The sequence below is a fragment of the Streptomyces sp. NPDC093591 genome, from assembly GCF_044764885.1.
In the GTDB taxonomy this organism is placed as follows: domain Bacteria; phylum Actinomycetota; class Actinomycetes; order Streptomycetales; family Streptomycetaceae; genus Streptomyces.
Window position 1 is genome coordinate 114843 of sequence record NZ_JBIWIY010000019.1, and the last position, 57671, is coordinate 172513.

The 57671-nt window shown below is 70.9% G+C and carries 44 protein-coding genes (1 of these 44 only partly in view); 26 read left to right on the plus strand and 18 right to left on the minus strand.

Features of this window, described 5'->3' with window-relative positions; all coding sequences use genetic code 11:
- The 4 genes in view from ACIREI_RS35095 to ACIREI_RS35110 are tightly spaced (at most 35 nt apart) and all read left to right on the plus strand, a layout consistent with a single transcriptional unit that may run on beyond the window.
- Positions 1 to 344: the 3' portion of a thiamine ABC transporter substrate binding subunit gene (locus tag ACIREI_RS35095; RefSeq protein WP_403341713.1), read on the plus strand. 754 nt of this gene lie to the left of the window's left edge; only the last 344 of its 1098 coding nucleotides appear in the window; its start codon lies beyond the left edge, outside the window; it ends in the stop codon at positions 342 to 344.
- Between the two features lie 35 nt (positions 345 to 379).
- The gene (locus ACIREI_RS35100; RefSeq protein WP_403341716.1) at positions 380 to 1996 is read left to right on the plus strand and encodes an ABC transporter permease; all 1617 of its coding nucleotides are present in this window, start codon (positions 380 to 382) and stop codon (positions 1994 to 1996) included.
- The gene (locus ACIREI_RS35105) at positions 1997 to 3043 is read left to right on the plus strand and encodes an ABC transporter ATP-binding protein (RefSeq protein ID WP_403341719.1); all 1047 of its coding nucleotides are present in this window, start codon (positions 1997 to 1999) and stop codon (positions 3041 to 3043) included. It abuts the gene before it with no gap.
- 25 nt (positions 3044 to 3068) lie between these two features.
- Complete coding sequence (locus ACIREI_RS35110) at positions 3069 to 3866, plus strand: maleylpyruvate isomerase family mycothiol-dependent enzyme (RefSeq protein WP_403341721.1); 798 nt, start codon at positions 3069 to 3071, stop codon at positions 3864 to 3866.
- Positions 3867 to 3948: 82 nt separating this feature from the next.
- On the opposite strand, the gene ACIREI_RS35115 is transcribed toward ACIREI_RS35110, so the two are convergent.
- From ACIREI_RS35115 to ACIREI_RS35145, 7 genes are all read right to left on the minus strand, one after another.
- A complete protein-coding gene (locus tag ACIREI_RS35115) occupies positions 3949 to 4617 on the minus strand; it encodes an LAETG motif-containing sortase-dependent surface protein (RefSeq protein WP_403341724.1) in 669 nt (222 codons plus the stop codon).
- A gap of 171 nt (positions 4618 to 4788) precedes the next feature.
- Positions 4789 to 5910 carry an LOG family protein gene (locus tag ACIREI_RS35120; RefSeq protein ID WP_403341726.1) on the minus strand — a complete coding sequence of 374 codons (1122 nt, stop codon included), beginning with the start codon at positions 5908 to 5910 and terminating at the stop codon, positions 4789 to 4791.
- Positions 5911 to 5947: 37 nt separating this feature from the next.
- Positions 5948 to 6367, minus strand: coding sequence for a VOC family protein (locus tag ACIREI_RS35125; RefSeq protein WP_403341728.1), 420 nt, complete (start codon positions 6365 to 6367; stop codon positions 5948 to 5950).
- A 128-nt stretch (positions 6368 to 6495) separates the two neighbouring features.
- Entirely contained in the window at positions 6496 to 7914 is a 1419-nt protein-coding gene (locus ACIREI_RS35130) for a hypothetical protein (protein WP_403341731.1), read from the minus strand.
- Entirely contained in the window at positions 7896 to 8636 is a 741-nt protein-coding gene (locus tag ACIREI_RS35135) for an ABC transporter ATP-binding protein (protein ID WP_403341733.1), read from the minus strand. Before ACIREI_RS35135 ends, ACIREI_RS35130 begins: the two co-directional genes overlap by 19 nt.
- 206 nt (positions 8637 to 8842) lie before the next feature.
- Positions 8843 to 10216 carry an aspartate aminotransferase family protein gene (locus ACIREI_RS35140; RefSeq protein ID WP_403341736.1) on the minus strand — a complete coding sequence of 458 codons (1374 nt, stop codon included), beginning with the start codon at positions 10214 to 10216 and terminating at the stop codon, positions 8843 to 8845.
- A 19-nt stretch (positions 10217 to 10235) separates the two neighbouring features.
- Positions 10236 to 10751 carry an Lrp/AsnC family transcriptional regulator gene (locus ACIREI_RS35145; RefSeq protein ID WP_301996579.1) on the minus strand — a complete coding sequence of 172 codons (516 nt, stop codon included), beginning with the start codon at positions 10749 to 10751 and terminating at the stop codon, positions 10236 to 10238.
- Positions 10752 to 10943: 192 nt separating this feature from the next.
- On the opposite strand from ACIREI_RS35145, the gene ACIREI_RS35150 reads away from it, so the two are divergent.
- Both ACIREI_RS35150 and ACIREI_RS35155 read left to right on the plus strand, forming a co-directional pair.
- Positions 10944 to 12383: a gamma-aminobutyraldehyde dehydrogenase gene (locus ACIREI_RS35150; protein ID WP_403341739.1), complete on the plus strand. Its 1440-nt coding sequence runs from the start codon at positions 10944 to 10946 to the stop codon at positions 12381 to 12383.
- Positions 12384 to 12496: 113 nt separating this feature from the next.
- Positions 12497 to 13687 carry a PotD/PotF family extracellular solute-binding protein gene (locus ACIREI_RS35155; protein WP_403341742.1) on the plus strand — a complete coding sequence of 397 codons (1191 nt, stop codon included), beginning with the start codon at positions 12497 to 12499 and terminating at the stop codon, positions 13685 to 13687.
- Positions 13688 to 13776: 89 nt separating this feature from the next.
- Here ACIREI_RS35155 and ACIREI_RS35160 read toward each other — a convergent pair whose 3' ends face one another.
- Both ACIREI_RS35160 and ACIREI_RS35165 read right to left on the minus strand, forming a co-directional pair.
- Positions 13777 to 14139, minus strand: a complete 363-nt coding sequence (locus tag ACIREI_RS35160) for a peptidase inhibitor family I36 protein (protein WP_403341744.1) — start codon at positions 14137 to 14139, stop codon at positions 13777 to 13779.
- 22 nt (positions 14140 to 14161) lie between these two features.
- Positions 14162 to 15511 carry a diacylglycerol/lipid kinase family protein gene (locus tag ACIREI_RS35165; protein ID WP_403341747.1) on the minus strand — a complete coding sequence of 450 codons (1350 nt, stop codon included), beginning with the start codon at positions 15509 to 15511 and terminating at the stop codon, positions 14162 to 14164.
- 119 nt (positions 15512 to 15630) lie between these two features.
- Between ACIREI_RS35165 and ACIREI_RS35170 the strand changes: the two genes are divergently transcribed.
- Positions 15631 to 16167, plus strand: a complete 537-nt coding sequence (locus tag ACIREI_RS35170; protein ID WP_403341749.1) for a hypothetical protein — start codon at positions 15631 to 15633, stop codon at positions 16165 to 16167.
- Here ACIREI_RS35170 and ACIREI_RS35175 read toward each other — a convergent pair.
- Positions 16157 to 17320 carry a serine hydrolase domain-containing protein gene (locus ACIREI_RS35175; RefSeq protein ID WP_403341752.1) on the minus strand — a complete coding sequence of 388 codons (1164 nt, stop codon included), beginning with the start codon at positions 17318 to 17320 and terminating at the stop codon, positions 16157 to 16159. The genes ACIREI_RS35170 and ACIREI_RS35175 overlap by 11 nt on opposite strands.
- A gap of 325 nt (positions 17321 to 17645) precedes the next feature.
- On the opposite strand from ACIREI_RS35175, the gene ACIREI_RS35180 reads away from it, so the two are divergent.
- Positions 17646 to 19337: an RNA polymerase sigma factor gene (locus ACIREI_RS35180; protein WP_403341755.1), complete on the plus strand. Its 1692-nt coding sequence runs from the start codon at positions 17646 to 17648 to the stop codon at positions 19335 to 19337.
- Between the two features lie 35 nt (positions 19338 to 19372).
- On the opposite strand, the gene ACIREI_RS35185 is transcribed toward ACIREI_RS35180, so the two are convergent.
- Both ACIREI_RS35185 and ACIREI_RS35190 read right to left on the minus strand, forming a co-directional pair.
- A complete protein-coding gene (locus tag ACIREI_RS35185) occupies positions 19373 to 20050 on the minus strand; it encodes a glycerophosphodiester phosphodiesterase (RefSeq protein WP_403341757.1) in 678 nt (225 codons plus the stop codon).
- 17 nt (positions 20051 to 20067) lie between these two features.
- Positions 20068 to 21129, minus strand: a complete 1062-nt coding sequence (locus ACIREI_RS35190; RefSeq protein WP_403341760.1) for an adenosine deaminase — start codon at positions 21127 to 21129, stop codon at positions 20068 to 20070.
- Positions 21130 to 21632: 503 nt separating this feature from the next.
- Here ACIREI_RS35190 and ACIREI_RS35195 point away from each other — a divergent pair.
- A complete protein-coding gene (locus ACIREI_RS35195) occupies positions 21633 to 22247 on the plus strand; it encodes a DUF4190 domain-containing protein (protein ID WP_403341762.1) in 615 nt (204 codons plus the stop codon).
- A 327-nt stretch (positions 22248 to 22574) separates the two neighbouring features.
- On the opposite strand, the gene ACIREI_RS35200 is transcribed toward ACIREI_RS35195, so the two are convergent.
- Positions 22575 to 23129 (minus strand): NADAR family protein, encoded by a 555-nt coding sequence (locus ACIREI_RS35200; protein WP_403341764.1) that lies wholly within the window; start codon positions 23127 to 23129, stop codon positions 22575 to 22577.
- A 199-nt stretch (positions 23130 to 23328) separates the two neighbouring features.
- Here ACIREI_RS35200 and ACIREI_RS35205 point away from each other — a divergent pair, with 199 nt between their 5' ends.
- From ACIREI_RS35205 to ACIREI_RS35235, 7 genes are all read left to right on the plus strand, one after another.
- Positions 23329 to 24864 (plus strand): gamma-aminobutyraldehyde dehydrogenase, encoded by a 1536-nt coding sequence (locus ACIREI_RS35205; RefSeq protein ID WP_403341766.1) that lies wholly within the window; start codon positions 23329 to 23331, stop codon positions 24862 to 24864.
- An 85-nt stretch (positions 24865 to 24949) separates the two neighbouring features.
- Positions 24950 to 26197, plus strand: a complete 1248-nt coding sequence (locus ACIREI_RS35210; protein ID WP_403341769.1) for a spermidine/putrescine ABC transporter substrate-binding protein — start codon at positions 24950 to 24952, stop codon at positions 26195 to 26197.
- Positions 26198 to 26204: 7 nt separating this feature from the next.
- A complete protein-coding gene (locus ACIREI_RS35215) occupies positions 26205 to 27350 on the plus strand; it encodes an ABC transporter ATP-binding protein (protein WP_403341771.1) in 1146 nt (381 codons plus the stop codon).
- Positions 27350 to 28279, plus strand: a complete 930-nt coding sequence (locus ACIREI_RS35220; RefSeq protein WP_403341773.1) for an ABC transporter permease — start codon at positions 27350 to 27352, stop codon at positions 28277 to 28279. Before ACIREI_RS35215 ends, ACIREI_RS35220 begins: the two co-directional genes overlap by 1 nt.
- A complete protein-coding gene (locus tag ACIREI_RS35225) occupies positions 28280 to 29080 on the plus strand; it encodes an ABC transporter permease (RefSeq protein WP_403341776.1) in 801 nt (266 codons plus the stop codon). It begins immediately after the preceding gene.
- 22 nt (positions 29081 to 29102) lie between these two features.
- On the plus strand, positions 29103 to 30521 hold the full coding sequence (locus ACIREI_RS35230; RefSeq protein WP_403341779.1) for an NAD(P)/FAD-dependent oxidoreductase: 1419 nt from the start codon (positions 29103 to 29105) through the stop codon (positions 30519 to 30521).
- A 115-nt stretch (positions 30522 to 30636) separates the two neighbouring features.
- Entirely contained in the window at positions 30637 to 31089 is a 453-nt protein-coding gene (locus ACIREI_RS35235; protein WP_403341782.1) for a hypothetical protein, read from the plus strand.
- On the opposite strand, the gene ACIREI_RS35240 is transcribed toward ACIREI_RS35235, so the two are convergent.
- Both ACIREI_RS35240 and gabT read right to left on the minus strand, forming a co-directional pair.
- Positions 31086 to 31946, minus strand: coding sequence for a phosphatase PAP2 family protein (locus tag ACIREI_RS35240; protein ID WP_403342062.1), 861 nt, complete (start codon positions 31944 to 31946; stop codon positions 31086 to 31088). The two genes, ACIREI_RS35235 and ACIREI_RS35240, sit on opposite strands and share 4 nt — an antisense overlap.
- A 221-nt stretch (positions 31947 to 32167) precedes the next feature.
- Complete coding sequence (gabT, locus tag ACIREI_RS35245; RefSeq protein ID WP_403341785.1) at positions 32168 to 33502, minus strand: 4-aminobutyrate--2-oxoglutarate transaminase; 1335 nt, start codon at positions 33500 to 33502, stop codon at positions 32168 to 32170.
- A 284-nt stretch (positions 33503 to 33786) separates the two neighbouring features.
- Between gabT and ACIREI_RS35250 the strand changes: the two genes are divergently transcribed.
- The 3 genes from ACIREI_RS35250 to ACIREI_RS35260 all read left to right on the plus strand — a co-directional run bounded on the left by ACIREI_RS35250 (position 33787) and on the right by ACIREI_RS35260 (position 39852).
- Positions 33787 to 36180, plus strand: coding sequence for an ATP/GTP-binding protein (locus tag ACIREI_RS35250; RefSeq protein ID WP_403341787.1), 2394 nt, complete (start codon positions 33787 to 33789; stop codon positions 36178 to 36180).
- A 172-nt stretch (positions 36181 to 36352) separates the two neighbouring features.
- Positions 36353 to 38032 (plus strand): PucR family transcriptional regulator, encoded by a 1680-nt coding sequence (locus tag ACIREI_RS35255; RefSeq protein ID WP_403341790.1) that lies wholly within the window; start codon positions 36353 to 36355, stop codon positions 38030 to 38032.
- A gap of 374 nt (positions 38033 to 38406) precedes the next feature.
- Positions 38407 to 39852, plus strand: coding sequence for an aldehyde dehydrogenase family protein (locus tag ACIREI_RS35260; protein WP_403341793.1), 1446 nt, complete (start codon positions 38407 to 38409; stop codon positions 39850 to 39852).
- 160 nt (positions 39853 to 40012) lie between these two features.
- Here ACIREI_RS35260 and ACIREI_RS35265 read toward each other — a convergent pair whose 3' ends face one another.
- Positions 40013 to 42850: a glycoside hydrolase family 3 C-terminal domain-containing protein gene (locus tag ACIREI_RS35265; RefSeq protein ID WP_403341796.1), complete on the minus strand. Its 2838-nt coding sequence runs from the start codon at positions 42848 to 42850 to the stop codon at positions 40013 to 40015.
- Positions 42851 to 43222: 372 nt separating this feature from the next.
- On the opposite strand from ACIREI_RS35265, the gene ACIREI_RS35270 reads away from it, so the two are divergent.
- The 7 genes from ACIREI_RS35270 to ACIREI_RS35300 all read left to right on the plus strand — a co-directional run bounded on the left by ACIREI_RS35270 (position 43223) and on the right by ACIREI_RS35300 (position 54199).
- Entirely contained in the window at positions 43223 to 44914 is a 1692-nt protein-coding gene (locus ACIREI_RS35270) for an extracellular solute-binding protein (protein ID WP_403341799.1), read from the plus strand.
- A gap of 27 nt (positions 44915 to 44941) precedes the next feature.
- Positions 44942 to 45976, plus strand: a complete 1035-nt coding sequence (locus ACIREI_RS35275) for an ABC transporter permease (RefSeq protein WP_403341802.1) — start codon at positions 44942 to 44944, stop codon at positions 45974 to 45976.
- Complete coding sequence (locus tag ACIREI_RS35280) at positions 45973 to 46908, plus strand: carbohydrate ABC transporter permease (protein WP_403341805.1); 936 nt, start codon at positions 45973 to 45975, stop codon at positions 46906 to 46908. Before ACIREI_RS35275 ends, ACIREI_RS35280 begins: the two co-directional genes overlap by 4 nt.
- Positions 46909 to 47034: 126 nt before the next feature.
- A complete protein-coding gene (locus ACIREI_RS35285; protein ID WP_403341808.1) occupies positions 47035 to 49260 on the plus strand; it encodes a WD40/YVTN/BNR-like repeat-containing protein in 2226 nt (741 codons plus the stop codon).
- Positions 49260 to 51254 carry a beta-galactosidase gene (locus ACIREI_RS35290; protein WP_403341810.1) on the plus strand — a complete coding sequence of 665 codons (1995 nt, stop codon included), beginning with the start codon at positions 49260 to 49262 and terminating at the stop codon, positions 51252 to 51254. The genes ACIREI_RS35285 and ACIREI_RS35290 overlap by 1 nt, the downstream gene beginning before the upstream one ends.
- Entirely contained in the window at positions 51251 to 53446 is a 2196-nt protein-coding gene (locus ACIREI_RS35295) for a glycosyl hydrolase family 95 catalytic domain-containing protein (protein WP_403341813.1), read from the plus strand. Before ACIREI_RS35290 ends, ACIREI_RS35295 begins: the two co-directional genes overlap by 4 nt.
- Before the next feature lie 39 nt (positions 53447 to 53485).
- On the plus strand, positions 53486 to 54199 hold the full coding sequence (locus ACIREI_RS35300) for a hypothetical protein (protein ID WP_403341816.1): 714 nt from the start codon (positions 53486 to 53488) through the stop codon (positions 54197 to 54199).
- A 36-nt stretch (positions 54200 to 54235) separates the two neighbouring features.
- Here the strand turns inward: ACIREI_RS35300 and ACIREI_RS35305 are convergent, their stop codons facing one another.
- Both ACIREI_RS35305 and ACIREI_RS35310 read right to left on the minus strand, forming a co-directional pair.
- Positions 54236 to 55432 carry a sulfotransferase family protein gene (locus tag ACIREI_RS35305; RefSeq protein ID WP_403341819.1) on the minus strand — a complete coding sequence of 399 codons (1197 nt, stop codon included), beginning with the start codon at positions 55430 to 55432 and terminating at the stop codon, positions 54236 to 54238.
- A gap of 106 nt (positions 55433 to 55538) precedes the next feature.
- Entirely contained in the window at positions 55539 to 57590 is a 2052-nt protein-coding gene (locus tag ACIREI_RS35310) for a TIM-barrel domain-containing protein (protein ID WP_403341822.1), read from the minus strand.
- Between the last annotated feature and the right edge of the window lie 81 nt (positions 57591 to 57671).

The window sequence follows — 57671 nt, forward strand, 5'->3', positions numbered from 1 at the left end:
CGCCGCCCGCCGAGGTGATCTACGCCGACCCGAAGCCGACCACCGCGCCCACCGGTGTCGCGACCGGAACCTGCTTCCGTCAGGTCGAGTACGCGGGCCTGCTCAGCAACGCCGAGAACACCGAGGGCGGCAAGGCGCTGATCGACTTCCTGCTGACGAGGACGTTCCAGGAGGACATGCCGCTCAACATGTTCGTCTACCCCGTGGTCGAGGGCGCCCAGGTGCCCGAGGAGTTCACCGAGTACGGCCCTCAGGCCGAGAACCCCGAGACCATGGACCCGGCGAAGATCGCCGACAACCGTGACGACTGGGTCAAGTCGTGGACCTCGCTCGTACTGAAGTAGAGGCACCCCGCAAGAGGGCCACGCGGAGCGCGGCGATGCGGCTCGGCCTCGTCGCCGTGCCCGTCGCGTTCTTCGCGGTCTTCTTCGCCTATCCCGTCGCCGCGATCGTCGCGCGAGGTCTGAAGGCGGACGGGGTGTGGCAGTTCGGGCGGCTGGCGGACGTGCTGGGGGAGCCCGACATCCGGCACGTCCTGTGGTTCACCACCTGGCAGGCGCTCGCCTCCACCGCGCTGACCCTGCTGATCGCGCTGCCCGGCGCCTACGTCTTCGCCCGCTTCGACTTCCCCGGAAAGCAGATCCTGCGGGCCGTGGTGACCGTCCCCTTCGTGCTGCCGACGGTCGTCGTCGGTACGGCGTTCCTCGCGCTGGTCGGCCGCGGCGGACTCCTCGACGAACTCTGGGGCGTACGGCTGGACACCACCGTGTGGGCCATCCTGCTCGCGCACGTCTTCTTCAACTACGCCGTCGTCGTACGGACGGTCGGCGGGCTCTGGGCGCAGCTGGACCCGCGGCAGGAGGAGGCCGCGCGGATGCTGGGGGCGTCGCGCCTCACCGCCTGGCGGACCGTCACCCTGCCGGCCCTCGCGCCCGCCGTGGCCGCCGCCGCGCTCATGGTCTTCCTGTTCACCTTCACCTCCTTCGGTGTCGTCCAGATCCTCGGCGGGCCGACCTTCTCGACGCTCGAAGTGGAGATCTACCGGCAGACGTCCGAGATCTTCGATCTGTCCACGGCCGCCGTCCTGACGATCATCCAGTTCCTCGCGGTGGGCGCGATCCTCGCCGTGCACGCCTGGACGGTACGGCGACGCGAGAGCGCCCTGCGTCTGGTGGACGCGTCGGTGACCGCGCGGCGGCCGCGCGGGGCGGGGCAGTGGGCGCTGCTGGCCGGTGTCCTGGCCGTCATCGTCGTACTCCTGCTGCTGCCGCTCGCCGTGCTGGTGCAGCGGTCGCTGGACGCGCCCGACTTCGGCTACTACCGGGCGCTGACCAGCGCCGACGGTGGGGTCTTCCTCGTCGCGCCGATCGAGGCGATCGGTAATTCGCTGCAGTACGCCGTCGTCGCCACGCTCATCGCCGTGGTGATCGGCGGGCTGGCCGCGGCCGCGTTGACCCGACGGGACGCGGGCCGGTTCGTGCGGGGCTTCGACGCGCTGTTGATGCTGCCGCTCGGAGTGTCCGCGGTGACGGTCGGCTTCGGGTTCCTGATCGCCCTGGACGAGCCGCCGCTCGACCTCCGCAGCACGTGGATTCTGGTGCCGCTGGCCCAGGCGCTGGTCGGGGTGCCCTTCGTCGTACGGACCATGCTGCCCGTGCTGCGGGCCGTGGACCAGCGGCTGCGGGAGGCGGCATCGGTGCTGGGGGCGTCGCCGTGGCGGGTCTGGCGTGAGGTGGATCTGCCGATGGTGCGAAGGGCGCTGCTGATCGCGGCCGGGTTCGCCTTCGCGGTGTCGCTCGGGGAGTTCGGCGCGACCGTGTTCATCGCCCGGCCCGACAATCCGACCCTGCCGGTGGCCGTGGCGCGGCTGCTGGGGCGGGCCGGCGAGCTCAACTACGGCCAGGCGATGGCACTTTCGACGGTACTGATGGTGGTGTGCGCGGTGGCGCTGCTGGTGCTGGAGCGGCTCCGTACGGATCGGACGGGGGAGTTCTGAATGACGGCGAGTCTGCCAAGCCGAGTGAGCCTGCTGAGTCTTGAGGGCGCGACCGTACGGTTCGGTGGGCGGCCCGTGCTGGACGGCGTCGATCTCGATGTCGCCGAGCACGAGATCGTGTGCGTGCTCGGGCCGAGCGGCAGCGGCAAGTCGACGCTGCTGCGGGCGGTGGCGGGCCTGCAACCGCTCGACGCCGGGCGGGTGTCGCTGGACGGGCGGGATCAGTCCGGGGTGCCCGCGCACAAGCGGGGCGTCGGGCTGATGTTCCAGGACCATCAGCTGTTTCCGCAGCGGGACGTCGGCGGCAACGTGGCCTTCGGGGCGCGGATGCACGGTGCCTCCAAGGGTGAACAGGCCGAGCGCGTACGGGAGTTGCTCGACCTGGTCGGACTGCCGGGGGCCGCCCGTCGGGCCGTCGCCTCGCTCTCCGGTGGGGAGCAGCAGCGGGTGGCGCTGGCCCGTGCGCTCGCGCCCCGTCCCCGGCTGCTGATGCTGGACGAGCCGTTGGGCCAGCTCGACCGCTCCCTGCGGGAGCGCCTTGTCGTCGAACTCCGGGAGCTGTTCGGGCGGTTGGGCACCACCGTGCTCGCCGTGACGCACGACCAGGGCGAGGCCTTCGCGCTCGCCGACCGGGTCGTGGTGATGCGGGACGGGCGGATCGCCCAGTCCGGGTCGCCGTTGGAGGTATGGCAGCGGCCCGTGGACGAGTTCGTGGCGCGCTTCCTCGGGTTCGACAACGTGGTCGAGGGCACGGTCGCCGGGGAGGCCGCGGACACGCCCTGGGGCAAGCTGCCGGTGAGCGAGGGCGCCGCGCAGGGGCCGCGGACGCTGCTCGTACGGCCGGCCGGCGTACGGCTCGTGGCCGCCGACGCGGGGCTGCGCTGCACGGTCACGGCACGCACGTTCAAGGGCACGCACGTGGCCGTGCACCTTCAGCCGGAGGACGCGCCGCGCCTGGAAGCGGCGTGTGCGCTGCGGGACGCGCCCGAGGTCGGGGACACCGTCGGGGTGGAGTTCGAAGCGGCGGAAATTGTGCTGCTGGGCTGATCGTCCGGCGCATAGGGTGCGGGGCATGACGCCACTCCCGCACGATCGCTACTGTGACGAAATATCCCACCAGGTCGGCCTGTTGAGGGCCGTGGTGACCTCCGGGGCCGATCTGTCGGTCACCGTGCCGACCTGCCCGGACTGGTCGCTGGAGGAGCTCGTACGGCACATCGGCGGCGCCCTGCGCTGGGTGGAGCTGACGGTGCGCACGCGCGCCGAGGACGAGGTCCCGGAGGAGCGGGTGCCCGGCTTCGAGGGCCCCGAGGGCGAGGGGGACGCCGCCGCGCTGGACGCCTGGCTGGCGGAGACCGGTGAGATGCTCGTCGGCACGCTGCGGGAGGCCGGGCCGGACGCCAAGGTGTGGGGATGGGCGGGGATCCTCAACGCCGGGTTCTGGGCCCGCCGTATGACGCACGAGATCACCGTCCACCGCGCGGACGCGACGCTCGCCGCCGGACTGCCCTACGAAGTCGCGCCGGACGTGGCCGCCGACGCGATCGACGAGTGGCTGGAGATCGTGGAGTGGGCGCAGCGGACGCTGCCGGACGACCCGGCGCGGGAACTGCGTCGGCCGGGGAGCAGCATCCATCTGCACGCCACCGACAGCGCCCCCGATGTGAATGCGGAGTGGAGCGTCGACCTGTCCGGGGAGGTTCTCGCCTGGCGGCGCGGCCACGAGAAGGCGACCGTCGCGCTGCGGGGACCGCTCACCGCCGTACTCCTCGCCTTCTACCGTCGACTGCCGCTGGACAGCCCGGAGTTGGAGGTCCTCGGCGAGCGGGAGTTGCTGGAGTTCTGGCTGGAGCGGGCGACCTTCGGCTGACAGGTTGTCGCGGGTCGTACGACAGCGAATGGCCCGCCCCCGGGAAGGGGACGGGCCACAAGGGTGTTGCCGTGCGGGCGTGTCAGCGGTCGTTGCTCGCCCCGCGACGGCGCAGACCGAGGAAGACCGCGCCGCCGCCGACCGCGACCAGGGCGATCGCGATGCCGGCGATGAGGCCGGTGTTGGAGTTCGCGCCGGTCTCGGCGAGGTTGGAGTCACCGGCCGCCGGGGACGGAGCGCTGCTCCCGGTGTCCGCGGGGGCGGTGCTCTCGCTCTCCGAGGGCGTCGGGGTCGGCGTGTCGGTCTCCTCGGCCGGGGTCGAGGCGGAGTCCGACGGGGTCGGGGTGTCGGACGGAGCCGGCGGCTCCTCCTCCTTCTTGCAGGCCGTGGAGGGGGTCGTCAGGTTCGGCTTGATGTCCTCGTCGACGTAGCCGGCGGCCTTGACGTGGATCCGGTACTCCGCGTCCGGCTTCCAGTTCTCGGCGAAGGTGATGGTGACACCCTCGCGCGAGCCCTTGACCTCCTGCTCGCCGACCTTCTTCAGGTCGGCGCCGTTGTTCTGCAGGTACACGCTGACGGTCGCCGGGATACCGCTGGGGTCCACGTCGGTGACCGTGATGACACCCTTGTCGCCGTCGCACTTGGCTTCGGCTGAGAATTCACTGATGTCGCACGCGAGGGCGTTGCCCGCGAGGCCGAGCGTGAGCGCGGCCGCGGCGGAGGCGACACCAAGAGCGCGCGCGGAACGCACGACAGTACGGCGGTTTATGGACACTTTTGTCCTTACGAGTTGCACAACTGAGGGGGGTTGAACGAGGCGGTGATGTGTCATCACCGTCCCCAGGAGTCTCACAGGTTTATAAGCGTGGCATAAGCAGTGTCAACGCATATGCAGTCCACGGGCGTTGGCTTTGCCCTCTTATTAATCGCTGAGACGTTTCAACGCCGCCGGAGCCTCCTCGATCCGGTCAACCAGGGCGATACGGGACTCCATCGAGCGGTCCCGTGCCAGGGACTTCAGCAGCGGCCACGTCGGCAGCTTCTCGGTCCAGTGGGCGCGGTCGACCAGCACCATGGGGGTCGGCTCACCGCGCGACTCGTAGTAGTTCGGCGTCGCGTTGTCGAAGATCTCCTGTACGGTGCCGGCGGCGCCCGCCAGGAAGACGACACCCGCGTTCGAGCGGGCCAGGAGGCCGTCCTCGCGGGTGGCGTTGGCGAAGTACTTGGCGATGTGGGAGGCGAACGGGTTCGGCGGCTCGTGGCCGTAGAACCAGGTCGGGATGCCGACGGAACGGCCACCCTTCGGCCAACGGGAGCGCACCTCGAAGGCCGCCATGGCCCACTCGGTGATGGAGGGGGTGAACCCGGGCGCCTTCGCGAGGAGCTGGAGGGCGTCGGCGAGCATCTCGTCGCCGTACGGGGCGGCGTACGCGCCGAGGTTCGCCGCCTCCATCGCTCCCGGGCCGCCGCCGGTGGCCACGGTGAAGCCCGCGCGGGCCAGCTCCCGGCCGAGTCGCGCCGCACCCTCGTAGGCCTCCGTGCCGCGGCGCATCGCGTGGCCGCCCATGACGCCCACCACCCGGGTGCCGGACAGGAGTTCGTCGAGGGCGTCGGAGACGGAGTCGTCGTGGACCGCGCGGAGCATGGAGGCGTAGATGTCGCCGTCCGCCTTGGTCTGCTGGAACCAGGCGTACGCGCGGGCGTCGGGGGTGTTCTCGTAGCCGTCGGCCAGGGAGGCGAAGAGTTCGTCGGGCGAGTAGACCAGGGCCCGGTACGGGTCGAAGGGCAGGCCGGGGAGCGGCGGGAAGACCAGGGCGCCGTCCGTGCGGATCTTCGCGGCCGCGTCCTCGCGCATCGGGCAGCCGAGGAAGACGGCGCCGGCCGTGTCCGTGGTGAGCAGTTCGCGCGTACGGTCCGTCAGATCGACGGCTTGGACACGGAATCCGGCGAGGGTGCCGCGCGCCGCGACGGTGGCGTCGAACTCCTCGAGCGTCTCTATCTCACGGTCGTTGTGGTGGGCCGCATGGGCGGGCATCGTCTGCACCCGCCCATGCTAGGCACCGTCGATGGGGCGGCCGGCCTCAGCCCTCGATGGCCGACGGGTCCATCCACACGACCTCCCAGGTGTGGCCGTCGAGGTCGTCGAAGGAGCGGCCGTACATGAAGCCCGGGTCCTGGACCTGGTCCGAGGCCGTGCCGCCCGCGGCGACCGCCTTCTCGACCAGCTCGTCGACCTTCTCGCGGCTCTCGGCGCTCAGACAGATCAGCACCTCGCTGGTCCTCGTGGCGTCCGCGATCTCCTTCTTGGTGAAGGTCGAGTAGAACGGCTTGGTGAGCAGCATCGCGACGATGGTGTCGCTGATCACGACGGACGCCGCGTTCTCGTCGCTGAACTGCGGGTTGATCGAGTAACCGAGCTCCGTGAAGAACTTCTTCGAGGCGTCGAGGTCGTTCACGGGCAGGTTCAGGAAGATCATCTGCTGGTACGCGGGGGCGGTCATCGTGGTCTCTCCCATCGGGGTGGCTGCTGTTCGATGGGGTAGACCGCGGGGCCGGGCGGAACTCATCGCCGCGCGGAGACTTTTTTTCTACGAGTTTTTCGCCGGGCGGCGGGGCCCGCTCGGCGGCTTCACCGTGCCAGGGGCAGCGCGGCCAGCTCGGCCACGATCAGGGTGAGCGGGCCGAAGAAGGCCAGCAGGATGCCGGCGCGCAGCGCGGCGGCGCTGCGGAGCATCGCGGTGGGGGCGCCGAGCCGCAGCAGCGCGGCCGTGGTGTCGGCGCGGGCGTGTTTGGCCTCCACGGCGGCCGTGAGGAGGGTGGCCACCGTGCAGCCGGTGACCAGGGTGACGCCGAGGGTGGTGAGGGCGCCGAACGGCGGGGTGGCCGCGTTGCCCGGGAAGGGCGCCAGGGCGTAGACGGCGGAGGTGACGGCGCAGACGATGCCGAGCGGGCGGCCGATGCGGACGGCTTCCTCCATCAGGACACGGCCGGCCAGGAGGCGCAGGGCGCCCGGTCGCGCGCTCTGCAGGAGGCGGCCGCAGAGGTGGGTGAGGCCGGGGGCGGCCAGGGCGAGCCCGAGGGCGGTGAGCAGCCAGCCGACCACGACTCCGGCGGGGCCGGTGGGGAGGGCGGCGGCCATGGCGACGGCGGTGCCGGTCGTCGTACGGCCGGCATAGGCCTCGACGGCGAGGCCCCCGGCGAGGACCGCGATGCCCCAGGGGAGGCCGGCGGGGGGTTTGCGGGGGGCGAGGGGGCGTGCGCGGCCCGAGTCGGTCGCGGGTGCGGGGTCGGCCACCGCTTCGGTCCAGTCGGCCGGTGGGTTGTCCGTGGTGGGGGTCGGCGTCCGGGCCGGGTCGGCTGTCTGCGGGGTGCCGCCCTCGGGCTGACGGGGCCCGTCCGTGTGGGCGTCGCCACGCTCGCCTCGCCGCAGGTGGGCGCCGAACCGCCCGTACGCCCCGAACGTCTCCCGCGCGCCTGGCCTGCCGTACGCCCCGAAGCGGACGTCCGCCCTTCCCGTGCCCTGGGCGGCGGTGGGGCCGAGTTCCCTCGGGCGCAGGGTCAGCGCCACCATCAGCGACGCGATCGCCGGTACCAGGGTCAGCAGCGTCAGCGTGGCGGGCACCGGCAGGGGGCTGCCCGCCGCCAGGAACTCCGCGGCCGCGCCGTCGAAGGGCATGCCCGTCAGGTCGCCCCTCAGATGGAGGAAGACCAGCAGGGCCACCGTGGAGCCGAGGGTGCAGGACAGGGCCGTGGTGGTGGCAGATACGGCCATCAGACGGGCCGGGCCCAGGCCGATGGCCGCGAGGCCGGGGCGGGGTCTGGTGCCGGGGTCGGTCCGGGCCACGGCCACGGCGAAGTGGACCGTCGCCGCCAGCGGGGGTGCGCACCAGGCAAGACGCAGGAGCGACGCGGCGGGGGAGTCGTGGGACATCGCGTAGCCCAGGGCGCACAGCAGGAGGAAGCCCGTACCGGCCGACGCCGCCGCCACCAGCAGGCGGCGCAGCTGTACGGCCGGTCGGGCACCGTGGGTCAGGCGGAGAGCGAGCACGCGGCCCGGCCTTCCGTCTCCGTGGCCGGTGGCAGGTGCACCGTGTTCACGCGCCGTCCGTCCATGAGCGTGACCGTGCGGTCGGCGAGCGTCGCCGGGTCCGCGTCGGGGCTGGCCAGGACGACCGTGATGCCGTGCGAGCGGGCCGCTGTCGTCAGGGTGCGCAGGATGTGCGCGCGGTCGGAGCGGTGCAGGGGGGCGGTCGGCTCGTCGGCGAACAGGACCGTGGGGGAGGGGGCGAGCGCGCGGGCGATGCAGACGCGCTGGCGTTCGGCGTGCACCAACTGGTGCGGGCGCTTGCGGGCCGACTCGGCGACGTCCAGGCGGTTCAGCCACTCCAGCGCGGCCGCCTTGGCGCGGCGGCGGCTGGTGCCGCGCAGCATCAGGGGGAGGGCGGTGTTCTCCCAGACGTTCAGCTCGGGGACGAGTGACGGTGCCGGGTCGATCCAGCTGAAGCGGTCGCGCCGGAGCCGTTCGCGGTCCGCCGGGCCCATCTTGTGCACCGGCACGCTGTTGAACCAGACCTCGCCCCGCCGGACCGCGGACAGGCCGGACAGACACCGCAGCAGAGTCGTCTTGCCGCTGCCGCGCGGGCCGATGACGGCTAGGACCTCGCCCTCCTGGACACCGAGCGAGACGCCGCTGAGCGCGGGCGAACCGTCGTTGTGCGTGAAGTGCAGGGCGCGTGCCCAGAGCACGTCGTTGTCCGGCGGGGCCACCATCGCGTACACCTCGGTTCTGATCCGTTTTCCCAGGCCTGATCCCTCGTGCGGGGGAACGAAGGCTGGGCTGATCGGTCACTGGCACGCTAGGCAGCCGCCGCCCGGAGCCCGGACAGCACACGGCCCCGGGCCGCCGTGTCTCACTCGAACGGGCGGCACCGGGGCCGGTGTGTTGATCATTCAGGCGGGAGATGGTCTTCCGGGCGTCACAGCTTGGTCCACGCCTCCGACAGCGTCGCCCGCAGGATCTGCTCGATCTCGTCGAACGTCTCCTGGTTGGAGATCAGCGGCGGGGCGAGCTGGACGACCGGGTCGCCACGGTCGTCGGCGCGGCAGTACAGGCCGTTGTCGTACAGGGCCTTGGAGAGGAAGCCGTAGAGGACTCGCTCGGTCTCCTCCTCGTTGAAGGACTCCTTGGTGGCCTTGTCCTTCACCAGCTCGATGCCGTAGAAGAAGCCGTTGCCGCGGACGTCGCCGACGATCGGCAGGTCGTGCAGCTTCTCCAGGGTCGCGCGGAACGCGCCCTCGTTGTCCAGCACGTGCTGGTTCAGACCCTCGCGCTCGAACAGGTCGAGGTTGGCCAGGCCCACCGCCGCGGAGACCGGGTGGCCGCCGAAGGTGTAGCCGTGCAGGAAGGTGTTGTCGCCCTTGTAGAAGGGCTCGGCCAGCCGGTCCGAGATGATGCAGGCGCCGATCGGGGAGTAGCCCGAGGTCATGCCCTTGGCGCAGGTGATCATGTCCGGGACGTAGCCGAACTTGTCGCAGGCGAACATCGTGCCCAGGCGGCCGAAGGCGCAGATGACCTCGTCCGAGACGAGCAGCACGTCGTACTGGTCGCAGATCTCGCGGACCCGCTGGAAGTAGCCGGGCGGGGGCGGGAAGCAGCCGCCCGCGTTCTGCACCGGCTCAAGGAAGACCGCGGCGACCGTGTCCGGGCCCTCGAAGAGGATCTGCTGCTCGATCTGGTCGGCGGCCCAGCGGCCGAAGGCCTCCGGGTCGTCGCCGTGGATCGGGGCGCGGTAGATGTTGGTGTTCGGGACCTTGTGCGCGCCGGGGACCAGCGGCTCGAACGGCGCCTTCAGAGCCGGCAGACCCGTGATGGACAGGGCGCCCTGCGGGGTGCCGTGGTAGGCGACCGCACGTGAGATGACCTTGTGCTTGGTGGGCTTGCCGACCAGCTTGAAGTACTGCTTGGCGAGCTTCCAGGCGGTCTCCACCGCCTCACCGCCGCCGGTGGTGAAGAAGACCTTGTTGAGGTCGCCCGGCGCGTGGTCCGCGAGGCGCTCGGCGAGCTCGATCGCCTTCGGGTGGGCGTAGGACCACACCGGGAAGAACGCCAGCTCCTGCGCCTGCTTGAAGGCGGTCTCGGCCAGCTCGACGCGGCCGTGACCCGCCTGGACCACGAACAGGCCGGCGAGACCGTCGAGGTAGCGCTTGCCCTTGTCGTCGTAGATGTAGGTGCCCTCGCCCCGGACGATGGTGGGGACGGGGGCCTTCTCGTACGAGGACATACGCGTGAAGTGCATCCACAAGTGGTCGTACGCGGTCCTGCTGAGGTCCTGAGGGGTGTCGGTGCTCACGGTTATCGGGTCCTCACGGTTATCGGGTTCCCCACATGTAGGTCTGCTTCTTGAGCTTGAGATAGACGAAGCTCTCGGTCGAGCGCACTCCGGGGACGGCCCGGATGCGTCGGTTGATGACGTCCAGGAGGTGGTCGTCGTCCTCGCAGACGATTTCCACCATCAGGTCGAAGGACCCGGCTGTCATCACCACGTACTCGCATTCGGACATGGCGGTCAGCGCGTCGGCGACCGACTCCACGTCGCCCTCGACGTTCACGCCGACCATCGCCTGGCGGCGGAAGCCCACGGTGAGCGGGTCCGTGACGGCGACGATCTGCATCACGCCTTGGTCGAGCAGCTTCTGGACGCGCTGGCGCACGGCCGCCTCGGACAGGCCCACTGCCTTGCCGATGGCGGCGTACGGCCGGCGGCCGTCCTCTTGGAGTTGTTCGATGATGGCGAGGGAGACGGCGTCCAGCTGGGGACCGCCCGTCCTGGACTCGCGGGAGTCCCTGTGCTCTGCGCTTCGACTGGCCACGACGTCACTGTGCACGACGTCTCGACAGTTCCGCAAGGCCGTGGCGATGAAATTCGTTGTTTACGCGACTGAGACTTGCGGATTTCGCAGCCTTGGCGCGATCGGGGGTGTTGAAAACGTGGGTCTGCCGACTAGGGTGGGTGTCTCAGTAACTGGACAACCAGGACTGACAGCCGCAAGCAGTGAAGACCTGACAGGAGGCCGGCAGTGAGCACCGAGCTGCGTCGTCTGCGCAATTACATCGACGGTGAGTTCCGGGACGCCGCCGACGGACGGACCACCGAGGTGGTCAACCCCGCGACGGGCGAGGCGTACGCGACCGCGCCGCTGTCCGGGCAGGCGGACGTCGACGCCGCGATGGAGGCCGCCGCCAGGGCCTTCCCGGGCTGGCGTGACACGACCCCCGCCGAGCGGCAGAAGGCCCTGCTGAAGATCGCGGACGCGTTCGAGGAGCGGGCCGAGGAGCTCATCGCGGCCGAGGTGGAGAACACCGGCAAGCCGATCGGGCTCACGCGGTCCGAGGAGATCCCGCCGATGGTGGACCAGATCCGCTTCTTCGCGGGTGCGGCGCGGATGCTCGAGGGCCGCTCGGCCGGTGAGTACATGGAGGGCCTGACCTCGATCGTCCGCCGTGAGCCGGTCGGCGTCTGCGCGCAGGTCGCGCCCTGGAACTACCCGATGATGATGGCCGTATGGAAGTTCGCGCCGGCCATCGCCGCGGGCAACACGGTGGTGCTGAAGCCGTCGGACACGACTCCGGCGTCCACCGTCCTGATGGCCGACATCATCGGCTCGATCCTGCCCAAGGGCGTCTTCAACGTCATCACCGGTGACCGCGAGACCGGCCGCATGATGGTCGAGCACCCCATCCCGGCCATGGCGTCCATCACCGGCTCGGTGCGGGCCGGTATGCAGGTCGCCGAGTCCGCGTCGAAGGACCTCAAGCGGGTCCACCTGGAGCTGGGCGGCAAGGCGCCGGTCGTCGTCTTCGAGGACACCGACATCGCCAAGGCCGTCGAGGACATCTCCGTCGCGGGGTTCTTCAACGCCGGGCAGGACTGTACGGCCGCCACCCGCGTGCTCGTCCACGAGGCCATCCACGACGAGTTCGTGCAGGCGCTCGCGAAGGCCGCCGCCGACACCAAGACGGGCCAGCCGGACGACGAGGACGTGCTGTTCGGCCCGCTCAACAACCCCAACCAGCTCAAGCAGGTCTCCGGGTTCATCGAGCGGCTGCCCGCCCACGCCAAGGTCGAGGCCGGTGGCCACCAGGTCGGTGAGAAGGGGTACTTCTACGCGCCGACCGTCGTGTCCGGGCTGAAGCAGGACGACGAGATCATCCAGAAGGAGGTCTTCGGGCCGGTCATCACCGTGCAGTCCTTCTCCGACGAGGCGCAGGCCGTCGAGTGGGCCAACGGTGTCGAGTACGCGCTCGCGTCGTCGGTGTGGACGAAGGACCACGGGCGGGCGATGCGGATGTCCAAGGCGCTGGACTTCGGGTGCGTGTGGATCAACACGCACATTCCGTTGGTCGCGGAGATGCCGCACGGTGGGTTCAAGAAGTCCGGCTACGGCAAGGACCTTTCGGCGTACGGGTTCGATGACTACACGCGGATCAAGCACGTGATGACGTCCCTGGACGCGTAGGTCGTGTTTCGGCCGCGGGTGCGTGGGGGCTGGTCGCGCACCCGCGGCGGAGCCGCATATCGGGCACAGCCCCGCGCCCCTTCAGGGCGTTGCAGCCCTGGCATGCTGCGGACATGGCCCTTCGAACGGAGAACTCCGCACTGTCACGCCGGTCCCTGCTGCGCGCCCTCGGTACGGGTGCGCTGCTGGGCGGGGTCGCCAGTTGTGGAGTGCCGGCCGCTTACGTGCCGCCCAACGAGCGAGCCGCTACTGATCTCTCCGCTACCGACAAGCGGCTCACCTGGGCGAACTGGCCGCTGTACATCGACACCGACGACGCGGACGAGACCCGGCGGCCGACGCTGGAAGCCTTCCAGCAGCGCACCGGCATCTCGGTCGACTACGTCGAGGAGATCAACGACAACGACGAGTTCTTCGGCAAGATCAGCCCCGCCCTGATGAACCACCGGCGCACCGGCCGCGACCTCGTCGTCATCAGCGACTGGATGTGCGCCCGGTTCGTACGGCTGGGCTGGGTGCAGGAGTTGGACCGGGCGCGCCAGCCCCACGTGACCAAGTACCTGGACCCGCTGCTGCGTTCACCGGCCTTCGACCCCGGACGGAAGTTCACCGTGCCGTGGCAGTCCGGCATCACCGGTATCGCGTACAACCGCCGCAGGCTGGGCCGCGAGATACGCGGCGTGTCCGAGCTGTGGGCGAGTGACCTCAGGGGCCGGGTGACCCTGCTCTCCGGCCTGGACGAGGCATTCGCCCTGCTCATGCAGGGCAACGGCGTCGACATCACGCGCTGGACGGCGGACGACTTCCACACCGTCTGCGACCAGGTGGAGGAGCAGGTGCGCAAGGGCCAGATCCGCCGCTTCACCGGCAACGACTACATCAAGGACCTCTCCAGCGGAGACGTCCTGGCCTGCCAGGCCTACTCGGGCGACGTCATCCAGCTCCGGGCCGACGACCCCGACATCCGCTTCGTCGTCCCCGAGGAGGGCGCCGAGCTGTGGTCGGAGTCCCTGATGATCCCCAACCTGGCCCGCCACAAGGCCAACGCCGAGCGGCTCATCGACTACTACTACGAGCCCGAGGTCGCCGCCGAGCTGGCCGCCTGGGTCAACTACGTCTGCCCCGTCCCGGCCGCCCAGGACGTGCTCGCCGCCGCCAAGGACGAGGAGACGGCCGCCCTGGCCGAGGACCCGCTGATCTTCCCGGACCGGGCGATGCGCGAACACCTCGCCGTCGCGCGGGACATCACGTCCGAGGAGCGGGTGGAGTTCGGGAAGCGGTGGAACGCGATCGCGGGACTGTAGGGACTACTACCGCTGGGAGGGGACAGCCACGTCGAAGGCCCCCGCCCAAGGTGCTCGAGTGGGTCGGGGGCCCCGGTGCGGGGAGCCGGTCAGCAGACCTGGATGCCGTCGACGAGAACGCCCTGTGTGAAGGCGGGGAGCTTGTCGGGCGCCGTGGAGGTGGCCACGACCTGCCGCCCGAGCGGGGTCGTCGTGTAGAACGTGGCGATCGTGCCGACGGTCTGCTTGTTGTCGTACGAGCGCATCGCGCCCGCCCAGCCCTTGTCCGCCAGATCGACGTACTGGCACTTGCCGAGATCCAGCATGTTGCCGGTGAAGAGGGCGCCGCTGTACAGGCAGATCTCCCCGCTCTCGCACGCGCCGTTCTCCTCCGCCGCACTGGCCGCCGGAGCCAGCGCGACCCCTCCTCCGACCAGCGCCGCTGTGGCCACTGCCAGGCCGATTCCTCGCATGCGAAGAACCCCGGCCCAGGGGTCACACCCGGCTCCGGTGGTGCACCGCCGTCCGCCCCACCGTCGCCGCCAGTTTGCGCAGCCGGCGCCAGTCCAGGCGGGGCCCGTGCTGTGGGACGCCGGGGCGTTTGCGGGGGACGCGGACGCGCAGGGCGCCGGGGGTGATGCGGCAGTGGACCGGGGCGGGCAGGACCAGGGCCTCGCCGTCGATGCCGGCCTCGATCTCCGCCCGGTCGGCCTCGATGACCACGTCGGGCGCGGTGAGGATGGTGAGGCCGCCCGGCGCGGGGTCGAGGAGCAGTCCGGCGGCCTCTGCCGCGCTGTCCACCCTTATGCCGAGGACGCCGAGGACGGCCGCGTCGAGACGGTCGCGACGGCCGAGTCCGAAGGGATCGTCCGTGCGGTAGGGGTTGTTGCTGACCAGCAGGGCATGCGGAGCGTCGAGCGTGGTGCCGCCCGCGCGGGCCGTCAGCCGCGGACCCTGCTGACGGGTGAGCAGGTCGGGCAGCAGCTCCAGGCTGGTGCCGATCTTGTCGTCCCGGTAGCCGGGGCTCTGCACGATGGCCGCGTACGCCCCGAAGGAGGCGTTGTTGACGAAGGGCCGGCCGTTCGCGAAGCCGAGGTCGACGCGGAGTTCCACGCCGTCGGTGAGCGCGTCGAGGCAGGTGGCGGGGTCGTCGCGGTCCAGGCCGAGGTCCATGGCGAAGTGGTTGCGGGTGCCGGCGCTGATCACCAGGAACGGGATGTCGTACGCGGCGGCGACCGCCGCGACCAGCGCCTGGGTGCCGTCACCGCCCGCGACGCCCAGCAGGTCGGCGCCGTCCGCCACGGCCTCGCGGGCCAGGGCGGTGACGTCCTGGTGCTGGTCCGGGTCGAGCAGGATGACGCGGGCACCGAGACGCTCGGCCTTCTCCTGGAGGGCGTGGCGGACCACCTTCCCGCCGCCCGAGCGCGGGTTCATGATCAGATACGGCCGCTGCGGCGGCGGCGCCTTCCGTTCCCGCATCACCCGCACCCGGGGACTGCCCGTCCCCCGCAGCGCGTACCGGCCACTCCAGACGGCCACCGACCACAGCGCCACGGACGCCAGCAGCGCCCAGAAGAGGGTGGCCGCGAACAGGGCCACGACAGCGGCCGGCACCGCCAGGGCCAGGGCGGCCGCGGCCCAGCGCACCGGTCCGCGCAGCGTCAGCGTCCACCACACGGCGACCGCGCTGAGGCCCAGCCCCGCGGCCCCGGCCACCAGCAGCAGCAGGCCGCCGACGCCGCCGTAGGCGAGCGGCACGAGCACCGCGAGCCCCGCCGCGGCCAACGCCGTCCGCGCCGCCCACCGCTGCTCGCGGTACGCCCGCGCGCTCAAGTCCAAGCCCATGACTTCTCCGTTCGCCGCGGACATCGTAGGACCGGTCGGCCGCGGACCGGACGGCAGTGGTGAGGGCCCCACGAGACCCCGCTTTCGAACGTGTTCAACTCCAGTCGTACGCTACCCCCATGAGCGACAGAGCCGCCCTGCTCAAGGGCATCCGCGTCTGGTTGGTCGTCTTTATCGTCTGCCTGGTGCTCAGCGGCGCCACGGCCTTCCCCCTCGTCCACGAACTGCGCTGGACCGAGGACCTGTTGCGCGCCCTGTCCGTGCCGGAGCACCTGCCCGGCCTCATGGACTGGATCGAGCGCGTCCGGCGGGGGCTCGACGCCGCCGACGCCGACTACCCGTTCCTGCTCTACGGCACGGACTGGCTCGCCTTCGCCCACCTCGTCATCGCGGTCGCCTTCTACGGCCCCTACCGCGACCCGGTCCGCAACATCTGGGTCGTCGAGTTCGGGATGATCGCCTGCGCCGGGATCATCCCGCTCGCCCTCATCTGCGGGCCGATCCGCGGCATTCCTTTCTGGTGGTCGGTGATCGACATGTCGTTCGGCGTCTTCGGGGTGATCCCGCTGTACGTCGTGCGGAAGAAGATCAAGCGGCTGGAGGCGCTGACCGAAGCGTCGGCGCCGCCGGCCGCCGCCGTCGCCGTCAGCGGTTGAACGCCGGGAACGCGAAGCGCTGGACGATGGACAGGCCGTCGCCCTTCGCGTCGGTCGAGTTGACGGAGTAGACCACCGTCCGGGACAGGTTGCGGGTGGCCGCGACGACGGCGTGGTAGCCGGGGCGGGCGCCCGTCTTGCCCCAGATCTCCTTGCCGTTCAGCTCGTACCGCTCCAGCGCGGCGGCCATGGTGGCCCCCTTGATCTTCGGGACGGTGAACATCTCCTTCAGCTGCGGCTCGGGCACGACCTGGCCGCGGAACAGGGCGAACAGCAGCCGCTCCAGGTCCGCCGTCGTCGAGATCATGTCGCCGGCCGCGAACCGGTCGGACATGTTCCACTCGGTCACGTCGACCAGCTTGCCGTCGATCCAGTCGTACCCGCGGTTGTGCGGGCCGTGGACACGGGGGTCCGGGCCATCGGGGAAGGACGTGTGCCGCATGCCGAGCGGGCGGAAGATCCGTACGGCCGCCTGGTGGGCGTACGAGTCGCCGGTGACCTTCTCGATCAGCATGCCCAGCACGGTGTAGTGGATGTTGCCGTACCGCTGGTGCTCGCCGGGCGCGTGGTCGGGGTCGGGGCCCTTGGCGACCGACGCGGCCACGACCTCCTCGGGGGTCAGCGTCTCGAAGCGGTGCTCGTAGCCGTCGTCGACGTCCTCGCCGAGGGACGCGCCCGGCTGGAGGCCGCTGGTGTAGTTCAGCAACTGCCGTACGGTGATGGGCTGCTGGAACTTCTCGGAAAGCAGACCCGGCAGATACTCCTGCACCGTGCCGTCGAGGGAGATCCGCTTCTCGGCGGCGAGTTGCAGCACGATCGCCGCGGTCACGATCTTCGTCGTCGAACCGGCCCGGAAGCGGGCGTTCTCCAGCGCCGGCGCACCGGTTCTCACGTCACGCACGCCGGCCACCCCGTGCCAGCTCCCCTTGCCGCCCACACGGATCAGCGCGGCCGTCGCGTCCTTGTCGGGCAGCCCCTTAAGTGCGGCACACAGGGCCTTGACGTCGGGGCCGGCCGCATCGGCGGCCTCGATCGCCTGCGCGCTGCACGACGACGACGCGGGCCGCGCGGACGCCGTCCCGGCCAGCGGCAGCACGGTCAGGGTCAGGGCGAGCGCGGAGGTGAGGAGGGCGGGAAGCGGGCGTACGGGCATCTGCTGCTCCTGATGTCGACGGGGTGTCCGTGATCATCGTCGGGGCGAGGCACCCCCGGCCGAATCGTCGGCGAGGAGGGCTCGGACCCTGGGGGAGCCCGGACCAAGTGCCGTATGGAACAAGGGTGTTGTAAGGGACCGCCCCTACGGGCCCCGGGTCGTCGAAAAAGTGTTATCGCCGCCCCCTTCACCGCGTCTCCACTCGCGTCCCCCCGCCCCCACACCCGGGAGACCTCCCCATGGCTCGCCCGCACCGCAAGCGGAATGTGATCTCCGGCATAGCCAACAGCGCTGGTCAGGCTGAGAAGGTGCGTACGGGCAGCAAGTGACCCGGGAGAGGACGTACGTGGACGAGGGAGCCGGCCGGCAGTGGCGCGCCACCATCGCGGCGGCGCAGGCCGGTGACCGGCATGCGCTGGACGAGCTGGTCGAGGGCTGGCTGCCGCTGGTCTACAACGTGGTCGGACGAGCCCTGAACGGTCACGCCGACGTCGACGACGTCGTCCAGGAGACCATGCTGCGGGCCGTCGACAACCTCGGCTCGCTGCGCGACCCGGACAGCTTCCGCTCCTGGCTCGTCGCCATCGCCATGCGGCAGATCCGGGACCGGGCGCGCCGCAGGCAGACCGCCCAGCTGGACGAGTCGGCCGCGCACGAGGCCACCGACTTCGCCGAACTCACCGTGCTGCGGCTGCAGTTGGAGGGGCAGCGGCGCGAGGTCGCGGAGGCCGTGCGCTGGCTCGACGACGAGGACCGGCAGCTTCTGTCGCTGTGGTGGCTGGAGGTCGCGGGCGAGCTCACCCGGCGCGAACTGGCCGCCGCGGCCGGGATCAGCCGACAGCACGCCGCGGTGCGCGTCCAGCGGGTCAAGGAACGGCTGGAGACCGCGCGCGGCATCGTCCGTGCGCTGGACGGCGCCTGCCCCGACCTGCGCGAGCTGACGGCCCGCTGGAACGGCCGCCCCGACTCCGTCTGGCGCAAGCGGCTGGCCCGGCACATCAGGGGCTGCGGCTACTGCGGCGACACCCGCGAGGCCGTCGTACCGGCGGAACGCCTCCTCGTCGGCATCGCACTCGTCCCGATCCCGGTCGGCTTCACCCTCTCCCTCGCCCTCGGCGGCAAGACGGCGGCCGCGGCGACGGCCACGGCGGCCTCCGCGGGCTGGTCCGCGAAGGTGATGGCCGCGCTCACCCAGCCCGCCGTGGCGGTGACGGCCGGCGCGACGATCGTCGCGGGCGGCGCGTATGTCGTCACCCAGCCCCCGGACGCGCCGCCGCGCGCGGCCGTCCCCACGGCGGCGAGCACCGCCCGCCCGCCGTCGCCCACGCCGTCGGTGACACCCACAGCCACGCCGTCACCGTCGCCGTCGACGACGAAGGTCGACCTGTACGGCACGGTCGTCGACGCCGTCGACCGGGCCCCGGACCCGAACGCCGAGCCCGCCGCCCTGCCCCGCCGCCCCGAGTCCGGCGTCACCAGCACCTGGGGAGCGAAGGCGGTCATGCAGCATCGCGGCGAGAGCGTCACGCTCAGCGGGCGGGGCTATGTCCTGGTGCGCTGGCAGATCGCGCCGCACGACCGGGCCGGCGGGCTGACCATGCCGACCTGGACCGGTCTGAAGGGCGAGATCTTCCACGTCGCCTCCGGCGGCGGCCGCCGTATGGACGACGTCACCGGGAAGGCGTCCGACGGCGGCGACGTCACCGGCATGGGCGGCCCGGACACCGGCTACACCGTCCTGCCCGAGGGCGCCCAGCAGATGTGGCAGAACGAGTACTTCTACATCGACGGCACCGTCACCCTGAACCTGAACGAGCGCGGCGCCTCCTACGGCCTGACCGTCATGCCGTCGAGCTGGGAGAAGGTGAACGAGGATGTGCGGTACGGCCCCCCGCAGGGCGCCATCCGCTACGGCCTGGTCCGCGACAACGGCAAGGACACCGCACCGGTGCCCCAGTACGTCACCCGCGGGACGCCGGGCGATCCGGCGACGGTGGCTCAGCGCTCCCGCGTGTAGAGCTCCTGCACATCGCGGCGCTCCCTGCGGAGCGCTCAGCGCAGCCCCAGGAGGACGGCGACCCGATTGGTCGTGATCGAGTCGACGCCGATGTCCAGCAGACGGCGCATGGAGCGCCGGGTGTCCGGGGTCCAGACGGACAGCAGGTAGCCGTCGCGGTGGACGCGCTCGGCGAGGGCGTGGTCGACCAGGCCGAAACGGTAGTTGAGCCAGCGCGGGCCCACCGCGTCCAGCAGCGCGGGGCGCGGCGGCGCCGACGTCGTCCAGGTCAGGGCGATCTCGGCGGCCGGGTCGGCGGCGCGCACGGCGAGCATGGCCGGGGCGCCCGCGCAGTAGTACACGCGCTCCTGCGCCCCGCACCCGCGCACGACGTCCACGACCCGGCGAGCCGCCCGCACATCGGGCGTGCCCGGCAGGTCGAGCATCACCCGGCTCCCGTCGCACGCCGCCAGCGCCTCCTCCAACGTCGGCACCCCGCCCGCCGTCAGCCCCCGCACCTCGGCCGCCGACAGCGCGAGCACCGGCCGGTTCTGCTCCCACAGCCGTTTCAGCGTCTCGTCGTGCAGCAGCACCGGCACGCCGTCCTTGGTCAGCCGTACGTCGATCTCCACCGCGTCCGCGCCCAGTTCGAGCGCGGAGCGCAGGGAGTCGAGCGTGTTCTCGCGGACGCGGTAGGGGTCGCCGCGGTGGGCGACGGCGGTCACGTTCTGCATGGGGCCATTCTGGTGGGTCAGGGGGCGAGCCACGTGGTCGTGTACGTGTCGATCTCGTCCTTGATCCGGGCCTTGCCGGGCGCGTCCAGGAACGACGCCTCCACGGCGTTCTTGGCCAGGTCGGCCAGGCCCCGCTCGTCGAGGTCGAGGAGGCGGGCGGCGACCGCGTACTCGTTGTTGAGGTCGGTGCCGAACATGGGCGGGTCGTCGGAGTTGACGGTGACGATGACCCCGGCCTTCACGAACTCCTTGACCGGGTGCTCGTCGATCGTGCGGACCGCGCGCGTGGCGATGTTGGAGGTCGGGCACACCTCCAGCGGGATCCGGTGCTCGGCGAGGTGCGCGAGCAGCTTCGGGTCCTGCGCGGAACTGGTCCCGTGCCCGATGCGCTCGGCGCGCAGGTGGGTCAGGGCGTCCCAGACCGTCTCCGGGCCGGTCGTCTCACCGGCGTGCGGCACGGAGTGCAGTCCGGCGGCGATCGCCCGGTCGAAGTACGGCTTGAACTGCGGCCTCGGCACGCCGATCTCGGGCCCGCCGAGCCCGAACGACACCAGGCCCTCCGGGCGCACCCGGTCGTCGGTGGCGAGCCGCGCGGTCTCCTCGGCGGACTCCAGGCCCGCCTCGCCGGGAATGTCGAAGCACCAGCGCAGTACGGTCCCGAACTCGGCCTCGGCCGCCTTGCGGGCGTCCTCGATGGCGTCCATGAACGCCTTCTCGTCGATGCCGCGGCGGGTGGAGGAGAACGGGGTGATGGTCAGCTCGGCGTAGCGCACCTGCTGCCGGGCCAGGTCGCGGGCCACCTCGTACGTCAGCAGCCGTACGTCCTCCGGCGTGCGGATCAGGTCCACGACGGACAGGTACACCTCGATGAAGTGGGCGAAGTCCGTGAACGTGAAGTAGTCGACCAGGGCCTCGGGGTCGGTGGGGACCTTGGAGTCGGGGTGGCGGGCGGCGAGTTCCGCGACGATGCGGGGGGAGGCGGAGCCGACGTGGTGGACGTGCAGTTCGGCCTTGGGCAGTCCGGCGATGAAGGCGTGCAGGTCGCGCGGGACGCGGGCGTCGACGAGACGGTCGGTCAAGGTTCCTCCCCGGGAACGGCGTCCGCGGCCGGGTGTACGGGCGGCGGGACGCGGGTGATCGGCTGATCGGTTACTCGGGATCATCGTAGGCCGGGGCCGCGTCGGCGATGCCCGGGCCTTAGCATGACGGCACTTACGACGGAGGGGGCCCGCGCATGTCCGACGACGCGCAGACGCCGGAGGCGCCGGAAGCATCGGGGAGATCGGAAGTATCAGGGGGGTCGGGGGTGCCGGGCGGATCAGGGGTACGGGGCGACGCGGCCGTAGGGGTCGGGGAGCCGGGCGCTTCGTCGGAGACGGGGCCGAGGACGTCGTTGGACAAACCGGGGGCGGGGGCCGGGGCGGCGGGTCCGAGTGGTGCGGTGCCGGGCGGGCCGGGGGCCCGCTCCGAGCCGGATCCGTGGGCGGCTCCGGCGGTGGGTGCGCAGGCGACTCCGTCCGCGCCGGGTGGCCCCGGGTACCCCCTCGCCTCGAACGAGCCGCCGGTCCGGCCCGCTCCGTCCGTGCACGATCAGCAGACGGTCACCTCCATGCCGCCCATGGGCGCGCCGTCCGAGCCACGGGACGCCGTGCCGCCGGCGGCGCCGTGGATGAACCCCACGGCCGGGCCGGGCCCGGCGATGCCGCCGTACGGCTCGACGGGGAACCCCTTCGCGGCGCCGATCGGGCCCGGTCCCTACGGCGCTCACGGTGAGCCGGTTCCGCCGCCGCCCATCGGTCCTGACGGGCCGGGGCAGGTTCCGTACGGCTATCCCGGGCCCATCGGTCCCGACGGGCCCGGGCAGGTTCCGTACGGCTATCCCGGCGGGCACGGGTACCCGGCGGCGGGGCCTGGTGTCGCGGGCTACTACGGCTGGCCCGGTATGCCGGCCATGCCGAGCAACGGGATGGGTACGGCCGCGCTTGTGCTCGGGATCATCTCTGCTGCGGTCTTCTGTCTGTGGCCGGTGGCGGTCATTCTGGGTGTGCTGGCTCTGATCTTCGGTTCGATCGGGCGAGGCAAGGCGCGGCGGGGCGAGGCGACGAATCCTGGGCAGGCGCTGGCCGGGATGATCTGTGGGGCGGCGGGGGTGGTGCTGGGGTTGGGCATGGTGGCGCTGGTGATCGCCACGGCGTAGGCACCGCCGGGTTTCCTCGCCCCCGCCGCCCCTACCCGTCCCATCCTCAAGGGGCCCCGCCCCTTCGACCCCGCCAGGGGGCTCCGCCCCCTGGACCCCCGCTCCTCAAACGCCGGAGGGGCTGGAATGGCCCGTCCGGCGTTCGAGGACGAGACCACACCCATCCCGAACCCCCGCCCACCCGCAGTGGGCTTCACCCCTCAACGCCGGCCCAGGCATCTCAGCCTGTCCGGCGTTTGAGGACGAGGCCCGAAGGGCCGACAGCGGGGGTCTGGGGGCGCAGCCCCCAGGGGACGGGAATGGGTAGGGGCGGCGGGGGCGAAACCCTTACCCCCGCAACCGCTCCCGCGCCTCCATCAACGCAAACCCCAACAAATTAGGCCCCCGCCACCGCTCCGGATCCCCCGCCCCGTCATCACTCGCCGCCAGCCCGATCCCCCACACCCGGTCCACCGGACTGGCCTCCACCAGCACCCGATCCCCGGTACCCAGCAAGAACTCCCGCAGATCCGCATGCGCCCCGAACTTGTGGACCGACCCCTCGACGACGATCCGGAACCGCTCCCGCTCCCATATCGCGTCGTCGAACCCCCGCACCAGCCGCCCCGCCTTCTTCGCCACCGCCGGATGCCCGGCGTCCAGCACCCGCCGCTCGGCCTCCGCGTCGCCGAACAGCCGCGCCTTCTCGGCCATCATCCAGTGCTCGGCGGTCGCGTACTCCACCCCGTCCACGGCGAACGGGGACAACCACCACTGACTCAAGCAGCTCGCGCCCACCCGTCCGTCAGGCCTCGGCCGGTGCCCCCAGAAGTGCAGATACCTGACCCTCGCCCCCGCACGGACCTCCCTGACCAGGACATCCCAAGAATCGATCTTCGCCATGCCCCCGAGCATGGCACGCACCACCGACAACCCGTCCCGCGTTTTTCCGTCCCGCTCGACACTTGGTCGACAGATTCCGTCGCGTAACCAAAAGGCAACAACGGAATCACTTGTTGGAGCCGCCCCCCTCTGTCAGGATCGGCACTCAAATCGAGCCTGAGCCACGCCGGCCCCACCGCGGGGACACGGAGGGAGCGACATGCACAACCCGGGCACCGCCACCCCGGAACGATTCCCGGCCCAGGACCGCTTCGCGGAGGGCGCGCAGTACATCGCGGGCCGACCGGCGAAGGGGGCCTCGGGCCGTACCCACGCCGTCGTCGACCCTGCGACCGGCGAGGAGGTGTACACGTACGACCTGGCCGGCCCCGATGACGTCGACGCGGCCGTAGCCGCCGCGCGCGAGGCGTTCCCGGGCTGGGCCACCACGACCCCGGGCGAGCGCTCCGACGCGCTGCACCGCTTCGCCGCCGTCCTCGCCGACCGCGCCGAGGAGTTCGCCCGCGCCGAGTCCCTGCAGTGCGGGAAGCCGTTGAAGCTGACCCGCGAGTTCGACGTGCCGGGGACCATCGACAACACGGCCTTCTTCGCCGGTGCCGCACGCCATTTGCAAGGGCAGTCCGCGGGGGAGTACTCCGGCGACCACACCTCTTACGTCCGCCGCGAGCCCATCGGCGTCGTCGGGTCCATCGCCCCCTGGAACTACCCCCTCCAGATGGCCGCCTGGAAGATCCTCCCGGCGATCGCCGCGGGCAACACCATCGTGCTCAAGCCCGCCGAGCTCACGCCGCTCACCTCGCTCCTCTTCGCCCAGGCCGCCACCGACGCCGGGATTCCGGACGGGGTCATCAACATCGTCACCGGGACCGGCAGGGAGGCCGGTGAGCACCTCGTCGGGCATCCCGACGTCGCCATGACCTCCTTCACCGGGTCCACCGCCGTGGGCAAGCGCGTCGCCGAGATCGCCACCGCCACCGTGAAGCGGATCCATCTGGAGCTCGGCGGCAAGGCGCCCTTCGTCGTCTTCGACGACGCCGACCTCGAAGCCGCCGTCCACGGCGCGGTCGCGGGAGCGCTGATCAACACCGGGCAGGACTGCACGGCCGCCACGCGCGCGTACGTGCAGCGCCCGCTGTACGAGGAGTTCGTCGAGCGGACCGCCGCACTCATGGAGACCGTCCGGCTCGGTGATCCGTTCGCGCCGGGCACCGATCTCGGGCCGTTGATCTCCCATGTCCAGCGCGACCGTGTCGCCGGGTTCGTCGACCGTGCGCGTGCCTACGCGCGCGTGGTCACCGGTGGCGAGGCTCCACAGGGTGAGCTCAAGAACGGTGCGTACTATCGGCCCACCCTGGTCGCCGACGCCGCCCAGGACAGTGAGATCGTCCAGTCCGAGATCTTCGGGCCGGTCCTGGTCGCCGTGCCGTTCGACAGTGACGACGAGGGGATCCGGCTCGCCAACGACACCCCGTACGGGCTCGCGGCCTCCGCCTGGAGCCGTGATGTCTACCGCGCGAACCGGGCCACCCGCGAGATCAAGGCGGGCTGTGTGTGGGTCAACGACCACATCCCGATCATCAGCGAGATGCCGCACGGCGGCTACAAGGCGTCCGGCTTCGGCAAGGACATGTCAACCTACTCCTTCGAGGAGTACACCCAGATCAAGCACGTCATGTTCGACAACACCGCGGTCGCCAGGAAGGACTGGCACCGCACCGTCTTCGGGGACCGATAGCCAGATCAGGCGGGAGCAGCCGGCCGTCCGACCCGCGACCGGCCTCCCCCACCTTTCCGATCTCTCCCGAAAGGGCACCACGCGCATGGAGCAGTACGAGCCCGACCGCCTGTCCCCGGCCCAAGTGGCCGCCATGCGGCGCAGCCTGCGCAACGGACGGGCCGCCGTGACCCGCCGTTCCCTGCTGCGCGCCTCCACGGGCGGCGCGCTCGCGCTGGGCGGACTGGGCACGCTCAGCGCCTGCGGGATCCCCGCGGCCGGCAAGACCCAGGGCGGCACGTCCGCGGAGGACCACTCGGCCGAGGAGAAGACCGTCAACTTCTCCAACTGGACCGAGTACATGGACGTCGATGACAGCGGGAAACATCACCCGACGCTGGAGGCGTTCACGAAACGCACCGGCATCAAGGTCAAGTACACCGAGGACATCAACGACAACAACGAGTTCTTCGGGAAGATCAAGCCGCAGCTGGCCGCGGGGCAGGACACCGGCCGCGACATCATCGTCCTCACCGACTGGCTGGCCGGCCGGCTCATCCGCCTCGGCTGGGTCCAGAAACTGGACCCGTCCAACCTGCCGCACGCCTTCGCCAACCTCTCCCAGCAGTTCCGCAGCCCCGACTGGGACCCGGGACGGGCGTACTCGTACCCCTGGCAGGGCATCTCGACCGTCATCGCCTACAACAAGAAGGCGCTCGACGGCGTCGAGGTGAAGACCGTCTCCGACCTGCTCGACAACCCCAAGCTCAAGGGCCGCGTCGGTTTCCTCACCGAGATGCGCGACACCATCGGGATGACCCTGCTCGACATGGGCAAGGACCCGGCGAAGTTCACGGACGACGACTACGACGCGGCGATCGCCCGCCTGCAGAAGGCCGTCGACAAGAAGCAGATCCGCCGCTTCACCGGCAACGACTACACCTCCGACCTCACCAGCGGCGACTTCGCCGCCTGCCTCGCCTGGGCCGGTGACGTCGTACAGCTCAAGGCCGACAGCCCGGACATCGACTTCCTCATCCCGGACAGCGGCTACATGACGTCCAGCGACAACCTGCTGATTCCCAACAAAGCCCGTCACAAGACGAACGCCGAGCGGCTCATCGACTACTACTTCGAGCCGAAGGCCGCCGCCGAGCTCGCCGCCTACATCAACTACGTCTGTCCCGTGGACGGCGTGAAGGAAGAGCTTGCGAAGATCGACGAGGACGCGGCGAACAACCCGCTGATCCTCCCCGACAAGGCCATGCAGGCCAAGTCCGTCGCCTTCCGCTCACTGAGCTCGAAGGAAGAGACGGCCTACGAAGAGAAGTTCGCGAAGCTCACAGGGGCGTGACCACACCATGACGAACGACACCAGCGGCGACGTCCGCCTCTCCGGCATCAGCAAGACCTACGGCTCCTTCACCGCCGTCCACCCGCTCGACCTGACCGTGCCCCAGGGCTCCTTCTTCGCCCTGCTCGGCGCCTCCGGCTGCGGCAAGACCACCACCCTGCGCATGATCGCCGGTCTGGAGGAGCCTTCCTCCGGCACTGTTCACCTCGGCGACCAGGACGTGACCGCGCTGCCGCCGTACAAGCGGCCGGTGAACACGGTCTTCCAGTCGTACGCCCTCTTCCCGCACCTCGACATATTCGAGAACGTCGCCTTCGGCCTGCGCCGACGCGGCATCAAGAGCGTGAAGAAGCAGGTCGAGGAGATGCTCGACCTCGTTCAGCTCGGCGAGCAGGCCCGCAAGAAGCCGCACCAGCTGTCGGGTGGCCAGCAGCAGCGCGTCGCCGTGGCCCGCGCTCTCATCAACCACCCCAAGGTGCTCCTCCTCGACGAGCCCCTCGGCGCCCTCGACCTGAAGCTGCGCCGGCAGATGCAGCTCGAACTCAAGCGCATCCAGACCGAGGTCGGCATCACCTTCGTCCACGTCACGCACGACCAGGAGGAGGCCATGACCATGGCCGACACGGTCGCCGTGATGAACGCGGGCCGCGTCGAGCAGCTCGGCTCGCCGACCGACCTGTACGAGAACCCGCGCACGACGTTCGTCGCCAACTTCCTCGGCACCTCGAACTTCATCGAGGCCGAGGTCGACTCCAGGAGCGGCGACGACATCGTGCTGAGGGCGGGCGGCGGCAAGCTCGTCCTCCCCGAGGCCCGGTGCGGCGCGCCGACGACGGTCGGAGGCAAGGTGCTGGTCGGCGTACGCCCCGAGAAGATCTCCCTCACGCATGCCGACGAGGCGGGCGAGATCCCCGAGGGCCGCAACCGGATCACCGGCAAGATCGCCGACTCCTCCTTCATCGGCGTCTCCACGCAGTACGTCGTCGACAGCCCGGTCTGCCCCGACTTCGAGGTCTACGCCCAGAACATCGACCGGGACGCCCGGCTGGTCCCCGGCGCCGACGTCGTCCTGCACTGGAACCCGGCGCACACCTTCGGCCTCGACGCCGCTCAGGACATCGACGCCGGTATCCAGGAAGAGGCGGCGGTCTGATGGCGACACTGACCGAGGCGCCACCGCCTCTGACCCCGACGGCACCCGAGAAGAAGCCCCCACGCAAACGCGGCCGTCTCGTCCCCTACTGGCTGCTGCTGCCCGGCATCCTCTGGCTGCTGGTCTTCTTCGCGCTGCCGATGATCTACCAGGCCTCCACGTCCGTGCAGACGGGCTCCCTGGAGGAGGGCTACAAGGTCACCTGGCACTTCGCCACCTACTGGGACGCGCTGAGCGAGTACTACCCGCAGTTCCTGCGCTCGGTGCTCTACGCCGGCTCGGCGACCGTCCTGTGCCTGATCCTCGGCTACCCGCTCGCCTACCTCATCGCCTTCCGCGCGGGCCGCTGGCGGAACCTGATCATGATCCTGGTGATCGCGCCGTTCTTCACCAGCTTCCTGATCCGCACCCTCGCCTGGAAGACGATCCTCGCGGACGGCGGCCCGGTCGTCGGCGCCCTCAACACGCTGCACGTCCTGGACGTCACCAGCTGGCTCGGCATGACCTCCGGCGACCGCGTCCTGGCCACACCGCTCGCGGTGGTGTGCGGTCTGACGTACAACTTCCTGCCGTTCATGGTCCTGCCGCTCTACACCTCGCTGGAGCGCATCGACCCCCGGCTGCACGAGGCGGCGAACGACCTGTACGCCAGGCCGATCACCACCTTCCGCAAGGTCACCTTCCCGCTGTCGATGCCCGGCGTCGTCTCCGGCACCCTGCTGACCTTCATCCCGGCGGCCGGTGACTACGTCAACGCGGACCTGCTCGGCTCGACCGACACCCGGATGGTCGGCAATGTCATCCAGACGCAGTTCCTGCGGATTCTGGACTATCCGACGGCCGCGGCCCTCTCCTTCATCCTCATGGCCGCCATTCTCGTCATGGTGACCGTCTACATTCGCAGGTCGGGAACGGAGGATCTGGTTTAAATGACCTTCGTCAACTGGCTCAAGCGCAATCTCGTCGTCATCGCGGGACTGCTGACGCTCGCTTATCTCCTCCTGCCGAACATCGTCGTCACCGTGTTCTCCTTCAACAAACCGAAGGGGCGCTTCAACTACGAATGGCAGGAGTTCTCCACGGCCGCCTGGCAGGACCCGTGCGGTGTCTCGGACCTGTGCGGCTCACTGTCGGTCAGCCTCCAGATCGCGTTCTGGGCGACGCTCGGCGCCACGCTCCTCGGCACGATGATCGCCTTCGCGCTGGTCCGGTACCGCTTCCGCGCGCGGGGCGCCGTGAACTCGCTGATCTTCCTGCCGATGGCGATGCCCGAGGTCGTCATGGCGGCCTCGCTGCTCACCCTGTTCCTCAACATGGGCGCCCAGCTGGGCTTCTGGACGATCCTCATCGCCCACATCATGTTCTGCCTGAGCTTCGTCGTGACGGCGGTGAAGGCGCGCGTGATGTCGATGGACCCGCGGCTGGAGCAGGCCGCGCAGGACCTGTACGCCGGACCGTTCCAGACGTTCGTCCGGGTCACCCTGCCGATCGCCGCCCCCGGAATCGCGGCCGGAGCGATGCTCGCGTTCGCGCTCTCCTTCGACGATTTCATCATCACCAATTTCAACGCGGGCTCCACCGTCACCTTCCCGATGTTCGTCTGGGGCTCGGCCCAGCGCGGAACGCCCGTTCAGATCAATGTCATCGGTACGGCCATGTTCGTCGTCGCCGTACTGTTCGTCCTGACTTCCATGGTCATCACAAACCGCCGGAACAAGCAGAAGGCATAAACCCCTGTAGGGAGTTGGAATCATGGCCCCAAGCGCCATGAACAGATGGACGAAGGCACTCTCTGAAGCCCAGCCGGTCCCGTACTGGCTGGACGACCCCGGCAGGCCCCACCCCGAACCCGCCCTGACCACCGCCGAGACCTGCGACCTGCTGGTCGTCGGCGGCGGCTACAGCGGACTGTGGACCGCGCTCCTCGCCAAGGAGCGCGACCCGCGGCGGGACGTGGTCCTGCTCGAAGGCCGCGAGGTGGGCTGGGCCGCCTCCGGCCGCAACGGCGGCTTCTGCGCCGCCTCCCTCACCCACGGGCTGCCCAACGGGCTCGCCCGCTGGCCGGAGGAGATCCACGCCCTTCAGGAGTTGGGCGCCCGCAACCTCGACGAGATCGAGAAGGCGGTCGCCCGCTACTCCCTGGACTGCGACTTCGAGCGCACCGGCGAGATCGACGTCGCCACCGAGACCTACCAGGCGTGGGAACTGCGCGACTGGTACGAGGAGTTGCGGGACAAGGGCCTCGCCGAGGGCATCGAGTTCCTGGACGCCGAGGCGGTGCGGGCCCAGGTCGACTCACCGACCTTCCAGGCCGGCCTCTACGACCGCCGCGGCGTCGCCATGGTCAACCCGGCCAAGCTGGCCTGGGGACTGAAGCGGGCGTGCCTGGACCTCGGCGTCCGCATCCACGAGCACACCCCCGCCCTCACCCTGAAGCCGTACGGCGCCGGCATGGCCGTACGCACCCCCTACGGCCAGGTCCGCGCCCGTAAGGTCGCCCTCGGCACGAACATCTTCCCGAGCCTGGTCAAGCGCGTGCGCGCGTACACGGTCCCGGTCTACGACTACGCCCTGATGACCGAGCCCCTCACCGAGGACCAGCTCGCCTCGATCGGCTGGAAGAACCGCCAGGGCCTCGGCGACTCGGCGAACCAGTTCCACTACTTCCGCCTCTCCGCCGACAACCGCGTCCTCTGGGGCGGCTACGACGCCATCTACCCCTACGGCGGCCGGGTCCGCGCCGAATACGACGACCGCCCGGAGACGTACGCCAAGCTCGCCGGGCACTTCTTCACCTGCTTCCCGCAGCTGGAGGGCATCCGCTTCACGCACGCGTGGGGCGGCGCCATCGACACCTGCTCCCGCTTCTCGGCGTTCTTCGGGACGGCGCACCAGGGCAAGGTGGCGTACGCGGCGGGCTTCACGGGCCTCGGCGTCGGCGCGACCCGCTTCGGCGCGGACGTCATGCTGGACCTGCTGGCGGGGGAGCGCACGGAACGCACGCAGCTCGAAATGGTCCGCAAGAAGCCGCTCCCCTTCCCGCCGGAGCCCTTCGCCTGGACCGGCATCGCGCTCACCAAGTGGTCGCTGGCCCGCGCCGACGCGCACGGCGGGCGGCGCAATCTGTGGCTGAAGGCGATGGACCGACTCGGCCTCGGATTCGACAGTTGAATGTGACTCAGGTCACCTCGGATTGGTGGCGAGAACCCGCGTAATGCCCGGCAGGTGACCTCCCTCTCCCTCGTGACGCGACCCGCGTTCACGAAAGAAAAGGGAGGTCACCGTCATGACAGGGGCGAAGACGGCGGTCGAGTGGCTGGCATCCGTGGCGCCGGATCCCGCAGCCTGTCGCTGGGAGTGGGAGCGCAATCCCCTCGGGGTCGCGCTGCTGCCGGCAGGCAAGGCCTGGGACGTACTCATCCTGCCGGGCGAGCTCGGCTATCCGACCCTGGATGTCCTCACCCGGATCCTCGACCAGCCGGGCCCGGTGCTGGTCGACTTCGGCGACGCGCGCATGGGCTTCTTCGTGCCACCGGGCACGGCCGCCCGCTGGCTCGGCACCGGCATCCGTACGGCCGGGGAGGGCACCTGGATCGTCGTCCCCTACCCGGGCCGCGCCACCGGCGGCACCCGTTGGCTGGTCCCCCCGGACGGCACCGGCACCCTCACCGACCCGGCACTGCTCGAACTGGCCATGCACGAGGCGGCGGCGCGACTGGCCGCGGAGGGGGAGGGCTAGCCCGCGGAACCCCCGGTGCCCCCGGGACCGAGACCGGTGCGGCGGCCGGGAGGGCCGGTGGCTGTTCGGCGGCTGCTTCGGGCGAGGAGTAGCCAGAGGGAAGACAGGAGTACCGCGCTCAGGCACCAGCTGGCCACGACATCCAGTGGCCAGTGGTAGCCGCAGCGGACCAGGCCGAAGCCGACGGCGGCGTTGACCACCGCGCAGCCGATGAGGAGCTCGCGGCGGGCGTAGGCGGAGCGGAGCCAGGGGAGCAGGAGCAGCACCGCGGAGCCGTAGGCGACGGCGGCCGTGGCGGTGTGGCCGGAGGGGTAGTAACCGGTCGCCGGGGGGACGGCCGGGGTGCCCGGGCGGTCGGTGAGTTCCTTGAGCGGCACGACCAGGGCCGGGACCAGTGTCATCAGGACGGCCGCCGCGGTGGCCGGCAGCCACCAGCGGTCTGTACCAGTGCGCCGGGAGCGCCAAGCGGAGTGGACGAGGGCCACGGCGAGGACCGGGACGGCGACCTGGACATTGCCCAGATCGGCCAGGAGATCGGAGAAGCGGTCCGGGTGGATCAGGGCCCGGCTGACGCGCTCGTCCACACGCACGAGCGGCCCGTACGCGACGACCTGCCAGGTGATCAGGGCGAAGAGGAGGGCCGGAAGGGCGAGAAGGAGGAAGAGGGAGGTCGGGCGCCCCGGAACAGGGGGGGTGGTTCCGAGGCGCCCGTCCGGATCGGATGGTCGGCCGCCCCGGGGGGTTTGGGGCGGGCGACTGTCCGATCGGTGAGGAGATCCGAAGCCGGAGGCTCCGGTTGTGTGCGCGAGGGCACGACCAGGTCGAAGCTGGGGAGGCCTCGGCCCGATGTCACCCAGAGTCCCCTCTGGGCGGGGTGTATCTCTCATCTGCTTAGAACCTACGACAGCGGAAGGGCGTAAGACAGACGGAATCGCGTCCTGACATCCACCTCGCACACCTTCTTCACACGCTCTGACTACCGCCGCCCCACCCCCGGAACCGCGGGCGGTGTCAGGGGTGGGGCGGATGGGGCTCGCGGGCCGGTCCACCGGCGCTCACCAGTGGTTTTGCTGTGACCTCAGATGTGGGCGAAGGCCTGCTCGATGATGTCGAGGCCCTCGTTCAGCAGGTCCTCGCCGATGACCAGCGGGGGCAGGAACCGCAGCACGTTGCCGTAGGTGCCACAGGTCAGGACCAGCAGGCCCTCGGCGTGGCAGGCCTTGGCGAGCGCGGCGGTCGCCTCCGGGTTCGGCTCCTTGGTGGCGCGGTCCTTGACCAGCTCGATGGCGATCATGGCGCCCCGGCCCCGCACGTCGCCGATGATGTCGAACTTCTCGGCCATGGCGGTGAGGCGGGCCTTCATGGTCGCCTCGATGTTCTTCGCCTTGGCGTTGAGGTCGAGCTCCTTCATCGTCTCGATGGAGCCCAGCGCACCGGCGCACGCGACCGGGTTGCCGCCGTAGGTGCCGCCCAGGCCGCCCGCGTGGGCGGCGTCCATGATCTCGGCGCGGCCGGTCACGGCGGCGAGCGGCAGACCGCCCGCGATGCCCTTCGCGGTGGTGATCAGGTCGGGCACGATGCCCTCGTCCTCGCACGCGAACCACTGACCCGTACGGCAGAACCCGGACTGGATCTCGTCCGCGACGAAGACGATGCCGTTGTCGGAGGCGAACCGGCTGATCGCCGGCAGGAAGCCCTTGGCCGGCTCGATGAACCCGCCCTCGCCGAGGACCGGCTCGATGATGATCGCGGCGACGTTCTCCGCGCCGACCTGCTTCGAGATCTGGTCGATGGCCTGCGCGGCGGCCTCCGGGCCCGCGTTCTCCGGGCCGGTCGGCCAGCGGTAGCCGTAGGCCACCGGCACCCGGTAGACCTCGGGCGCGAACGGGCCGAAGCCGTGCTTGTACGGCATGTTCTTCGCGGTCAGCGCCATCGTGAGGTTGGTGCGGCCGTGGTAGCCGTGGTCGAAGACGACGACGGCCTGGCGCTTGGTGTACGCACGGGCGATCTTGACGGCGTTCTCGACGGCCTCGGCGCCGGAGTTGAACAGGGCGCTCTTCTTGGCGTGGTCACCGGGCGTCAGCTCGGCGAGGGCCTCGGCGACCTCCACGTACCCTTCGTACGGCGTGACCATGAAACAGGTGTGGGTGAAGTCGGCGAGCTGCGCGGAGGCCCGGCGTACGACTGCCTCGGCGGACGCGCCGACGGACGTCACGGCGATGCCGGAGCCGAAGTCGATGAGCCGGTTGCCGTCGACGTCCTCGATGATGCCGCCGCCCGCACGCGCCGTGAACACGGGCAGCACGGAGCCCACGCCCTGCGCGACCGCGGCGGTACGGCGGGCCTGCAGCTCCTGCGACTTCGGGCCGGGGATGGCGGTGACGACGCGGCGCTCCTGCGGAAGTGCGCTCATGAGGGGCTCCTGGGGGTGTTGCGGACGCTTGTCTTCTCTTTTTCGCAGGCTAGGGCGGGGAGCGGGGGGTGGGCATGCTCCATGTGGGCGTTGTCAGCGAGTCCGGTTGTCCGTCGTGGACATAGCGACGCCGACACGGGTTCCGCACCGGCGGGGCGGGCCGCGACGAGATCCGGAGCATCTCGGTCCGCTCCGTCGGCCGCGTAAGCGGTGAACTCCCCAGGAGAGGACGTTAGATTGGCTCGCTGACGGTGGACGGAACGGCTGCTCAGGGGGCAAGCGCGATGGACAGCGACGGGACGCAGGACGCGCGGGGCACGCACGCGACGCCTGTGCCACGTCCGGCGGTGCCACCGGAGGCCCCTGTGGCGCCACCGCGGCCGACGCACGCGCCGGGCACGTCTGTGGCCGACTGGCTGAACGAAGCCCGGCCCGAGACCAGGCCCGGCATCTGGCGCTTCGGATACCGGATGCCGAAGGCCGCTGTGAACAGGGAGCGGGTCAATCCCACGACCCTCGCCGGCATGCTGATTCCGCTCGCCGTGGCGCTGGTGGTGTGGTCCTTCTGGCGGCGCGGCGCGCTCCCGTACCAGTTCACGATCCTGCGGCTCTTCACCCCGGAGGACTGGTGGTGGGGCGGCACGATGGCCTCGCCCAAGCACTTCGAGGGCCAGGCACTGCAGTACCCGGGCGTGGAGGCCCTGGACGTGTACAACGGCCTCTTCTTCGCCGTGCTCGTCTACACGGTGGGCAGGCTGGGGAGCTGGCCCGCTGTCGTCCGTCACCTCGTGGGCCGCAAACCGCAGCCGACCCGTGGCCTGCTGGCAGCCCTGGGCGCCCTCGTCACCCTGAGCTTCGTCTACCCGGACGCCTTCCCCGGCGTCGGCTGGGACCCGCTGCCCGTCGTGAGCCCGTTGTGCTCCCTCATCGTGCTGATCAGCGGTGGGTACGAGGTCTACGCCGCGCCATGGGACATCGCGCTCAACACCCTCATCGTCGCCCTCGTCCTGTGGCCCTTCGCCCGGCTCGGTGGCTGGTGGTCCCTGGCCCGGGCCTGGCTCGCGGCCCGTGGTCGCGCCGGGCAGGACCAGGGCCCCTCGCCTGTCGCCGAACAGCCCCGTGCCCAATGGCCCGGGCTGCGGGAGGCCGGACAGCACCAGGCCGCCGACGTGCTCACCGCCGAGGTGCTCGCCGGGCGGATGAACGACGTGGACTGCGCCCGCGTCGAGCACGGCTGGGTCCGGTCCCGGAACCAGGGCCGCGTGGCCGCCTTCACGGACGCGGTGTTGCGTCAGCAGGGCGCCGCCTTCACCCATCCCTCCGGCGACCGCGACCTGACCGGACGCGCCGCGCGGCACGACCTGCTCGCCGGACAGGTGCGCATCGGACGGTGGGCCCCGGCCGACCGCACCCCGCCCGCGTACGACGGCGTCGGCGCCGCCCTCGGGCCGGAGACGCTGGGCACCTCGCTGCTGGTCGTCGGGCCGTCGGGCGCCGGCAAGACCCGGCACGTCATCGCGCCGGTGGCCGAGTCCCTCGCGCTCCAGGCTCTCACCGGCAGGTGCGCGGTGGTCGTGGTGTGCGCCGCGGGCACGGCGATCGGGGCGGACTCGTCGTACGACGTCGTGGTGCGCATCGGAGACCCCGCGTCCGCGCACGACCTCGACCCGTACGCCGACGCCGAAGACCCCGATCAGGCGGCCGGGTTCCTCGCCGAGGCGCTGGCCGGGGATCTCGACAACGTCGGCGCCGAGCGCGCCGCCACCGTCCTCGCTCAGCTTCTGGGCCCCTACCGGGCCGCGTACGGCCGCTTCCCCGCCCTGCCCGTGCTGCGGGGCCTGCTGGAAGGGGACCAGCCGGCACTCTCCGATCTGCGTGCCCGGCTGGCCGACGACCGGCACACGATGATGCGCCGCGAAGTCGAGGCCCGCATCCGGCAGACCGGCGCCCCGGGTGACCCCGGTCCGGTGCTCGCCGACCGGCTCGCCCTGCTGGACCGGCCCGCCTTCGCCGACTTCTTCGGCTCCGGCAGCGGCGCGAACCGCCCGTTCTCGCTGCGCGCGGTCGCCCACCACCCCCTGCGTGTCCGTATCGACCTGCCCGAGCGTGGCCATGAGGAGGTCTCGCGCCTGATCACCAGGCTCGTGCTGGCCCAGTTCGCCGAGGTCGCACGGGAAGGATCACACGACCACTTCGTCGGCCTTGTCCTCGACGACGCCACCGGCACCGTCACTCCCGAGTCGGTTCGGCGGATTCAGCGGCTGCGCTCGCAGAACGCCGGTGTCGTGCTCGCGCTGCGCACGGTCTCCGATGTGCCGGAGGCCCTCCACGGGCCGTTGTACGGGGCCGTCGGCTGCCGGATGGCCCTGTCCGGCGTGACAACCTGGGACGGGAGCCGTTTCGCCGACGCCTGGGGCACCGAGTGGGTGGAGACCAAGGACGTCGCCCAGCACACAGTGTTCGCCGATCAGCCGATGACCCGGGCCATGCACGCCCTGCGCAAACTGGTGACCGGCAAGGCGGTGACCACGGAAGCCGTCACCGTCCGCCAGGTCGAACGGGAACGCTGGTCCGCCTCCGAGCTGGCGCACTCGGTGCCGCCCGGACATGCGGTGCTGTCACTGACCACCGTGAACGGCGAACACGCGCCGCCGCTGCTGGTGGATCTGCGGGGCTGACCTCGGTATCCGGTCGGCGGGTCACGCGGTGACCGTACAGTGAGGCAGAATCGGCACAGGTCGTTCATACATGGCGGCTAAAAGATCACAGAGATCACACAGATGATCACCGCGATCGCGCTGGTCACACAGATCGCACGATCACACCGGTCACCTCGATAGTGAAGGCCTCATGCCCCCGACGCTCGCCTCGCTCGTCCACCACTCCGCGCTCAAGCTGACCGTGCGGGCGGGCGAGGACCGCCTGGACGTGCCCGTGCGCTGGGCGCACGTCAGTGAGCTCGCCGACCCGGTCCCCTACATGGAGGGCGGGGAGCTGCTGCTGATCACCGCGCTCAAGCTGGACGCGGAGAACCCCGAGGCGATGCGGCGCTATGTGCGGCGCCTCGTCGGTGCGGGCGTGGTCGGGCTCGGCTTCGCGGTCGGCGTCAACTACGAGGAGATCCCGGGAGCCCTGGTCGACGCGGCCGAGGCGGAGGGCCTGCCGCTGCTGGAGGTGCCGCGCCGCACGCCCTTCCTCGCCATCAGCAAGGCCGTGTCGGCGGCGATCGCGGCGGACCAGTACCGGGCGGTGACGGCGGGGTTCGCGGCGCAACGGGAGCTGACGAAGCAGGCGTTGAACGCCGGGCCGGAGGGGCTGCTGGCCGCGCTGGCATCCCAGGTGGACGGCTGGGCGGCACTGTACGACGCGTCCGGTGCCGTGGTCGCGACGGCGCCCGAGTGGGCGGGGCGGCGGGCGGCGCGGCTCACGGCGGACGTGGAGCGGCTGCGGGAGCGGCCCGCGCCCGCGTCGTCCGTGGTCGGCGGGCCGGAGCACGAGGACCGGGTCGAACTGCACACCCTGGGCACGGGGCGCCGGCCGCGGGCGGCGCTGGCCGTGGGCACTGCGGCGGCGCCGGGCACGGCGGAGCGGTACGCCGTCCACTCGGCGATCGCGCTGCTCACGCTGACGACCGAGCGGTCGCGGTCGCTGCACGCGGCCGAGCAGCGGGTGGGCGCGGCGGTGCTGCGCATGCTGCTCGCCGGGGAGCCGGACCATGCCCGGGCCGTGGCGGGAGACCTGTACGGCGAACTCCTCGACGCGCCCTTCCGGGTGATCGTCGCCGAGGCGGCGTCGGTGTCGGCGGCGCGGGTCGTGGACTCCGGGGCGCGGGTGGCGCTCACCAAGGCGTCCGCCGCGGTGCTGGCCGCCGCGTCCGACACGCACGGCGATCCGCTGGGTGCCCTCACCGAGATCGTGGAGTCCGCGGCGGCTCGGGCCGGGGAGGCGGTGCTCGTCGTGCCGGAAGGGGAGGACGAGGCGGCGCGGCTGGTGGTGCTCGCGGCGGACGGGGGCGCGGCGGTGGCGGCGTGCGCGAAGTACGCGGAGGCGTTGGAGGCGGCGCGGGCGGGGGACGTGTCCGAGCAGCCGGTGGGCGCCGACGAGGACGAACTGGTCGTGGGGCTCTCGGCGCCGGCCGGGCCCATCGCCGCGGCGGCGGCGTACAAGCAGGCCGAGCAGGCGCTGTCGGTGGCTCGGCGGCGGGGGCGGGTGTGCGTGGAGCACGAGCAGTTGGCGGCGGGGTCGGTGTTGCCGTTGCTCGCGGACGATGCGGTGAAGGCGTTCGCGGACGGGTTGCTGCGGGCGCTGCACGAGCATGACGCGACGGGGCGGGGGGATCTGGTGGCCTCGCTGCGGGCGTGGTTGTCGCGGCATGGGCAGTGGGACGCGGCGGCCGCGGATCTGGGGGTGCATCGGCATACGTTGCGTTATCGGATGCGGCGGGTGGAGGAGATTCTGGGGCGGTCGCTGGATGACGCGGATGTGCGGATGGAGCTTTGGCTGGCGTTGAAGGCGACGTCGGCGGAGTAGGGGGGTGTCGCCCCCGCCGCCCCTACCCGTCCCGTCCCCGGGGGCTGCCGCCTCCGGACCCCCGCTGTCGGCCCTTCGGGCCTCGTCCTCAAACGCCGGACGGGCTGAAAAACTCAGCCCCTCCGGCGTTTGAGGAGCGGGGGTCCAGGGGGCGGAGCCCCCTGGCGGGGTCGAAAGGGGCAGCGCCCCTTGAGGACGGGACGGGTAGGGGCGGCGGGGGCGAGAACCCTGGGTCGTACCATCCACCCCGCCAAACCGGCGCACCCCCCCACCCCCACCACTACACCCCGGACAAACGCCCCTCCGCCCCCACCCCCCTACCGTGGACCCCGACACACCAGGACACCCCCAACGCGGAAGGGCCGGGACCCCATATGACTTCCACCCACGCCTTCTGGCTCGCCGGCCGCCAGGTCAGCGGCGAGGACAGCTTCGACGTCACCTCCCCGTGGGACGGGCGGGTCGTCGGCAAGGCGAGCGTGCCGACGGACGCACAGATCGAGGAGGCCGTGGCCGCCGCGTACGCCGTTCGCGAGGACTTCGCCGCGACCCCGGCCCACGTGCGCGCCGCAGCCCTCGACCACGTCAGCAAGCGGCTCGCCGAGCGCACCGAGGACATCGCCCGGCTGATCTCCGCCGAGAACGGCAAGCCCATGAAGTGGGCCCGAGGCGAGGTCGGCCGTGCCGTGTCCGTCTTCCGGTTCGCGGCCGAGGAGGCCCGGCGGTTCAACGGCGGCGAGGCCCAGCGGCTCGACACCGACCTCGGCGGTCAGGGGCGCCTCGCCCTCACCCGGCGCTTCCCGAAGGGCGTCGTCCTGGGCATCGCACCCTTCAACTTCCCGCTGAACCTGTGCGCCCACAAGATCGCCCCGGCCATCGCCGCCGGCGCGCCGATCATCCTGAAGCCCGCCCCGGCCACCCCGCTGTCCGGGCTCGTCATCGGTGAGCTCCTCGCCGAGACCGACCTTCCGGCCGGCGCCTGGAGCATCCTCCCGGTGCCGAACGACCGTATGCCCTCGCTCGTCCAGGACCCGCGCCTGCCCGTGATCTCCTTCACCGGCTCCGAGAAGGTCGGCTACGCGATCATGGACTCGGTGCCGCGCAAGCACTGCACCCTGGAGCTGGGCGGCAACGGCGCGGCCGTCGTCCTCGCCGACTACGCCTCCGACGCGGACCTCGACTGGGCCGCCACCCGCATCGCCACCTTCTCCAACTACCAGGGCGGCCAGTCGTGCATCTCCGTGCAGCGGGTGATCGCGGACGCGTCCGTGTACGACCGGCTCCTGCCGCGCATCGTCGCCGCCGTCGAGGCCCAGGTCACCGGTGACCCGAGCGACGACGCGACCGACGTCGGACCGCTGGTCAGCGAGGACGCCGCCAAGCGCGTCGAGGCGTGGGTGCGGGAGGCCGTCGACGCCGGCGCGGGCCTGCTCACCGGCGGCAAGCGCGACGGCGCCTCCTACGCGCCGACCGTCCTCACCGACGTACCGGCCGACACGACCCTCTCCTGCGAGGAGGTCTTCGGACCCGTCCTCACCGTGCAGAAGGTCGAGGGAGAGGCCGAGGCCTTCGCCGCCGTCAACGACTCCAAGTACGGCCTCCAGGCGGGCGTCTTCACCCACGACCTCCAGGCCGCCTTCCGCGCCCACCGCGCCCTCGAGGTCGGCGGCGTCGTCATCGGCGACGTGCCCTCCTACCGCGCCGACCAGATGCCGTACGGCGGCGCCAAGCAGTCCGGTGTGGGGCGTGAGGGTGTGCGGTTCGCGATGGACGACTACACCTACGAGCGGGTGCTGGTCCTCACCGGTCTCGCTCTGTGAGCCCGGTGAATCTCTGAGTCCGCTGAACCGATTCGGGTTTCGCTCTGGCTTGTGACAATCGTTTTCAGCTAGAGTGGTCCGCATCCCGGGATGAAAAGGGGCCCGGCACCGATGCCTTCCGGTGCCGGGCCCCTTCTTTGCGTCGACCTCTTCCGGACCCTCAACCGGAGAAGCCGACGTGCGCGAGCCGCACCGGGCCGCGCAGCCTGAGGTGGACGTCCCGGACGCCCTCGGCGATGATCTCGGCGCGCCGCGTCGAGTAGTCGTACGGGCTCCCGTCCGGCGCCTGGGACGTCAGTACGGCGAGCACCGCGCCCCCGTCCAGCGACACCTCGACCACGCCGTCTCCGGACAGGGTTGCCGTCACCGCCGTGACACCGCCCTCGAAGTCGCAGTCCCGGTAGACCAGTTCGCCCGACCTGCCCTGCGCCGGCATCACCGCGTCCCCCGACGCCTTGGTGCGGTCGACGATCGCCACGCCGCTCTGCTCGTCGAAGTCGGCCGCGTCCAGGCCGCGTCGGAGAACCGGACGCGGTGCCGCCGCCTCGCCGTCCAGGAGCACGGTCGTGCGCAGGCGGATGTCCTCGCTGGAGGCGCCGGCCAGGATCTCGTACGGGCCCGGCTCGCGGCGCCATCCGCCCCGTGCCACGTCCCAGAAGTCGAAGGAGGACAAGGGGACTTCGAAGGTCAGCGTCGTCTGCTCGCCGGGCTCCAGCCGCACCCGGCTGTGCGCCACCAGCTCCCGCCGCGGGCGCGGCACCGTCGGTTCCACGGCGCGCGCGTAGAGCTGGGCGACCTCGTCGGCCGGTACGTCACCGGTGTTGGTGACCGTGAAGGAGACGTGCAGCGCGTCGTCCGTCACGCGGGTCTCCAGGCCGGCGTAGGAGAAGGTCGCGTAGGACAGGCCGTGACCGAAGGGGAAGAGCGGGGTCCCCTCGAAGTACAGGTAGGTCTGGCGGCCGCCGATGACGTCGTAGTCGAGGAGGTCGGGCAGATCGGCGTCGTCGGCGTACCAGGTCTGCGGGAGGCGGCCGGCGGGGGAGACGTCGCCGGCCAGGACGCGGGCGAGGGCGGTGCCGGCCGCCTGGCCGCCGTGGGACATCCAGAGGATCGCCGGAAGGGCGGCCGGGTCGACGGCGTAGGGGTACGCCGACACCAGCGCCAGCACCGTGTTCGGGTTGGCCGCGCGGGCGGCGCGCAGCAGGCGTTCCTGGTGGGCGGGGAGGGCGAGAGTCGTGCGGTCCTCGGTCTCACGGCCGTTGATGTGCGGGTCGTTGCCCGCGACCACGAGGACGACGTCCGCCTGCGAGGTGACCCTGGTCACTGCGTCTTCGCCGCTTTCGACGACGATGAGCTCGAAGATTTCCGGATTCGCTTCGGCAACCCGCACGCCGTCGGCGGCGACTGAGACGTGGCGACCCGTGCCGAGATGCCGGAGGAGGTGTCCGTTCTCATGGGGTTCCAGGCGGAATGTCTCCTGGACGACCCAGCCTCCGGGCTGGTCGGCGGAGGCGCGGACCCGGCCGTCCTCGGCGACCGAGAGATAGCGGCCGTCGGGGGCGCGCAGGGTCAGCACGCCCTCGCCCCAGTCGACGAGCGCGAACTCGGTGCCGGCCGGATCGGCGGTCAGCGGGGGCAGGTCGGTGCGGCCGGCGAGCAGGGCCGGGTCGAGGGCTCCCTCGGCGCCGCGTACCTCGTCGTCGGCGTCCGCCTCGGGGACGTGCAGGAAGGTTCCGGCCGAGGTCTTCAGCAGGACGCGGTCCACGCCCTCCGCGAACTCCACCCGCTCCGCGCCGAACCGCTCGTACACGCCCTCCAATGGGGTGGAGCGGTGGATGAGCGTGCCGCTGTACCAGTCGAGCTTGCACTCGTCGGCGAGCAGGCCGACCACGGCGAGCCGGGTGTCCGGGGCCAGCGGCAGCAGGCCGCCGCTGTTCTTGAGCAGGACGACCGACTGCTCGGCGGCCTCCTGGGCGAGCGCCCGGTGGGCCGGGGTGTCGAAGTCCCTGGTGAGCGCGTGCGGGTCGTACTCCGGGTCGAACTCGCCGAGGCGGAAGCGGACCGAGAGCTGGCGCCGGACCGCCGTGTCGATGTCCGACTCCGCCAGCAGGCCCTTGTCGAGGGCTCCGCGGATCCGTGCGGTGATCTTCGAGCCGTCGGTGCCGTGGTCGGTGAAGCTGTCGACGCCGGCGAGGATCGCGGCGGCCGTGGCCTCCTCGTGGGTGTCGAAGTAGTGCTCGGAGTCGACCAGGTTGGACGGCGCGCCCGCGTCCGAGCAGACCAGCAGGTCCTCGTCGGTCCAGGCGCGCAGGTGCTCGCGCAGATACGGGGAGACGTGGTTCGGGCGGCCGTTGACCAGGTTGTACGCCGGCATGACCCCGGCCGTCGCGCCCGCCTCGACCGTCTCGCGGAACGCGCGCAGGTCGTATTCGTGCAGGACGCGCGGGCGGACGGAGGAGGACGTGACGTCGCGGCCCGTCTCGTTGTTGTGGGCCAGCCAGTGCTTGAGGACGGGCGCGGTGCGCCAGTACGTCGGGTGGTCGCCGCGCAGGCCGCGGGTGTAGGCGGTGGCGATGGCCGAGGTGAGCTTCGGGTCCTCGGAGTAGCCCTCCTCGTTGCGGCCCCACAGGGGGTGGCGCAGGAGGTTGACGGTGGGGGACCAGACGTTCAGGCCCACGCGGTCGTCGCGGGCGCGCATCGCCCGGGTCTCCTTGGAGACGGCGTCGCCGACGCGTCGTACGAGATCCGTGTTCCAGGTCGCGCCGAGGCCGACGGCCTGGGGGAACACGGTGGCCGGGCCCATCCACGCCACACCGTGCAGCGCCTCCTGGCCGGTGCGGAACGCGGCGATGCCGAGCCGCTCGACGGCCGGGGCGAACTGGTGCAGGAACCCGATCTTCTCGTCGAGCGTGAGCCGCGACAGAAGGTCGTCGATGCGCTTCGCGAACGGCAGTCGCTGGTCGCAGAATGGCGGCGTAGGCGGCGTTTGTGCGGTCACGTGGGGATCCCCTTGCGGTGGAGCGGCGAGGCGCTTTCGAAGCGCTTCGATGCTCATTCGATCCTGGGGTGGGTGTCAAGACACCCCGGCGCAACAACTCCGACTCCTGACCGTTATTTCAAGGACTGTAAGAGAGTGGTCGGATCCTCCGCGGCCCCGAGGAATCTTGGAAGCGACCCTTGTGCGCCCCCATGCCTTCACTTAACCTCGCAGCAACATCGAAGCGCTTCGACTACGAGGCTCGTCCACTTCACGGGTGCACGGCCCTCGGCAGTGGTCGAAGGATCGCTTCAGCTCAGCCAGATCCACTTAAGACACCGCAGCCGACGGCCCACCGCCGGGTGTCCAGGTGCGCCATGAAGGGTTGACGCAATGACGCCGAACGCCGCCTCCGCCTCCTCCGGACCCAGCCGGAGAAGCTTCCTCGCCTCCACGGCGGTCGCCACCGCAGCGGTGGCGGGAGGGATGCCGTTGCTCTCCGCCTGCGGTGGGTCGGAGAGCGGGTCGCGAGATGGCACCACGTCGGCCAAGGACGCGAAGAAGATCCTCCCGGCGTACGTGGCCAGCAACGTGGTGACGCCGGACATCCCGGCGAAGAACGGCTCGGCGGTCGGCTTCACCAGCAAGCTGGACCTGGCCACGCTGAAGACGTCGGTCCCCGAGAAGCTCGGCAAGGGGAGCAAGGTCACCATCATGTCGCCGTTCTGGGGCTCCCCGCCGAAGAGCGACAACGCCTACTACAAGGCGATGAACGACCTGATCGGCGTCGACGTCGTCTGGCAGAACCAGGACGGCAACACCTACGAGCAGAAGCTCGGCGCGGTGCTGGCCTCCAGCGACGTCCCGGACGTGGTGGTCGTCCCCGGCTGGAACATGAACGGCAAGATACCCACAGCCATCATCAGCAAGTTCGCCGACCTCGGCCCCTACCTGTCCGGCGACGCGGTCAAGGAGTACCCGAACCTCGCCGCGATCCCCACGGACGCCTGGCAGCGCTCCATCTTCGGCGGCAAGCTGCGCGGTCTGCCGATGCCGGCGCCGTGGGCCCCCAGCATCGTGCCCCTGTACCGGCAGGACATCTTCGAGAAGGAAGGGTACGAAATACCCAAGTCCTGCGACGAGTTCATGGCCCTGGCCAAGGAGATCACCAACGCCAAGGCCAAGCGCTGGGCGTGCCTGGACATGAAGTGGACCGCCTTCCAGGCCTTCGGTGTCTTCTCCGGCAGCGAGAAGCCGCTCTGGTGGAACATGGTCGACGGCAAGCTGGTCAACCGCATCGAGACCGAGCAGTACCTCGAAGCGCTGGAGTGGTCCCGCAAGCTCTTCGAGGCCGGGGTCGTCCACCCCGACTCCAAGATGGGCAAGAACGCCCCCGACCCGGGACCCAAGTTCGCGGCGGGCGAGTTCCTGATCTACCCCAACAACATCTCCCAGTGGTGGGGCCGCACCGCCGAACAGGCAACCCAGAACCCGGACTTCAAGATCTGGGGTATGGACGTCTGGGGCCACGACGGCGGCAACCCCACCATCTACGCCGAGCAGCCCGCCGGCATCTTCTCCTTCATCAACAAGAAGGCCTCCGAATCGGTCATCCGCGACGTGCTTGCCGTCGCGAACGTCACCGCGGCGCCGTACGGCACCAAGGAGTACATGATGACCAACTACGGCGTGGAGGGCACCCACTACACCGTCAAGGACGGTGTCCCCGCCAAGACGGACCAGGGCAACCTGGAGGTGATGAACGCCTACGTCATGGTGGACGGACCCGCCGCGACCATCGCGCACCCCGACTTCCCCGATGTCGCCAAGGGCCAGGTCGAGTGGCAGCAGCGGATGGGCGCCTTCACCAAGAAGTCCAGCTTCTGGGGCATGCAGATCACCGAGCCGAACCGCTACACCAACCTCGCCAACGACTTCGAGCAGCTGGAGGACGACATCGTCCGCGGCCGCAAGAAGATCAGCGACATGCAGCAGGCCGTCTCCGACTGGAAGAGCAAGGGCGGCGACAAGCTGCGCGACTGGTACAAGCAGATCCTCGACGAGAACGGCTCCGCGGCCAACTGACCGGGCACCGAGGCAAGGAGAACGGCCGTGTCCCACAGCACGGTGCCTCGGAGCAGGACCGAGGCCGACACGACGGCGAAGACCCCGGCGGCGTCCGGCGGCGACACCGGATCCGGTAGGAAGACACCCTCGGGAAAGCTGAGTCTGCGGCTCCGGCTCAGACGCGACCGCGTCCTGCTCCTGATGACGCTACCGGCCGTCGCCCTGGTCCTGCTCTTCAACTACGTGCCGATCCTCGGCAATGTGGTGGCGTTCCAGGACTACGACCCCTACATCAGCGACAACGGCGTCGTGTCCATGCTGAACAGCCCGTGGGTGGGGCTGGAGAACTTCCAGCGGATCTTCGAGGACTCCGCGTTCTGGCAGGCGGTCCAGAACACGCTGGTGCTGTTCTTCCTCCAGCTCGTACTGTTCTTCCCGATCCCGATCCTGCTCGCGCTGCTCATCAACAGCGTGGTCAGGCCCCGGGTGCGGGCGATAGCGCAGGCCGTTCTCTATCTGCCGCACTTCTTCTCGTGGGTGCTGGTCATCGCGGTCTTCCAGCAACTGCTCGGCGGCGCAGGGCTGCTCTCGACGCTGCTGCGCGACCACGGGTACGACGGCCTCGACCTCATGACCGACCCGAGCACCTTCAAGTTCCTGGTCACCGCGCAGGCGGTATGGAAGGACGCCGGGTGGGGCATCATCGTCTTCCTCGCCGCGCTGACGTCCGTGAGCCCGGATCTGTACGAAGCCGCGGCCATGGACGGGGCCTCGCGCTGGCGCCGCATGTGGCACGTCACCCTGCCCGCGCTGCGGCCGGTGATCGCGCTGCTGCTGGTGCTGCGCGTCGGTGACGCGCTGACGGTCGGCTTCGAACAGATCCTGCTGCAACGAGATGCCGTGGGACCGGGCGCGGCGGAAGTGCTCGACACCTTCGTGTGGTGGAACGGCGTCCGCAACCAGGACTTCGGCTACGCGGCCGCCGCCGGACTCGTCAAGGGCGTCATCAGCATCGGTCTCGTCCTGGCCGCGAACAAGGTGGCCCACATCATGGGCGAGCAGGGGGTGTACAAGAAGTGACCGCCGTCATCGACAAGCCTGTACGCAAGCCCGGCCGGTGGGCCGCGCCGCCCCGGCCCGTGTGGGAGGAACAGCCCGCCAAGGTCGGGCTGGCGGGCAAGGGACTCGTGCTCGGCATCGCCTGCCTCGCGATCCTGTTCCCGCTGTGGATCGTCATCGTCACCAGCCTCTCCACGCGCAAGACCATCGACGAGGCCGGCGGTCTCGTGATGGTGCCCAAGGACATCACCTTCATCGCCTACCAGGAGCTGCTCAGCGGGGGACAGGTGACCCGGGCGGCGATCATCAGCGTGCTGGTCACGCTCGTCGGTACGGCGTTCTCCATGACCGTCTCCGTGCTGTGCGCGTACGGGCTGTCGCGGACCGGGTCGCTCGGGCACCGGTGGATCCTGATGACGCTGCTCGCGACCATGTTCTTCAGCGCCGGGCTCATCCCGACGTATCTGCTCGTGCAGACGCTCGGGCTCACGGACAGCTATCTGGCGCTGATCCTGCCGAGCGCGATCAGCGTCTTCAACATCCTCGTGCTGCGCGGGTTCTTCATGGGGATCTCGCAGGAGCTGGTCGACAGTGCGCGGATCGACGGGGCCGGGGACTTCCGCATCCTCTGGCAGATCGTCCTGCCGCTGTCCCGGGCCGTCGTCGCGGTGATCACCCTGTTCTACGCGGTCGGGTACTGGAGTGCGTGGTTCAACGCCTCGCTGTACCTCAACGACCAGGACATGATGCCGCTGCAGAACGTCATGATCCAGCTGGTGCAGAAACAGGAGGCGCCGGTCGGGCTGGGGCAGGCCATCAAGACGGGGCAGCTTTCGGGGCTGGCCGTGCAGATGGCGGTCATGGTGATGGCTCTGCTTCCGGTCGCTGTGTTGTCGCCCTTCGTCCAGAAGCACTTCAAGAAGGGCATGCTCACGGGCGCCGTCAAGGGTTGATTGGCGCCCACCCAATGGGGTGCTTCGGTCGTTCGGCGGCTGCAGGTTGTTTGTGGCTGGTCGCGCAGTTCCCCGCGCCCCTGTCGGGCGCTTCACTCCCCCTTTCTTCAGAACGAGGTATGTGTCATGCACGCGTCCCGCCTGAGTAGACGAGCCGTTCTCGCCGGGACCGCGGCCGCCGCCGCGCTCACCACCGTTCCCTTGCTGCCCGGGCGGGCGCTGGCCGCCGGGCCCACTGCCGCCGCCGGCCAGGCGTACCGCTGGCGTACCGCCGTCATGGGCGGTACCGGATTCATCACCGGCGTGCTCTTCCACCCCTCCGTGCGCGGTCTCGCCTACGCCCGCACCGACATCGGCGGCGCCTACCGCTGGGACGACGGCACCGCCCGCTGGACCCCGCTGACCGATCACCTCGGCTGGGACGACTGGAACCTCCTCGGTGTCGAGGCCATGGCGGTCGACCCGGCCCACCCGGACCGCGTCTACCTCGCCCTCGGCACCTACTCCCAGTCCTGGGCCGGCAACGGTGCCGTCCTGCGCTCCGACGACCGCGGTGCCACCTGGAGCCGGGCCGACCTCTCCGTGAAGCTCGGGGCCAACGAGGACGGGCGTGGGTGCGGGGAGCGGCTGCTCGTCGATCCTCGGGACAGCAACGTTCTGTGGTTGGGCACCCGGCATGACGGGCTGCTCAAGTCGACGGACCGCGGGGCGACTTGGGCAGCCGTGAGTGGCTTCCCCGGCACCCCGAGCGCGAGCGGCCAGGGCGTCACCCTCCTCGTCACCGCCGGGCGCACCCTCTACGCCGGCTGGGGCGACGGCGAAGGCACCTCCGGCACGAAGAACCTGTACCGCACCAGCGACGGCACCACCTGGGAAGCCGTCCCCGGGCAGCCCACCGGCACCGCCGCCAAGGTCCCGGTCCGCGCCGCGTACGACCGGTACACCCGCGAGCTGTACGTGTCGTACGCCAACGCACCCGGGCCCAACGGCCAGTCCGACGGCAGCGTGCACAAGCTGTGCCTGGCGACCGGGACGTGGAAGAACGTCACGCCGGTCAAGCCGGGCGGCACCACCGCCGACGGGTCCGCCGACAGCTTCGGGTACGGCGGGGTCGCCGTCGACGCCCGGCGGCCCGGCACCGTCGTCGTGTCCACCAACAACCGGTGGGCCGACATCGACACCCTCTTCCGGACCACCGACGGCGGTCGCACCTGGACGTCCCTGAAGGACTCCGCTGTCTTCGACGTGTCCGAGACCCCTTATCTCAAGTGGGGCGCCGACAAGCCCAAGTTCGGCTGGTGGATCCAGGCAATCGCCCTCGACCCGTACGACTCGAAGCACGTCGTCTACGGCACCGGCGCCACCCTCTACGGCACCCGGGACCTGAAGAACTGGGCCCCGCAGATCCGCGGCCTGGAGGAGGCGTCCGTGCGCCAGCTGATCTCGCCCCCGGTCGGAGAGGCGCACCTGATCAGCGGCAACGGGGACATCGGCGTGATGTACCACGAGTCGCTCACGGCATCGCCCTCGCGGGGCATGGCGTCGAACCCCGTGATGGGGTCGGCGACGGGGCTCGCGCAGGCCGCGGCGAAGCCGGCGTACGTCGTCCGTACCGGCTGGGGCGACCACGGCAACGGCGCCTACTCGAACGACGGCGGGCAGACCTGGGCGCCCTTCGAGGCCCAGCCCTCCATCGCCAAGGACGCACCGGGGCCGATCGCCACCAACGCCGACGGCAGTGTGCTGCTGTGGGTCTTCGTGCACTGGGACGGCACGAAGTACGCCGCCCACCGCTCGGCGGACAACGGTGCCACCTGGTCCGAGGTCTCCTCCTTCCCGAAGGGCGCCACGCCGGTCGCCGACCCGGCCGACCCGACGCTCTTCTACGCGTACGACACCGACACGGGAACGCTGCTCGCCAGCACTGACAGTGGCCGTACCTTCACCGCCCGGGCGAGCGGACTGCCCTCCGGTGACGCCCAGTTCGAGCTGGTCGCGGCGCCGGGGCGCTCCGGTGACCTGTGGCTGAGCGTGAAGTGGAACGGGCTGTACCGGTCCACCGACGCGGGCGCGACCTTCACCAAGGTCGCCAGCTGCTGGGCCTCGTACACCCTCGGCTTCGGCAAGGCCGCCGACGGCGCCGACTACCCGGCGGTCTACATGGTCGGCTCCACCGAGACGATCACCGCCGTGTACCGCTCCGACGACGAGGCGAAGACCTGGGTGCGGATCAACGACGACCAGCACCAGTGGGGCTGGACCGGCGAGACGATCACCGGCGACCCGAGGATCCACGGCCGCGTCTACCTGGCCACCAACGGGCGCGGCGTGCAGTACGGAGAGCCGGTCTGATGCCGGAGCGCAACGGGCCCTCCCTGTCCGACGCCACCCGCGGCCGCATCCTCTTCGGCGGCGACTACAACCCCGAGCAGTGGCCCGAGGAGACCTGGCACGAGGACGTCCGCCTGATGAAGGACGCCGGGGTCAACTCGGTCACCCTCGGCGTCTTCTCCTGGGCGAAGCTCGAACCCCGCCCGGGGGCACGGGAGTTCGGCTGGCTGGACCGGCTGATGGACCTGATGCACGAGAACGGCATCGGTGTCGTCCTCGCCACCCCGACCTCCTCGCCCCCGCCCTGGATGGGGCGGCTGCACCCCGAGACGCTCCCGCGCGACGAGGACGGCCGGACCGAGTGGTGGGGCTCCCGCCAGCACTTCTCCCATTCCAGCGCCACCTACCGCCGCTACGCCGCCGCCATCACCGAGGACCTGGCCGCCCGTTACGGCGGCCACCCGGCCCTGCGGATGTGGCACATCAACAACGAGTACTGCACCTACGACTGGGGCGACGAGGCCGAGGCCGCCTTCCGCCGCTGGCTGCGGGAGAAGTACGGCAGCCTCGACGCCCTCAACGAGGCCTGGGGGACCGCCTTCTGGAGTCAGGGCTACGGCGACTGGAACGAGGTCCTGCCGCCGCGCCGGGCGCACTACATGAAGAACCCCGGCCAGGTTCTCGACTTCAAGCGATTCACCTCCGACGCGTTGCTGGAGTGCTACCTCGCCGAGCGCGACATCGTCGCCCGGCACACCCCGCACATCCCGGTGACGACCAACTTCATGCCGTTCTGGCAGGGGCAGGACGCGTGGGTCTGGGCCGAGCAGGAGGACGTCGTCTCCGTCGACATCTATCCGGATCCGCGTGATCCGTTCGGCGGGCAGTACGGGGCGCTGGTCCACGACATGACGCGCTCGCAGGCCCGGGGCGGTCCCTGGATGGTCATGGAGCAGGCCGCCGGACCGGTCAACTGGCGCGGGGTGAACCACCCCAAGCCCGCCGGGCTCAACCGCCTGTGGTCCCTCCAGGCCGTGGCCCGCGGCGCCGACGCCGTCTGCTACTTCCAGTGGCGGCAGTCCCGGCAGGGCTCGGAGAAGTTCCACTCCGGGATGGTCAGCCACGCGGGGGAGCAGGGCCGTACCTTCCAGGAGGTCAAGCGGACCGGCGCCGAACTCGCCCTGCTGAGCGAGAAGGTGGCCGACAGCCGCGTCGAGGCCGCGGAGGTCGCCGTACTCGTCGACTGGAACGCCTGGTGGGCGAGCCAGCAGGACGGGCGGCTGTCCTCCGAGGTCGACTACCCGCAGGTCGTCCGCGCCTGGCATCGCGCCCTGTGGGAGGCGCACACCGTCGCGGACTTCGCCCACCCCGAGCACGACCTGTCCGCGTACAAGCTGGTCGTCGTCCCGCAGTTGTACCTGATGACGGACGCGGCCATCGACCGCCTCGTCGCCTACGCCGAGGGCGGCGGCACCCTCGTCGCCGGCTTCCAGACCGGCGTCGCCGACGAGGACGACCGGGTGCGCGCGGGTGGCATGGACGCCCGGCTCCGCGACCTCTTCGGCATCCGCGTCCTGCACGAGTGGTGGCCGCTCGACGCGGGCGAGAAGGCCGACGTCGAGGGCTTCCAGGGCACCCTGTGGTCCGAGGAGATCGAGGCGGCGGACGACGTGGACGCCGTGACGCCCTACAAGGGCGGCGAGCTGGACGGCCTCCCCGCGGTCCTGCGCAAGGGCCGCGCCTGGTACGTCTCCACGCTTCCCGAGCCGCACGCCCTGCGCACCCTGCTCGCCGACATCGCCACCGACGCAGGCGTACGACCGACCCTCACCGGACTCCCGGCCGGCGTGGAGGCGGTCCGCCGGGGCGGGCTGCTGTTCCTGCTCAACCACGGGCAGGGCGGCGTCACCGTGCCGGTGCCCGGCCACCACCGCGACCTGCTGACCGGCGCGGACGTCAGCGACGGAGTGGAGCTGGGGCGGTACGGGGTGGCCGTGCTGGAGGCCGCCTCATGAGTGGACCGGTCCACGGCACCTGGGAGCCCGCGCCCGCCGCGCGCTGGGAGGACGCCTTCCTGAGCGGGAACGGCCGACACGGCGTCATGGTGTTCGGAGACCCGAACGCCGACCAGGTCGTCGTCAACCATCACACCCTGGTCCGCCCCAACGGCAGCGAACACGCCCGCCCACCGGCCCTCGCCGCCGAACTCCCGCAGCTGCAGGACCGGTTGCTCGCCGGAGACGTCACGGCGGCCGAACGGTTCACCGACGGCCGGGAGCTGCAGTGGGTGCAGCCCTTCCATCCCGCCTTCCGGATCCGGCTGCGTCGCCCCGACGCCGACACCTCCGGCTACCGCCGGTCCGTCGACTTCGCCACCGGCGTCACGCACGCCGAGTGCCCGGGCTGGAACAGCCGGGTCTTCGTCTCCCGCGCGGACGACGTCATCGTCCAGCGCGTCGAGGCGGAGGACCTCGTAGTCACCCTGGACCACCGACTCCCGGGCGCCCCCACCACCCTGGTCGTCGGCCAGAGCATCGTCCGCGCCGCCGAAGGGGCCCTCCTCACCATCCGCGTCCGCTACCCCGACAGCGACCGCGGCTACACCGGAATGACCCTGGTCGTGCCCGCCGGGGGCCGCACCGCGCTCATCCCGCCGGGCGCACGCGTCACCGGAGCCGACTCCGTCCTCCTCCTGACCCGGGTCGTACGGCACACCGGAGAGCTGGACACGCAGGCCCATGTCGACGCCCTGCGCGACCTGCTCACCGAGCCCGACGCCTACACCCACCTCCTGGACCGGCACACCCCTGTCCACCGCACCGCCTACGGGCGCGTGACCCTCGACCTGGACGCCGACCCCGCCGAACGCGCCCTGCCCGGCGGCGAGTTGCTGAGCCGGCCGCACAGCCCCGCCCTCCTGGAGCGCCTCTTCGCCTCCGGCCGCTACCACCTCCTCTCCGCCGCCGGAATGCTGCCGCCCCGGCTCACCGGCCTGTGGACCGGCGACTGGAACACGGCGTGGTCGGGCGCGTTCACCACCGACGCCAACCTCAACCTCCAGACCGCATCGGCCGCCGCGGCCGCGCTCCCGGAGGTCACCGAGGCCCACGCCGCCCTCATCCAAGGCCAGTTGGACCACTGGCGCGACAACGCCCGCACGATCTTCGGCACCCGTGGCGTCGTGGCCCCCGCCCACACCGACGGCGAGTCCGGGCACATCTACCACTTCAGCCGCGAATACCCGCTCCACCTGTGGACGGCCGGCGCCGACTGGCTCCTCAAGCCCCTCGTGGACCACGACGAGACACGCGGTGACCGCGACCCCCGCACCGCCGCCGTCCTCGCCGAAGCGGCCCGGTTCTACGAGGACTTCCTCACCCGCACCGACGACGAGGGCAACCTGATCGTCGTCCCCTCCTACTCACCCGAGAACCGCCCGGCGAACGCGAGCTGGGGCACCATCAACGCCGCCATGGACCTCTCGGCGGCCCGGCACGCCCTGCGCACGGCGGCCGACTACCACCCGGCCACCCCGGACGCCGACCGCTGGCGCGCCCTGGCCGACCGCCTGCCCCCGCACCGGGTCAACGAGGACGGCGCCCTCGCCGAATGGGCCTGGCCCGGCCTGGCGGACACCTACGACCACCGCCACCTCAGCCACCTCTACGGCGTCTGGCCGCTCGACGAGATCACCCCGTACGACACCCCCGCCCTCGCGGCCGCCGCCCACCGCGCCCTCGAACTGCGCGGCGCCGAGAACGACTCGGCGCACGGCCACCTCCACCACGCCCTGATCGCGGCCCGCCTCAGGGACGCCGACCGGGTCGCCCACGCCCTCGACCAGGTGCTGGACGGCGACTTCTTCCACGCCTCCCTGATGAGCGCGCACTACCCCAAGCGCGACGTCTACAACGCGGATGCCGCGCACACCCTGCCCGCCGTACTGATCGAGATGCTCGTGCAGTCGACCCCGGACCGCCTGGTCCTGCTGCCCGCGCTGCCGTCGGCACTCCCGCAGGGCCGCCTCCGGGGCGTACGCACGCGGTTCGGCGCCGAGCTCGACCTGACCTGGACGCCCGAGGGAGCCACGGCCGTACTGAAGCCGTCCCGGTCCCTCCGTGTCGAACTCCGGACTTCCTCCGGCGACGCGCAACCGCTCGACCTCGTCGCCGGAGAAGACCACGTCCTCACCTCGGGGGCGTGGTAACTCCCCCCGCAATTCCCCCCACCCATGGAAAGGGACACCATGGCAAAGAAGGCACTGCGCAAGATCACCATGGCCGTGCTGGCCCCGGCGATGGCCCTCGGCGCCACCGTCGGTCTCGCCTCCGCCCCCGCCTCGGCCGCGGTCTGGAACTCCTGCGACCAGTGGGGCAACACGAGCCTGAACGGCTACACGCTCTACAACAACATCTGGGGCTCCGGCGCCGGCAGCCAGTGCATATGGGCCAACTCGGGTACCAACTGGGGAGTCTGGGCCAACCACCCCAACACCGGCGGCATCAAGTCCTACCCCAACTCCAAGAAGGTGATCAACAAGACGATCGCCTCCCTCGGCTCACTCACCAGCAGCTACAACGTCACCGTCCCGTCGTCCGGCGCGTACAACACCTCGTACGACATCTGGGACACCGACTACGACCACGAGATCATGCTCTGGGTCAACTACAACGGAGCCGTCGGCCCGATCGGCACCTCGCAGGGCAGCGTCAGCCTCGGCGGCCACACCTGGAACGTCTTCAGGGGCAGCAACGGCGCCAACAACGTGTACTCGTTCCTGCGGACCTCCGACTCCAACTCCGGCACCGTGGACATGAAGCCGATCCTCAACTGGATCGCCTCCAAGGGCTGGATGTCCACCAGCGAGACCATCGGTGACGTCCAGTTCGGCTACGAGATCACCTCGTCGTCCGGCGGTCTCAACTTCAACACCAACAACCTGACCGTCAGCAGCAGCTGACGTGTCATCAGGGCCGGGGCCGGTCCGTGTCTGTCCTCAGGCGCGGTCGACCTCGGCCCGCAGCGCGTTGTAGTCGGCGAAGGCGGACTCCACGTCGGCGCGGGTCAGGCCGTAGCGGGCCAGGTCGTAGCGGTGTGGTCGGGTGCCCTTCGGGCGGGCCACGGCCATGGGGAGGCGCGCGGCGTCGGCCCCGGTCCAGGAGGCGCCGACGGCGGCGAAGAGCTTCGGTGCGCCGGTGGCCGGGTCGGAGCCGAGCCAGGAGTACGGGACGTCCACCAGTTGCTCCGGGGGGATCGCGGCGCGGGCCGCGAGGCCGCGCGTCATGGCGCGGCTCAGCAGCTCCAGCCAGTTGGCGCCTATGCCGTGCAGGTCGAGCGGGCGGACGCTGATGGCCATGCCGTGCTCGATCAGACTGCAGAAGGACGCCATGACGGTGACCGGATCGCGGTGGCACCACACGATCGTGGCGTCGGGGAACACCGTGCGCAGCGCGTCCAGGTTCTCCAGGTGCATGGGCGACTTCAGCATCCAGCGGCGGCGGGGACGGCCGTACTGCAGGACCTGGAAGACCCGCTTGAGATGCTCGTAGTCGGGGACGAAGTCCCGTCGGCAGTGCCAGGCCTGGTACTCCGGGATTCGGGCCTGGGACAGCGGCATCAGGGCGTGCGGGAGGGCGAAGGTGCACTCCTCGGGCCCCTCGGCGACCATCGGGTGGATGTCGCGGAAGCGCGGGGCGAAGAGGTTGGTGCCCTGGACCATACGGCGTCCGGCGGTGATCGCCTTGCGTCGCTGCCGGGGCGGCAACTCCAGGTCGGGCCCGAGCAGTTCCCACAGCAGGGGACAGCGGTGCTCGTCCGAGATCGACAGCACGCCGTGCGTGACCGTGGTCGCGGTGCGCGGCAGACCCACCACGAACACCGGCTTCTCGATCGGCTCCCGCTCGATCCCGGGATGCTCGGCGATCAGCCGCCGGATGCGGGCCCGGTTGCCGAGATGCCGGCGCACATGGGCCTGCGCGGCCTGCCAGCCGACCGGCGTGAGGTTCTCGGCCGTCGCCCACCAGCCCAGCAGGGAACGGAAGTCGTCGGCGAACTGCCGGTCCTCCCGCGCCTCCCCGGCCACGGAGACCTCGTCCAGGAGCCGGTCGAAGACCCGGTCGGGGGCACGGCGGGAACCGAAGGCGGGCCGCATCAGCAGATCGGCCAGGACAAGGGCGAGCGGACGCGAGGACACGAAGGGACCCTATCTCGTCGAACTGGCCGGCGGTGAGCGGAAGTTGGCCGAACATGCGAGGGGTGACCGGAAGACCTCCACCCCCCGGCCACCCCCCTCGACACGGCTACTCCGCTACAGGCAGCCGTGCCCCGTCCCGCAGGAACAGCGGGATGCGGTCCAGCGGGGCGTCGACCGTCACGGTCGTACCGCCCTCGTACGCCTCCCCGGTCCACGCGTCCGTCCAGCGCGCCCCCGCCGGAAGGTACGCCGTGCGGGCCGTCGCGCCCGCCGTCAGCACCGGGGCGACCAGCAGATCGCGGCCGAACAGGTACGAGTCGTCGACCGACCAGGCCGCCTGGTCCTCGGGGAACTCCAGGAACAGCGGCCGCATCACCGGCAGGCCCTCCTCGTGGGCCTCGCGCATGACGTCCAGGACGTACGGCTTCAGACGCTCGCGCAGCCGCAGGTACCGCTCCAGGATCGCGCCGGCCTCCTCGCCGTACGACCACACCTCGTTCGGACCGCCGGTCATCCGCGGGCCGAGCGGCATGCCCGGGTCGCGGAAGCCGTGCAGGCGCATCAGCGGGGACAGCGCGCCGAACTGGAACCAGCGGACCATGACCTCGCGGTACGCCGGGTCGTCCGGGTCGCCGCCGTGGAAGCCGCCGATGTCGGTGTTCCACCAAGGGATGCCGGAGAGCGCGGTGTTGAGGCCGGCGGCGATCTGGCGGCGCAGGGTCGGGAAGTCGGTGCCGATGTCGCCGGACCACAGGGCGGCGCCGTAGCGCTGGCTGCCCGCCCACGCCGAGCGGTTGAGGGTGACGACCTCGTCCTCGCCGGTCGCGCGCAGGCCCTCGTAGAAGGTGCGGGCGTTCTCGGCCGGGTAGATGTTGCCGACCTCCAGGCCCGGACCCGTCCAGTAGCGCAGGTTCTCCTGGAAGCCCGGCTTCAGCTCCGGCTCGCAGGCGTCCAGCCAGAAGGCCGTGATGCCGTACGGGTCGAGGTAGTTCTGCTTGACCTTGGACCACACGAACGCGCGGGCGTCCGGGTTGGTGGCGTCGTAGAAGGCCACCTGGACCGTCGACGCCACCTCCTTGTCGGGCCAGTCGGCGTGCGCCATCGGACCGTACTGGGTGCCGATGAAGTAGCCGCGCTGCTCCATGACCGGGTGGTTCTCGGAGAGGGGGGAGACCGAGGGCCAGACGCTGACCACCAGCTTGATGCCGAGCTCGTCCAGCTCGCGCACCATCGCCGCCGGGTCCGGCCACTCCTTCGGGTCGAACTTCCACTCACCCAGGTGGGTCCAGTGGAAGAAGTCGCAGACGATGACGTCGATGGGCAGGCCGCGGCGCTTGTACTCCCGCGCGACGGAGAGGAGTTCGTCCTGCGTGCGGTAGCGCAGCTTGCACTGCCAGAAGCCCGCCGCCCACTCCGGCAGCATCGGCGTACGGCCCGTCACCGCGCTGTAGCGGCGCTGGCCGTCGGCCGGGGTGCCCGCGGTGATCCAGTAGTCGATCTGGCGGGCGGAGTCGGCCACCCACCGGGTGCCGTTGTGCGCGAGCTCCACGCGGCCGATCGCCGGGTTGTTCCACAACAGGGTGTAGCCACGGCTGGAGGCCAGGACCGGGATGCCGACCTCGGCGTTGCGCTGGACCAGGTCGAGGACCAGCCCCTTCTGGTCGAACCGCCCGTGCTGGTGCTGGCCGAGGCCGTACAGCTTCTCGTCGTCGTACGCGGCGAAGCGCTGCTCCAGGCGGTGGTAGCCGTTGCCGACGGCGGTGTAGAGGCGCGGGCCCGGCCACCAGAAGTGGGCGCGCTGCTCCGCCAGCACCTCCGTGCCGTCCTCGGTGCGCAGGAAGCGGATCAGGCCCTCGGCGTCGACCTGGACGGTCAGCGCGCCGACGGTCAGCACCCCCAGCCCGTCCTCGATCTTGACGGTCGACTCGGTGGCCGGGGCGGACTCCAGCAGCGCGCCGGGCAGTCCGTCGAGGACGGGGCCGCCGAGCCGGGCACGCACCCGGACCGCGTCCGGACCCCACGGCTCGACGCGCAGCGTCTCCTGGCGGCCGCTCCACTCCAGCGCGCCGTCCCGCTCACGGAACGTGCCGACGGTCGGGGACGACTGCGCGAGGCTGACCGTGCCTGGCTGGGGCTGGTTGTCGGCAGGCTGATTCACGAGGGGCGCTCCTGGAGAGGGCGGCGGGGGCAGACATGGGGGTGCCCGAAAGGGCACGGTGCGGAAAGAGGTGGGGGAACG

What these genes read in the sequence shown, in the direction of transcription:
- ACIREI_RS35210 (WP_403341769.1), top strand. Translation starts at nt 24,950, where the DNA reads ATGGAGCAGTACGAGCCCGACCGCCTGTCCCCGGCCCAAGTGGCCGCC.
- ACIREI_RS35220 (WP_403341773.1), top strand. Translation starts at nt 27,350, where the DNA reads ATGGCGACACTGACCGAGGCGCCACCGCCTCTGACCCCGACGGCACCC.
- ACIREI_RS35290 (WP_403341810.1), top strand. Translation starts at nt 49,260, where the DNA reads ATGCCGGAGCGCAACGGGCCCTCCCTGTCCGACGCCACCCGCGGCCGC.
- ACIREI_RS35215 (WP_403341771.1), top strand. Translation starts at nt 26,205, where the DNA reads ATGACGAACGACACCAGCGGCGACGTCCGCCTCTCCGGCATCAGCAAG.
- ACIREI_RS35165 (WP_403341747.1), bottom strand. Translation starts at nt 15,511, where the DNA reads ATGGGCTTGGACTTGAGCGCGCGGGCGTACCGCGAGCAGCGGTGGGCG.
- ACIREI_RS35200 (WP_403341764.1), bottom strand. Translation starts at nt 23,129, where the DNA reads ATGGCGAAGATCGATTCTTGGGATGTCCTGGTCAGGGAGGTCCGTGCG.
- gabT (WP_403341785.1), bottom strand. Translation starts at nt 33,502, where the DNA reads ATGAGCGCACTTCCGCAGGAGCGCCGCGTCGTCACCGCCATCCCCGGC.
- ACIREI_RS35160 (WP_403341744.1), bottom strand. Translation starts at nt 14,139, where the DNA reads ATGCGAGGAATCGGCCTGGCAGTGGCCACAGCGGCGCTGGTCGGAGGA.
- ACIREI_RS35235 (WP_403341782.1), top strand. Translation starts at nt 30,637, where the DNA reads ATGACAGGGGCGAAGACGGCGGTCGAGTGGCTGGCATCCGTGGCGCCG.
- ACIREI_RS35255 (WP_403341790.1), top strand. Translation starts at nt 36,353, where the DNA reads ATGCCCCCGACGCTCGCCTCGCTCGTCCACCACTCCGCGCTCAAGCTG.
- ACIREI_RS35285 (WP_403341808.1), top strand. Translation starts at nt 47,035, where the DNA reads ATGCACGCGTCCCGCCTGAGTAGACGAGCCGTTCTCGCCGGGACCGCG.
- ACIREI_RS35105 (WP_403341719.1), top strand. Translation starts at nt 1,997, where the DNA reads ATGACGGCGAGTCTGCCAAGCCGAGTGAGCCTGCTGAGTCTTGAGGGC.
- ACIREI_RS35260 (WP_403341793.1), top strand. Translation starts at nt 38,407, where the DNA reads ATGACTTCCACCCACGCCTTCTGGCTCGCCGGCCGCCAGGTCAGCGGC.
- ACIREI_RS35110 (WP_403341721.1), top strand. Translation starts at nt 3,069, where the DNA reads ATGACGCCACTCCCGCACGATCGCTACTGTGACGAAATATCCCACCAG.
- ACIREI_RS35270 (WP_403341799.1), top strand. Translation starts at nt 43,223, where the DNA reads ATGACGCCGAACGCCGCCTCCGCCTCCTCCGGACCCAGCCGGAGAAGC.
- ACIREI_RS35300 (WP_403341816.1), top strand. Translation starts at nt 53,486, where the DNA reads ATGGCAAAGAAGGCACTGCGCAAGATCACCATGGCCGTGCTGGCCCCG.
- ACIREI_RS35230 (WP_403341779.1), top strand. Translation starts at nt 29,103, where the DNA reads ATGGCCCCAAGCGCCATGAACAGATGGACGAAGGCACTCTCTGAAGCC.
- ACIREI_RS35170 (WP_403341749.1), top strand. Translation starts at nt 15,631, where the DNA reads ATGAGCGACAGAGCCGCCCTGCTCAAGGGCATCCGCGTCTGGTTGGTC.
- ACIREI_RS35155 (WP_403341742.1), top strand. Translation starts at nt 12,497, where the DNA reads ATGGCCCTTCGAACGGAGAACTCCGCACTGTCACGCCGGTCCCTGCTG.
- ACIREI_RS35135 (WP_403341733.1), bottom strand. Translation starts at nt 8,636, where the DNA reads ATGGTGGCCCCGCCGGACAACGACGTGCTCTGGGCACGCGCCCTGCAC.
- ACIREI_RS35295 (WP_403341813.1), top strand. Translation starts at nt 51,251, where the DNA reads ATGAGTGGACCGGTCCACGGCACCTGGGAGCCCGCGCCCGCCGCGCGC.
- ACIREI_RS35175 (WP_403341752.1), bottom strand. Translation starts at nt 17,320, where the DNA reads ATGCCCGTACGCCCGCTTCCCGCCCTCCTCACCTCCGCGCTCGCCCTG.
- ACIREI_RS35250 (WP_403341787.1), top strand. Translation starts at nt 33,787, where the DNA reads ATGGACAGCGACGGGACGCAGGACGCGCGGGGCACGCACGCGACGCCT.
- ACIREI_RS35100 (WP_403341716.1), top strand. Translation starts at nt 380, where the DNA reads ATGCGGCTCGGCCTCGTCGCCGTGCCCGTCGCGTTCTTCGCGGTCTTC.
- ACIREI_RS35185 (WP_403341757.1), bottom strand. Translation starts at nt 20,050, where the DNA reads ATGCAGAACGTGACCGCCGTCGCCCACCGCGGCGACCCCTACCGCGTC.
- ACIREI_RS35205 (WP_403341766.1), top strand. Translation starts at nt 23,329, where the DNA reads ATGCACAACCCGGGCACCGCCACCCCGGAACGATTCCCGGCCCAGGAC.
- ACIREI_RS35225 (WP_403341776.1), top strand. Translation starts at nt 28,280, where the DNA reads ATGACCTTCGTCAACTGGCTCAAGCGCAATCTCGTCGTCATCGCGGGA.
- ACIREI_RS35125 (WP_403341728.1), bottom strand. Translation starts at nt 6,367, where the DNA reads ATGACCGCCCCCGCGTACCAGCAGATGATCTTCCTGAACCTGCCCGTG.